The organism is uncultured Parasphingorhabdus sp. (assembly GCF_963975555.1).
Lineage (GTDB): Bacteria > Pseudomonadota > Alphaproteobacteria > Sphingomonadales > Sphingomonadaceae > Parasphingorhabdus.
Window position 1 is genome coordinate 1 of sequence record NZ_CAXBHH010000012.1, and the last position, 41,333, is coordinate 41,333.

The following is a 41,333-nucleotide window of genomic DNA, read 5'->3' on the forward strand; positions in this document are numbered from 1 at the left end:
CCCCTCCACCATCCTGCGGATGGTCCCCCTCCCCATGCTGCGCAACGGGGAGGAAAACGAGGAAACGAACATGCCGCAAACCAAAGCGCTAACCATCGGCGACCTCGCTGCCCGCACCGGCCTGTCGGTCTCCGCGATCCGTTTCTACGAGGAGAAAGGTCTGGTCGAACCCTTCCGCTCGAGCGGCGGCCAACGGCGGTTTCTGCGGTCAGATATCCGCCGGCTCAGTTTCGTCCTGATCGCGCAGCAACTGGGCTTGAGCATCGGCGAGATTGAACGCCTGCTCACCAACTTACCCCACGGTCGCACGCCGACCCAGGCCGACTGGACCCGGATCAGCAAGGCGATGCGCGGGGTGATTGACGCGCGGATCGCAGAACTGGAGCGGACGCGCGACCGGCTCGATGGCTGCATCGGCTGCGGCTGTCTGAGCCTGAAAAAATGCGCGCTTTATAATCCGGAGGACCGCGCGGGGCTCAAGGGGCCGGGGCCAAGGTTGGTTTTGGGGGATTGATAGAAACGGCCATTCCGTTGGCCCTGACCTTGTCGAAGGACGTTTATCGGCTAGAAAGTAGCACACCTACAGCCGATAGGCGGGGTTCGACAGGCTCACCCCTAACGGAATTTCAGTCACCATGAATGGATTCTGTTCGGCCTGAGCCTGTCGAAGGGGGCCGACCGGCAATCGGCCACAGCGTCACTCCGCCGCCAGCAACTCTTCCGCCGCGTTCAGATCGACCGACACCAGTTGCGAAATCCCGCGCTCGACCATGGTGACGCCGAACAGGCGGTGCATCCGGCTCATCGTCACGGCATTATGGGTGACGATCAGATAGCGGGTGCTGGTCTCGGCGACCATCTTGTCGAGCAGGTCGCAGAAACGCTCGATATTGGCGTCGTCGAGCGGGGCGTCGACCTCGTCGAGGACACAGATAGGTGCCGGATTGGTTAAAAATAGTCCGAAAATAAGTGCCACAGCGGTTAGCGCCTGTTCGCCACCCGACAGTAGGGTGAGCGAGGTCAGCTTCTTGCCCGGCGGCTGGGCCATGATTTCGAGGCCTGCTTCCAGCGGATCGTCGCTGTTGATCAGCTCGAGATGGGCCTTGCCGCCATCGAACAGAGTCGCGAACAGCCGCTGGAAATGCTGGTCGACTTCCTCGAACGCGGCGAGCAGGCGTTGGCGGCCTTCGCGGTTGAGGCTGCCGATCGATCCGCGCAATTGATGGATCGCCTCATTGAGATCCTGACTTTCCTTGGTCGATTTTTCCCATTCGCCTTCCAGTTCCGCCAGTTCGTCGGCGGCGACCAGGTTGACCGGTCCGATCCGCTCGCGGCTGAGGGATAGCCGTTCGAGTTCGGCTGACTCCTGCGATGCATCGCCAACCGTCTCCTCGTCAAATTCAAGCTTCTTTGGGAGAACGACAGCAGGGCATTCGAATTTCTCGGCCGAAATCCGGCCCATTTCCATCCGGCGCAGATCCTGGTTCTCGGCGCGGGCTTTTGCTCCGGCGCGCAGCTCACGCGCCTGGCTGAGCATTTCACTGGCCTGGTTGAGCCGGTCTTCATGGTCGCGCTGCGCCAGTTCTGCGGCCTGCAGAGCGGCGTCCTTCTCTACCACTTTTGCGTTTAACGCTTCCTGCCGTTCTTCCAGCTTGGTGACTTCGATCTCGATCACCCGCGGCCGGTCTGCCAGATTTTCGACTTCGGCTTCGATCATCGCGCCGCGCTTGGCCATTTCCTTCATCCGCGCTTCGGCTTCGCCCGAGCGATCCTGCCACGAACGGATTTGCGCGCTGGCGACCGCTTTCTGTTCCTTCACCTGCGCGAGCCTCTGGTCGATACCGGAGAGAGCGGCTTGTGCGGACATGACCCGTTGCCGCGCCGCGTCGCGCTGATCCTGCAAGGCCGCCCGCGCCCGTTCCTGTTCCGCGCCATCGGGCTGGCTGGCGCGTTCCTTTTGCGCTGCTTCCAGTTCGGCGAGCGCGGCTGCATTTTCCGTCTTTAGCGCGGCATCCCGTTCGGCGAGGCTGGCGGTGCGCTTCTGCAGCCAGGCCAGCGCTTCTTCCGCCTGATCGGCTTCGCGCAAAGCCTGACGCAGGGCTTCCTCGGCATCGCGCCGCGCGGTCCGCGCTTCACCAAGCCGGGTTTCGATCGCCGACATTGCTTCGCGGCCCGCGACTAGTGTCGCTTCTGCCGCTACAACCTTTTCCTCGGCCGGAGCCAGCATGTCCTGCAATGCGCGCAGGCGATTGGCGCGGACCAGCCGTTCGGCGCTGGCATTGCCGTCATCGCGGGCAACAAAGCCGTCCCAGCGGCGCAGGGAACCTGCCTTGGTTACGAGCCGCTGGCCGACCGACAGCGCCTGGCCATCGTCGCTATCGGCGACAAAAATCTGGGACAGACGATTGTGCAGTTCGCCGGGAGCCTGCACCTGATCGAGCAGGGTTTCTGTTCCGGCGGGTGGTGCGCTTGAAGTAGTGACATCTGCGCCGCCCCAGAAGCGGTCGCCGTCCTCGCCGATCGACGCGAGCAGATCATCGCCCAGCGCCGCCGCCAATGCCCGTTCATAGCCCGGTGCCGGTTTTACCTGATCAATCGCCTTGTGCGCGCTTTCGACCTTCGACAGTTCGCGATCGAGCGCGTGATGTTCGGAGCGCAGTCCGGCGAGTTCCGCATTCAGCGTGGCAAGGCCGGATTGTGCGGCATCGCGCGCCGCAGTGGCCTGAACCCGTTGTTCCTCGAGCGCGGCGATCTTGCCGCCGCTGCCGTCTGCCGTTGTTTGCGCCGCTTCCCGCATCGCAATCGCTTCTGCGAGCGCGGTCTGCAGCTCTGCCTCGTCGCCCATTTCGGCGCGTTCGGCGTTGAGACGATCCAGTTCGACGGCCAGCCGGTCATGGCGGGCCTGCGCCGCATAAACGGCGGCATTGGCGACTTTAATCTCTGCCTGAATGCGTGCTTCTTCGGCAACGGCCTTGGCGAGTTCCACTTCGGCTTCGCTCGCGGCCCGCTCGGACCGTTCGGCATCGCGTTCCAGCTCGGGTCGTTCCTTGGTCAGGCCGGATAATTCGGTCGACAGTCTTTTTTCGTCCTGCTCGAGACGGTCCAGCGCCTCCATCGCATCGCGGGTCAGCTGGTCTTCGCGCGCATTGTCATCGTGGATGCGTTGGGCTTGCGCCTGCAGGTCAAGCAGTCGTGATTTCAGATTGTCGCGTTCGTTGGTCAGGGTCAGCAGCCGGTGGCTGGACTCGCTCGCTTCTTCCCGCGCCCTCTGGACTTCGTTGCGCAATATGCCGAGCGCCTTGGCGCTTTCATTTTGCGCGGATACAGCGGCTTGCTGCTCGCTTTGTGCTTCACTGACCTTGGCTTCGGCGGCCTCCGCTTCGGCTCTGGCGATATCGGCGGCGGCGGCGGCCTCTTTCCAGCGCGCGTAGATCAGGCGGCCCTCGACGGTGGTGATTTCACCGCTCAGCTTGCGGTAACGCTCTGCCTGTTTGGCTTGCCGCCGGAGATTGGCTGCGCGCTGTTCCATGTCACCTAGAATATCATCTAGGCGGGCGAGATTCTTCTCCGCAGCGCGCAATTTCTGCTCGGCATCCCTGCGCCGGACGTGGAGGCCGGAAATGCCGGCGGCTTCCTCCAGCATTTCGCGTCGCGCTTCCGGCTTGGAGGAAATGATGTTGGATATCTTGCCCTGGCTGACGAGGGCAGGGCTGTGCGCGCCTGTGGCGGCATCGGCGAAGATCAGCGCGATATCCTTGGCCCGGACGTCGGTGCCATTGGCGCGATAGGCGGAACCGGCGCCGCGCTCGATCCGCCGGACAATCTCAAGTTCGCTATCATTGTCGCCGACATGCAGCGACGATACGTCGTTGGTTTCGCGTTCGGCGGTCAGTGCGACTTCGGCAAATTGCCGTTCGGGCCGGTCCTGGGTGCCGGCGAAGATAACATCTTCCATGCCGGCGCCACGCATCGACTTGGCCGAGTTCTCGCCCATCACCCAGCGGATGGCTTCCAGAAGGTTCGATTTTCCGCATCCGTTGGGGCCGACCACGCCGGTCAGCCCCTTTTCGATGCGCAGCTCAGTCGGATCGACAAAGCTTTTGAAGCCCGAGAGTCTGAGCTTCTTTATTTGCACGAGGTCGACCCCGTGCAGACTGTATCAGTGACCAGATTCAATTCGCTCCCCTCTTGCGATTGGTCCGGCGCCTATCTTGCGCCTGCTTCCTTCAATTTGGTTTCAACCATGGCCCAGTTGGTGCCTTCTACTTTTTGACCATTGATCAGGAATGTAGGAGTTCCCTCGATATTAAATTCCTCGGCACCTTTCTGGGTGTCATTCATCAGCTTTTCAGATGCAGCCGTGTCAGCCAGACAGGCCTTGGCCTGGTCTTCGGAAATACCGCGCTGCTGGAAGAAGGCGATAAGCCCAAGCTGTTCGGCGAGGCGAACAAAGCGGACCTTCGGCTCGGATTGCAATATGCCGCTGTAGGTTGATTCTCCCATGCCCTGGGCTTTTTCAAACATCGTTGCCTGATAACCCAAAGCCTGTTCGGTCAGCGGGAAGAACGGGGCTTCACCGCCGCAGCGGGAAAGAAGGGCAGCGGTAAGATCCAGAGGATCGCGAACGAAATTGCGGATTTCAAAGCTTACCCGTCCGCTCTCGACATATGTGTCACGCAGCGGTGCAAAGGCCTGTTCCCCGAAATCCTTGCAGTGCGAGCAGGTGATCGACATATATTCGACCAGCTTGATCGGCGCATCGGGATTGCCCATGACAACGCCACCGGCTTCGGTTTTGGCAACCGTTTCGGACCATTTCTGTCCGGCAGGGGCTTCGACGGCTTCGACCGCTCCGGAAGAGCTTGCTCCGGCTTCGGTTTCGGTGGTTTCACCACAGGCGGTTAGCGCCAGAGCGAAAGCCAGAGGTGCAATATAGTTGAATGTGCGCATAGTCTGTTCCTGTTTTCTGAAAATATCGAATGTCTATTGCGGGAGGGTCGTCAATTTGGGTTTGAGGGCCGTCCAGCTATGGACTTCGGCCAGCGGCTGATCGGCGAGCGTAAAGCTTGGCGTTCCGCTTAGTTTGAGCGTGTCCGTGGCATATTTTGTCATCGCCAAGATCTTGTCCTGCTCGGCTTGATTCGAAAGGCAGGCGTCGATCTGGGACGCGGTAAAGCCGCGCCCTTTCATCAATGTGTCGAGACCGGCGGCCTTGACAATTTTCTTGAGCCGCTGCGGAACTGTGCCTTCGTTCATCGTTTTCATCACTTCCGGGGAAGTGGCCTGGAATTTCGTGAGCCAGGTCGATTGTTTCAGCAGCAGAGCGCGGTGGTTGCCGAAAAATTTGGTCCGTCCGCCGCAGCGCGCGAGCATCGCAGCCGAGAGGTCGATCGGGTTGAGAACAAGATTGCGGACTTCGAAGCTGATCCGGCTCTTGTTGACAAAATCCGTGGTCAGGGCGGCATGGGAATCTTTTTCAAATGCCGCGCAGTGACTGCAGGTGTAGCTCATATATTCGGTCAGCTTGTGCTTGGCGAGGGGATTGCCCATGACATGGCCGCCCATGGCCGACAGGGTGACCCGGTCGGCCTGCTGTGCGGATGCCGGTACGGCGATTACCGTTGCGGCCACCAAAGCCGAAGCAAGATACGCGCTTCTCAAGTTCATGTCTGGTCCTTCTTCTTGTCACCGCCGCCGATCTTGCCGACGACCTTTATACTCAATTGCGCATCTTTCTTAGGGTCCGCTTCCGCCTTTGCAACTGCCGATGCGAGCGATTCCAGTACCCGGTTCAACTCCGCATCGCCAATATCGCGCAGATTCTCGCCCAGCTGGATCGGCGCGGGCCTGAGCGAATGGGGCAGCGGAGTGCGCTTTTCCTTGTCTTTCTTGGGGGTTACGGTGCCTTGTCTGAATCTTATATGACTGACCGCACCATAGCCGAAGAAGCGGTTGACCCGTTCGATGATATCCGGCGCAATATGCTGCATCAGCGTCGCATAAGCGCCGGTAACCAGCAGATGCAAGGTACCGCCCTCCTTCTCGCCGCGCGGAAAGCGGATCGATTCGGGCAGGGATACGGCGGCATAGCGTTCGCCGACGATCTCCGCCCAGCGGCTGACCACCGAGCTCTGGATGAAGCCATAGCGGCGGAAGGCGGCTCGGCCGATTTCCGGGACCAGATCTGAGATGCTTTTCGCCGGACCGCCGCGCGGGCGCTGGTATTTCTGATATTTCTTGACTGTCGGCTTTTTCGGGGCTTTCCTGGGCGCAGCTTTGCCGGTGGCGGCGGTTTTCGCCTTTTCATTGCCCTTTTCATCGCCAGCGGTGCCAATTTTCTTCGTCATTATATCCTTTTATGGCATGGCGCGGCCATGGCCGTCGATAGTATACCCGCCAGAGCGCGTAAAATTTCCGTCAATATCGGTGCACATTATGTGGATAACGCGCGAAAACTGCCCTGGCGGTCTCCGCCGGGTAGCAATTTGCCCGATCCCTATCATGTCTGGTTGTCGGAAGTCATGCTGCAGCAGACGACCGTCGGTGCGGTCAAAAGCTATTTCGAGAAATTCACCCGGCGCTGGCCGACGGTTCAGGATCTGGCGGGGGCCGATGAAGCGGACGTGATGGCGGCCTGGGCTGGCCTCGGCTATTATGCCCGGGCGCGTAATCTTCGCAAATGCGCCGTGCATGTCATTGAGAATATGCATGGAATCTTTCCTCAGAAAGAGTCTGAACTCCTTAAATTGCCCGGAGTGGGCGCCTATACTGCGGCTGCAATCGCCGCCATTGCCTTTGCCGAACGAGCGGTGGTGGTCGATGCCAATATCGAACGGCTGGTGGCGCGGCTCTTTGCCATCGATACGCCGCTGCCCAAAGGCAAGGCTGAAATCCGGGCGGCGATGGATGCGATCACCCCGCGCCACGGGGCCGGGGATTTTGCCCAGGCCTGCATGGATATCGGAGCGACCATCTGCACATCGAAAAACCCGAAATGCGACATCTGTCCGGTGCAGAAACAATGTGCGGGCTTCAAGGCAGGCGACATGGAACGCTATCCCGTCAAGACACCAAAGAAAGCCAAGCCGGTTCGCCGCGCGCGGTTTTTCTGGATCGAGCAGCAGGACAGGATCCTGCTGGCGACGCGGCCACCAAAAGGCATGCTCGGCGGGATGCGGTCGCTGCCCGACGACGGCTGGGCTGCCAGCAATGACGGTCATGCCACGCCGCCGATGGCGGGCGAATGGCGCGTGCATGACAATATTGTTCAGCACAGCTTCACCCATTTTTCGCTTGAAGTCGATTTGGCTGTTTATCACGCCGGAAAAATGGTTACTAACATGGATGATAATATCTGGTGGCCGCTAGACAACATAGCGGAAGCCGGACTGCCGACGCTTTATGCGAAGGCTGTGGATTGGAAACTGAAGGAAGAAAAATGATCGCTGAAAAACCTGCCACATCTTCGCTTGGATCCGCTTTCTCCCGACGCTCGGTGCTCGGTGGTATCGGTGCCGGTACTTTTCTGGCTGCTATGCCGGCCACTGCCTTTGCCAAGGGAAATGCGGTCAGTTTCCCCGGACTGACGAAAATCATTAATGAATATGTCGCGGACAAGAAGGTCGCCGGCATGATGGCGATGATCGGTTTCGGTCAGGAGCAGCCGCAGGTAATTTCTGCCGGTACGTTGAAGCTCGGGGGTGACCGGCTGGTCGGCACTGAAACGCTTTGGCGGATGTATTCGCAGACCAAGCCGATTACCGGCATGGCGACGATGATGCTGGTCGAAGACGGGCTGATTTCTCTCGATCAGCCGCTGTCCGATATCTTCCCCGAATTTGCCGATATGCAGGTGCTGGTCGATCCAGAAGGCGCGATCGACAATGTCGAACCGGCCAAGGCACCGATCACCATCCGCCAGTTGCAAACCCATACTGCGGGGCTGGGCTATACGATCATATCGAAGGGCCCGATCCAGAAAGCCTATCTGGCCGCGGGCCTGACCCCCGGCCGCGTCAGCCGTAGCCCGATACCCGGCATTGACCCGGGCGCGCCGACGCCGGATATCATGACCTTCGTCAAGCGGCTCTCGGAACTGCCTCTGGTCTATCAACCCGGAACGCAGTGGAGCTATTCGCTCAGCCATGACGTGCTGAGCGCGGTGATCGAGAAAGTTTCCGGCAAGCCGCTCGACCAGTTCCTCCACGAACGGATGTTCGGACCGCTGGGCATGAACAATATATTCTACAATGTCCCTGCCGACAGGGCGATTGATCTGGCGGATAATTATGCGCCCTTCGCCGGCGCTCTGATCCCGATCGATCCCGGCGCGACCAGCATCTTTCTCGACAAGCCTGCCTTTGCCTTCGGCAGCACCGGTTTGGTCGGAACGGCTGGCGATTATGACAAGTTCCTGCAGATGCTGCTCGGTTTCGGCACCGTCGGTGGTATCCAGGTGATGAAGCCGGATACGGTGAAGCTCGGCATGTCCAACCTGCTACCCAAGACCGCCAATACCCAGGGCACATGGGTTGCCAATCACGGCTTCGGTGCCGGTGGCCGCTCTGGTCTGGGAACCGAAGTCAGTCCTGCCGGTACATTCGGCTGGGGCGGCGCTGCCGGGACATCGGCCTTTGTCGACACCGTCCGCGGACTGCGGGCTGGTGGCTATACTCAATATATTCCGTCGAACAGCTATCCGTTCCAGTCGGATTTTCCGAAATATGTCTATGCCGATCTGACCGGCAACGCTCAGGCGGGGGCGGGCAATACCAGTCCATAAGGGCCAGAAATTCTTTCCCTTTTGCCAGGGGCCACAAAATCAAAATGTCCGGGAGACAAGATGTCGATTGCTGAAAATACGATAGTGCCAACCTTTGCTGGCGGAACCCTTGATCGCGCCGATCAGGTGCGGGTCAATCCGGACAAGTTGCGCGCTGCGATGATGAACCCGCGAGCGAAGCTGCTCAAGCTGGATGGCCTGAACCCGGTTTTTGATGATCGTGGCGAACTCGCCTGGGGCGCCGCCTATGAAGCGTCGCCGGACCATGATCTGCTGCTGCTCGGCATCGAAGGCGACACGCCTTTCTTCGCGGAGCTGAACGGGGCAGGGGATGCCGGACCGGCGGCCAATAGGGCGCTTTGGCAGACACTGGGCGGATTGCCCGCTGATCAGGCGGCGATTTATGCGACAGCGCGCAGTCTCGTCGACTGGCACGCCCGCCACAAATTTTGTGCGCAATGCGGCAAGCCGACCGAGTCCCGCAAAGGCGGCTGGGCGCGGCTTTGTGATAGCGAGAAAGACGGTTGCGGAGCAGAGCATTTTCCGCGCACCGATCCGGTGGCGATCATGCTGTCGGAATGCGAGGGCAAGGTTTTGCTCGGCCGCCAGCCGCGTTTCCCGCCGAAAAGCTTTTCCGCACTGGCCGGATTTCTCGAGCCGGGCGAAAGTATCGAAGGCTGCGTGAAGCGCGAATTGTTCGAAGAAGCCGGGATTCATGTGCGCGATGTGCGCTATGTCGCGAGCCAGCCATGGCCGTTCCCTTCATCACTGATGATCGCCTGCACCAGCGTCACCGACGATCCGACGCTGACTCTCGACGAGGAAGAGATCGAGGAAGCGGCGTGGTTCTCGCTCGACGAGGTCAAGGCCGCCATGGCCGGTGACGCCGGTGCGCTGTTTGTCGCACCGCCGCCATTTGCAATTGCTCATGATCTGCTCAAACACTGGGTGGATGGAAAGGCCTGATATGATCGACCGGCTCGAACTCATGGGCGCGCCGGGTTCTCCCTATACGCGCAAAATGCTGGCGCTGCTGCGCTACCGGCACATCGCTTATAATGTCATCTGGGGCGGCGCGATGGGCGCTCCGGACGGCTATCCGAAGCCGAAGGTGGCGTTGCTGCCGACCTTTTACTTCCGCGATAGTGACGGCGATCTTGAAGCCGTAGTGGATAGCACGCCGATCATCCGGCGGCTGGAACAGGAATATAGCGGGCCTTCGGTCATTCCCAAACATGAAGCGCTGCGCTTTCTCGATCTGCTGATCGAGGATTATGCCGATGAATGGATGACGAAAGTCATGTTCCATTTCCGCTGGGCGTTTCAGGCGGACGCCGAACATGTCGGGCCTCTGCTGATCCATTGGGCCAATCCCGAACTGCCGGACGAACAGGCGAGCGCGATGGCAGCGCAATTTTCAAAGCGCCAGATTGACCGGCTCTATGTCGTGGGATCGAACGAGATCACGGCGAAAACTATCGAGGACAGTTTTGTCCGGCTGCTCGGTCTGCTCGACCGCCTGATCCAGCAACAGGGTTTTGTTCTGGGAAGCCGGCCATCCTCCTGTGATTTTGCACTTCATGGTCAATTGACGCAGCTGACCCAGGTCGAGCCGACATCAATGGCGCTGACCCAGAAATATGCGCAGCGCGTGCGCGCGTGGGTGGACCGGATGGATGATCTGTCCGGGCACAAGGGTGGTGAATGGCTGGCTGACAGCCAATTGGGCTTGCTTCAGGGTCTTCTATCGGAAATCGGCCGGACCTATGCGCCCTTTCTGATCGCCAACGCAGCAGCCGTCCAGTCCGGTGCCGACACGGTCGAGGCCGAAATTGACGGACGGAAATGGCAGCAACCGCCATTTCCCTATCAGGCAAAATGTCTGGTCGCGCTGCGCGAAGCCTATGCGGCGCTCTCCGGTGACGCCCGGACGCAGGTTGACGGCGTGCTGGCGGGAACGGGTTGCGAAAGTCTGTTTGTGCAGACCTAAACCAGCCCCAAGCTGGCCAGTTCGCCCAGCATCTCGGCTGGCATATCTTCTGCGCCTTCCGCGCCGTCACCAAGATCGGGCGGGGCGTCTTTCTCTTCGAAATAGCGCCAGCCCTGATGGGCGCGTTTGGGGATTGGCTGGACGGCGATAAGCCGCGGCTCCAGCCGGATCCATTGCCGCCCTTCGCCATTGTCCATGAAGCCGATGATCGGCGAGCGGCCGACAATTTTCTTCGCGTGGATCCAGTAGAGCGAGCCGCCGACCATTTCGGCGTGGCGCTTTGGCAGATAGCGGGTGGTGAGACGCGCTTCGCCGCCTGTGGCCTTATTGTCCTTGTGGGATTCGAGCCAGTTTCGCAGCGTTGCGGGGCTTTCGCTGCGATAGGCTATTTTCGTCATATTGAGTGGCATGGCTAACATCTGTGGGCGACGACCGGTTTAGTCAAGCGCCTTACGGCCAGCTTTTACCTGAATCGATGAGACTGAGCCATGACATCACGCAAGTTAGTTATTGCAAATGATTATCAATATCATATTATAGGGAGAATCAAATATCGAGGAGATGGAAATTGGGTGAAATTCTAGAGAAGCTGGCGATGCCATTGCCGGACATCCGGATGTTGCCATCAGTGGAAGCGCGACTGATCATCGCATTCCGGGTGGCGGTGATGGCAAGCCGGAACAATTATGACTGCTGGGACCAATTGTCCGCGCGACTGGGTGGTGATCGGGCAACGACGCGCATTTTGATTGTCGCGGAGACGATCGGATTCGCCTGGCCGGAGCCGTTTCAGATCGGACGCCCCTGCTGCTCGCTAACCACCCCGGACGAGATATGGCTGCTCGCCGCCATTCGTCTCGCTGCTTGCGAAAACCGGCCCGGTTTCGATACGCTCAGTTGCGAAATGATCGGCGATGGTGCGCGGGAACGGATATATAACGACCTGCGCAATTTTGTCGGGGTCTATACCGATACTAGAGGCTGACCATCCCGCTGCCCACGGCAAGGCTGAGAAAAGCGAGGAAGCCCATCGTGTCGGTAATCATGGTGACGAAGACCGAAGAAGCGAGGGCCGGATCCTGATCGAGCCGGTCGAGCATCACCGGAACGAAAATGCCGGCAAATCCGGCGATCACGATATTGATCAGCATGGCCACAGCGATAACCCCACCGAGCACCGGATTGGCGAAGACCAGACCGGTGCCGAGCCCGACCAGGACGGCAATCGTGGCGCCGTTGAGCAGGGCAATGCGGAATTCACGGCCGATAATCCGGCGGGTGTTGGAGCGGGTAAGCTCGTTCATGGCGAGCGCGCGAACGGAGACGGCCATGGTCTGGGTTCCCGCATTACCGCCGATCGACGCCACGATCGGCATCAATACCGCAAGCGCGACCATCTGTTCGATTGCAGCGCCAAAGATCGCGATGACAAAGCTGGCGATCAGCGCCGTCGCCAGATTGGCGATCAGCCAGCGCACGCGGGCGATGTAGGAATTCCGGATCGGTTCGTTGATATCGCCGTCGCCGGCACCGGACAGCAGCAACACGTCTTCGCTGGCCTCGTCCTCGACAATATGGAGAATGTCATCGACGGTGATCATCCCGATCAGGCGGCCGTCATCATTGATGACCGCGGCCGAGATCAGATTATATTTCTGGAAGCGCAGCGCGACTTCTTCCTGGTCCATATTGACCGGGATCAGCGACTGCTCGCGCTTCATCACATCGGCAATGGCGATATCGCGCGGGGTCCTGAGGATCCAGCTGAGCTGGCAGGTGCCGATCGGGCGGAAAGCCGGATCGACCACATAGATTTCCCAAAATTCCGTGGTCAGATCGTCATTCTTGCGAAGATAGTCGATCAGATCGCCAACCATCATATGTTCGGGCACCGCGACAAATTCGCGTTGCATGATACGACCGGCGGTTTCTTCCTCATAGGTGAGGGCGCTTTCGATCGCGGCGCGGTCTTCGGCATCCAGTTCGGCCAGAACCGCCTGCTGCTCGCCCTTTTCCAGATCCTCGATGATCGCGACGGCGTCATCGGTGTCGAGCTGCTCGGTGAGGTCGGCAATCTGGCTCGCGTCAAGCGCGTCCATCAGATCTTCGCGAACATGCTCGTTCATCTCGGCGAGCACGTCGGCGCTGACCAGATCGCCTAGAGCGGCGGCCAGCGGTGCGCGTTCATCCGCATCAATCAGCTCGAACAGATCGGCAATGTCGGCATTGTGCAGCGGGTTGACCAGTTCCTGCGCCAGGGTGGAATCATTGTCTTCAACCGCGTCGGAAACCGAGCGCACAAATTCGTCGGTTAGCCGGTTGTCCTCGTCGAGGACATCTTCCCGGACGATTTCGGCGTGCGGGGCGTCGTTGATCTCGGTCATCGCGAAGCTCCCCTACTGTGCGCGTTCGGCTGCTTATTAGTCGCTGCAACGTTGCAATTGCAATCTTTTGTGACATTTTACCCAAGGCAGGGTGATTTTTCTGACCATGCTGCCTATATGCGGCCCATGATCGATTCAATGAACGAAAAGGAATAGACAAGATGGCGCACGAAAAAATGACTTTCCACCTCGATACAGGCGATGTTGAAATCAAGCTCCGCCCCGACCTGGCTCCAAACCATGTAGAGCGGATCACCGAACTGGCAGCCGAAGGCTTTTATGACGGCGTTGTGTTCCACCGCGTCATCAACGGCTTCATGGCACAGGGCGGCGACCCGACCGGTACCGGCATGTCCGGCAGCGACAAGCCCGATATCGCGCAAGAATTCTCCAAAGAGCCGCATGTCGAAGGCACATGCTCGATGGCCCGCACGATGGACCCGAACAGCGCCAACAGCCAGTTCTTCATCTGCCTCGACGATGCAGGTTTTCTTGACGGCCAGTACACGGTCTGGGGCGAAGTAACCTCCGGCATGGAAGCGGTTCACGCACTGCCAAAGGGCGAACCACCAGCGAAGCCAGGCGCGATCAAGTCGGTCACACTGGCTTAATCATCCGAAATGCGTCTCGATAAACCCAGGATCGCCCCGCTCGCCGAGTCAGAACTCGGGCACGAGCACAGGGCGATGCTGGGCGAGCGCTTTCGCTCCGGAAAAATTCTCAATATCTTCCGGACGCTGATCAAGGCGCCGAAAGCCTTTAAAGCGTTCATGTGGTGGGGCGGCTATATCCTGTCCGGCCATAATGACGTTGCTGCACGCGAACGCGAGATCATCATATTGCGCACCGGCTTCAACTGGAAATCCGGCTATGAATGGGCGCAACATGTCCGCATCGGTAAAGACTGCGGTCTGACCGATGAGGAGATCGAACGGATCAAGGCTGGCCCCGATGCGCCGGGCTGGACTCCTGTCGAGCGTGCCATGTTGCAGGCAACCGACGAACTGACCAGCGACGGCCATGTGTCGGACGCCACTTGGGAAGCGCTTTCGGAGCTGACCGAAAAACAGCGGATGGATCTGGTTTTGACCGTGGGTCAATATAGTCAGGTATCGATGCTGCTGAACAGCTTTGGTGTGCAGCTCGACGACGATCTCGTGCTGGACCCCGATCTTACCGCCTAGATCCCGACCCTACAGGTTCGCTTGTACTACCCAGTCATGAAAAATCCGGACCGCCCGGTTCTTCATGTCGCGTTTGCGGCATACAAACCAGTAGCTGTAGGGACTGTCGACCTGATGGTCGAACAGCCGAACCAGCCGCGGATCATTGGCGTCAGAGAAATGGCCGCCGTGCATGATCGCGATGCCAAGTCCCTGAGCCGCTGCTTCCAGCATCAGGGGGCCACTGTCGAGATGGTCGATACCGGCTGGCTGCAAATCCGGTAGTCCTACCGCTTCCTTCCACTGGTCAAAGGCCCGGGTCATATTACTGTGGATCAGGATATTGTGATTCTGCAAATCCTCAGGACGTTTGACCGCATTCGGTCCCTGCGTCAGTTCGGCGGATCCAATTGCGTAAACCTTGTTGCTGTCCAGTTTTACCGAATAGAGATTGGGATCGACATCATCGCTGATGATGATCGCTGCATCGACGGCGTCGCCCAGCATATTCTCGGCATGGGAGGACGTATCGACATCGATATTCAGTTTGGGATATAGTTTTTTCAGCTCTGGCAGCTTCGGAAACAGGCGAGTCGCTCCGAACAGCGGCAGAACGCCGAGGCGCAGGCGCATATCCCCGCCGGTCACGGTCATCTGGTCGACCGCTTCACCGATGGTTTCCATCGCCGGAGCAACGGCTTTCAGCAATGATTGACCATCCCCGTTGAGCACCATCGACTGGTTGCGCCGCTCGAACAGGGGTTTGCCGATATGATCTTCGAGCGATTTGATTCGGCGGCTGAGGGCAGGGGCTGACAGAGCCAGTTCTGCTGCTGCAGCCTTGGAAGAGCCGAGACGGGCTACACGAATGAAGGCCTCGAGGGCACGGAGGGGAGGAAGACGGCGCATAGAATAACCAATATTGTTGTTGAATTAGCTTTGTGCAACGCAAAATGAAGTTGGAATCGGGACAATGGCGGAAAACTGTCGCTAGCATTAATGATAAGTTGCAAGTTGTGCAACCCGCAATGTTCTTTTCGCACTTGCACAATAATAGGTTCCGCTGCATTTAGGATGAGCCTTTCAGGCATCCTCTCCTAAAAACTTTTCAGGCCAGTTCTTCGGAACTGGCCTTTTTTTTTGGCGGAATTCCGCCAAGCGACCGTTCAATCGAAAATCAGAGTCGCATATCGGCATCGCGATACCTATCTTATTGGAAACAACCGAAACGATATTGAGGAGATACGCCCCCGTGTCCGATCCAGCGCCGAATAAAGACAAGCCGAAAGATGATGGCAAGCAGTTGAAACTGCAAGTTGCCAATGCCAGGCCCGAGGACAGTGGTCGGGGTCTTGCCCGGCTGTCCCGTGATAATCTAGGAAAACTGGGACTGATCGAGGGTGATGTTGTCGAGATCATCGGCAAACAGACAACGCCAGCGCGCGCTGTTCTGCCTTATCCGGAAGATGAAGGGCTGGATTTTGTCCGGCTCGACGGCCTGCAACGCGCCAATGCCGGAGTCGGAGCCGGTGACTTTGTTGAAATTCGCAAGGTCGAATCGAAGCCGGCTAAGAAAGTTGTTTTCGCTCCGGCCCAGAAAGACCTTCGTTTGCAGGGCAATGGCGGTGGCCTGAAGCGCAGCTTCATGGGGCGTCCGCTAAAGGCGGGTGACTTTGTTGCAACCCATGGCCAGCAACAGGTGGATCGTGGCGATATGCCGCCGCAACTGCGGCAAATGCTGGCGGCTCCGGCTTTTTCTCTGACACAGATACGACTCAACGTCGTTTCGACGGTGCCCAAGGGCATTGTCCATATTGACGAAGAGACGGAGGTCGAACTTCGGCCGGAATATGAGGAATCGACCGAGCACCGGCGCGCCGACGTCACCTATGACGATGTTGGCGGATTGCATGAAACGATCGACCAGCTCCGTGAAATGGTCGAGTTGCCGTTGCGCTATCCGCAACTGTTCACCCGGCTTGGCGTCGATCCGCCACGCGGCGTGTTGTTGCATGGCCCTCCGGGTACCGGAAAAACCCGGCTTGCCCGCGCTGTTGCCAATGAAAGCGAAGCGGAATTTTTCCTGATCAATGGTCCGGAGATCATGGGGTCCGCTTTTGGCGAGTCGGAGAAGAAACTCCGCGAAATATTCGATGCCGCGACCAAGGCTGCGCCTTCTATCCTGTTCATCGACGAGATCGATTCGATCGCACCGAAGCGCGGACAGGTGCAGGGCGAAGCAGAAAAGCGCCTTGTTGCCCAGTTGCTGACCTTGATGGATGGTCTTGAATCGCGGGTTAATCTGGTGGTTATTGCGGCAACCAACCGTCCCGAAGCGATTGATGAAGCGCTACGCCGCCCCGGACGTTTTGACCGGGAAATCATCGTCGGCGTGCCCGATGTTGCTGGCCGCCGCGAGATTTTGGGCATCCATACCCGCGGAATGCCGCTCGACAAGGCGGTCAATCTGCAAGAACTGGCGCGCACCACTTACGGTTTTGTCGGCGCCGATCTGGCCGCGCTGACCCGGGAAGCGGCGATTGAAGCCGTGCGCCGGATCATGCCCAAGCTCGATCTGGAATCGGAAACCGTACCGCCGGAAGTGCTCGATGAACTGGTTGTGCAACGGCATGATTTTGTCGAAGCGCTGAAACGGGTCCAGCCATCGGCGATGCGCGAAGTCATGGTGCAGGTCCCCGATGTCCGCTGGGAAGATATCGGCGGCCTCGACGACGCGCAGATGCGACTGAAAGAGGGGATTGAACTCCCGCTCAAAAATCCGGAAGCCTTCACGCGACTGGGTATTCGTCCAGCCAAGGGCTTCCTGCTCTATGGTCCTCCGGGAACCGGCAAGACCTTGCTGGCGAAGGCGGTCGCGCGCGAAGCCGAAGCCAATTTCATCGCCACGAAATCGAGCGACCTGCTATCCAAATGGCATGGCGAGAGCGAGCAACAGATTGCCCGTCTCTTTGCCCGGGCAAGGCAAGTCGCGCCAACCATCCTGTTCATTGACGAGATTGACAGTCTGGTTCCCGCGCGTGGGGGTGGCATGGGAGATTCCCAGGTTACCGAACGGGTGGTCAATACCATTCTTGCTGAGATGGACGGTCTGGAAGAAATGCAGTCGGTCATCCTGATCGGTGCGACCAATCGTCCCGGTCTGGTCGATCCGGCGCTGTTGCGGCCAGGCCGGTTCGATGAACTGGTCTATGTTGCGGTTCCGGGCAAGGCTGGACGTCGCCGCATATTGGCGATCCATACGTCGAAAATGCCGCTGGCCAAGGATGTCGATCTTGACGAGATGGCAGAGAGCACTGACCGTTATTCAGGCGCGGACCTTGAGGATCTTGTCCGTCGGGCAGGGCTTCACGCGTTGCGCGAATATGGCGGTCTGGTCGAGACAGTGCAGATGAAGCATTTTGAAAAGGCGCTGGAAGACAGCCGTGCTTCGGTGACGCCGGAAATGGAGGAAGAATATTCCAAGATGGATTCACAGCTGAAGCAAAATGCCATGCGGGTCGAACCGATCGGTTTTGTGGCTCCGGGAATGTTGACGCCGATCAGGGACAGCAAACATTAAACCCTGACCCTATTGGTCGGTAATCATCCGGTCATCGGGCTCGAGGGCCTTGAAGCCCCAGCCAAAGAGGAACACACAGACGGTTGTTGCCACCCAGAAAGGCAATGGGCCGGCATAGGTGTAAAGCAGGACACCGATCGCGGGAGAGGCAATGAAGGCCATGCCATTTGCCGACGCGACAATGCCGGCCACGCCGTTCTGTTCCGATCGTCTGACGGCAAGCGAGGCGCCGGCGGTGAAGCCCGGGCGGAACAGGCCAAAGCCCAGTGACGCCACGGCGAAGCCGATGATGATGCCGTGCAGATCATGGGACAGGCCGATGATCAGGCAGCCCAATGCTCCCAGCACCATGCCCCATAATATCGAGGTCCGCGGCCCCATTTGCAGCAACGGGATCAGGCCCCATTGTGCCAGCAGGGTTGCTGCCGCGCCGGACATCAGTACGATGCCGGTCATCTGGATTCCCGTTTCCGGGTCACCGCGCAAGCCCAGCCGGTCGAGGATTAGAAAACCGACCACGCCCAATATCAGGGCATGGGCGTTGCCGCCCAATATGCCGGTGATCAGCCATGGCTTGATCCGTTCATCACCCCAGCGCAAGCGGGGCGGCAGACTGGCTTCCTCTTCGGTGGAATCATCCTCTTCCTTCAGGCTGCCGGAGGAAGGCGCACTACTATAAGGCTCCGACGTCACCACGCCACGTGCCTGAAAGCCGGGATTGTCGTTGGGCAGTTTCAGCGCCAGCGCCACCATCACCACTATGCCGATTGCGGCAAAGGCAAACATCGGGCTGGAAAGACCCAGAACCGGAAGGATCAGCAATGGCGCAACGGCCGGACCGACAATGGTGCCAAGGCCGAAGGACGATGATATCAGGGATAGCGCCTTGGTCCGGTCGGCGCGGGCGGTTCGGGCGGCAACATAAGCCTGCACCGCTGGCGGGGCAGCTGATCCCAGGCCACCATAAAGACTACGGAAAAAGGCGAACAGGACAAAGGTCCATATCGCACTATACCAGCCGAGCAGTCCCAGAAACAGTGCCAGACCCGCTAATGCAAAGGAGGTCGTAAAGCCGATCATGCCGAGGCGCATAAGCGCTTTCCGGCCACGGTGATCGGACTGGCGCGCCCATTTCGGAGCGGTATAGACCCAGAGCAGGGCTGACCAGCTGAACGCCGCACTGACCCAGAAATCGGGTATATCAAGCTGTGTCCCGATCGTCGGCAATATCGATTGCATGGCCGTGTTGCCGGATGCTGTCACCAGCATGACCGAGAACAATACCGCCATGCGGGTACTGTCGATCGGTTTCGCATCGGGAACGGAAGAAGCTATCCGCTCTAGCGGTTCAATATCGGGTGAATCGGCCATGGATTTCCTATGCCACGCTATTTCTGCCAGTCATAGGCTCGTTCGATGCGGGCGACATGAAGACTATATTCGCTATACCATTCTCCGCGACCCCGTTCGCGGATGACTATATGATCCGGGTGGTCGCGCCATGCTTTGGCGCTGCCGTCATCGCGCCAATAGCTAACGGTAATCCCCATGCCATCCGCCGACCGTGCATGGTCTTCTCCAAGATAGCCGGGTTGCTGTGCTGCCAGTTCGGCCATTGCCGCCGCTGCGCTTTGATAAGCCTCGTCTCCCGTGCCGGTCCGTTGTGCGCAAAATATGACCGCGATCGAGTCTGTTGGATGAAGCTGCATCGCCCTCTTTTAGCCGGTCAATTGTAACGGGCAAGCCGTATTATATTTGTCACCGGTGCTGTAACGCCCTAGTAAGACAGTTTGATCTGGTACCGGAGGAATGAGTTGACTAATAGTGTCGCGAAAATGAAGTTTATCGATCGCATCAAGTCGCGAGTGGAGCGGCGTCTCGGGCCCTGGGGTGTATTCTTCAAGGGCTTTCTGAAGCATCCGGTGATGGTCGGTTCGATCATGCCGTCGTCGGACATCACGATCAAGAAGATGCTTGCGCCCGTCAAATGGGATGAGTGCGATCTGTTCGTCGAATATGGTCCGGGTGTGGGGACATTCTGTCGCCCCGTGCTCGAACGGCTGAAGCCCGGCGCAATGCTTGTCGTGATCGACCTGAATCCCGATTTCATCGATTATCTCGGCAAAACCATCCACGACAGCCGTTTCTATCCGATCCACGGGTCTGCGGCGGATGTGCAAAAGATCATCAGCGAGCTCGGACACGAGAAGGCCGACTATGTCCTTTCCGGCCTGCCTTTTTCGACATTGCCTGATCAGCTCGGCCCCAAAATCGCCAAGGAAACCTACGAGGTTATTCGGCCTGGCGGGGCGTTTCTCGTCTACCAGTTCGTCAAGAAGGCGCGCGACTTCATGGAGCCGCATTTTGACCATATCGACAGCGGTTATTCCTTCTGGAACATCCTGCCCTGTCATCTGTTCTGGGGCTGGAAGACAAAATAGGCGTTCGTCGATGGTCGAATGCCGTTTGTCGAAGCCAATGCCCTGCAAGTCCCTGTTTACCGGCATGTTCGAAGCCATGTCACTCACGTTTTGATTGAGAGGAAAGTTTTGATGTCCCGTTTGTCCCGTTCCCTGTTTCTGGCTTTATCCACCACGGCGTTGACGGTTGCCGCTCCGGCTCTGGCCAAACATCATGAATCGGCGAAGCCGGCGCCGGTCAGCGAGTTGGTCAACGCGGTCGATATCCCTTATGAAGAATTCACGCTAGACAACGGGCTGAAGGTGCTGGTGCACACCGACCGCAAGGCACCGATAGTGGCGGTCTCGATCTGGTATGGCGTTGGCTCTGCCAACGAACCGAAGGGCAAGACCGGCTATGCCCATCTGTTCGAACATATCATGTTCAATGGCTCCGAAAATGCGCCGGGCGATTTTTTTGAACCGCTGCGGCAGATTGGTGCGACCGATCTCAACGGCACGACGTGGCTCGACCGGACCAATTATTTCCAGACCGTCCCGACCTCCGCGCTGGATGTTGCCCTGTTTCTCGAAAGCGACCGGATGGGCCATTTGCTCGGCGCGGTGACGCAGGAGAAACTCGACAACCAGATCAGCGTCGTCTCGAATGAAAAGCGCCAGGGCGACAATCGTCCCTATGGACTCGTCGGCTATCGCCAGACCGAATTGCTGTTTCCCGCCGATCATCCCTACGGACATGACACAATCGGTTCGCTGGAAGATCTCGAAGCGGCTTCGCTCGACGATATGAAGCTTTGGTTCACCGATCATTACGGGCCGAATAATTCGATCCTCGTTCTGGCCGGCGATATCGATGCCGCGACCGCCAAAGCGAAGGTCAACAAATGGTTCGGCGCGATTCCGCGTGGCAAGCCGATCCCGCAGCTCAATCCTGAATTGCCGACGCTTGATGCACCCATCTACGAGGTGATGAAGGACAAGGTCGCGACCACGCGCATCTATCGCAACTGGGTGGTGCCGGGTCTGAACGATCCCGATTATACGCCGCTCGATGTCGGCATGACCGTGCTTGGCGGCCTCGCCAGTTCGCGGCTCGACAATATCATGGTGCGGGAAGAGAAAAATGCGGTGAGCGTTTCCGCTTATGTGCTTCCGTTCGTACATGGCAGTCTGGTCGAGATCACGGCTGACGTAAAACCAGGTGAAGATGCCGATGTCGTCGCCAAACGGCTCGATCAGATTATCGCCGATTTCATCGTCAATGGTCCGACAGCAGATGAAGTGCAGCGGGTAGCGACCCGCGATGCGGCGGCACGGATCGCCGGTCTCGAGCAGGTCGGCGGCTTCAGCGGCAAAGCGGTCGCTCTGGCACAGGGCAAACTCTATTCCGATGATCCGGAATATTACAAAAAGGAACTCGCCCGGCTGGCATCGACCACGCCGGAAGCCGTCAAGGCTGCGATGCAGAAATGGCTGACCCGTCCGGTGCTAGGCATCACGGTCGTCCCGGGAGAGCGGGACGAATATCAGGAAGTGGGCGCCGGCATCGGCGCGCGGACCGGCGTTTTGACCGCTCCGGCTTTTTATATGCAGGACGGCGAAGCGGCAAAGGGGACTGTCACCACGCCCGACCGGTCTCACCTGCCACCCGTAGGCGAAATTCCGAACGTCGATTTTCCGGATGTCGAAACCGCAACCCTGTCCAACGGCATCAAGGTCTATTTCGCCCATCGTGATACGGTGCCGATGACCCGGGTGACCCTGTCTTTCAACGCCGGTACCAGCGCGGATTCCTCCGACAAGCTCGGGCTGCAGAATTTCGTTACCGGGATATTGGAAGAAGGCACGACCAGCCTGACATCGGTCGAAATCGCCGAGCAGCAGGAACGGCTGGGTGCCAATATCAGCATTAGTGGCGGCCGTGATCGAACCGATGTCGATCTGAGCGCGGTCAATCCCAATCTCGATGCTTCGCTCGACCTGATGGCGGACATTGTCAAAAACCCGGCGTTCAAAGCCGATGATATCGAACGCATCCGGGTACAATTGCTGACCGCAATCGACCGCGAGGAAAGCGATCCGGCGAGCATTGCCAGCAATATCCTTCCGCCATTGGTCTTCGGTTCGGAACATCCTTATGGCCGCGGCCTGTCGGGTAACGGCACCAGGGAATCAGTATCGGCGATCACCCGCGATGATCTGGCCGGTTTTCATCATAAATGGATGCATCCGGCAAAGGCGACTATTTTTGCTGCCGGAAAGATCGACAAGCAGGAACTGGTCAGCAAGCTGGAAATGCGTTTCGGCAAGTGGAAAGGCACCGGGAAAGCCGCCCCCGCTAAGAATTTCGACGCGGCCATTCCGGAAGGACAGGGCAGGATCATTGTCATTCACCGCCCCAATTCTCCGCAGTCGATGATATTGGCCGGACAGGTATTGTCCTATAAAGGCTCGGATGACCTGCTGACGCTCAACGCCGCCAATGAAATATTGGGGGGCAGTTTCCTCTCGCGGATCAACATGGACCTGCGCGAAACCAAGGGCTGGAGCTACGGAACCCGCAACACCGTGCTGCGCGGTGAAGACCGGGTGCTCTACACCATGCGTGCTCCGGTCCAGACCAACCAGACCGGTCCTGCGGTTGCCGCAATAGACGCGCAAGTCCGGGATTTCCTCGGGGAAAACGGCGTTACACCGGTGGAGCTGGAACGGATGATCAATGGTAATGTCCGCGAGCTGCCCGGCCAGTTCGAACGGACGCCGAGTATCTTGAGCCAGATGCAGGGTGACGTAATGCTGGGCAGGCCGTCCAACTATGCGGAAACCGTGGCTGACCGCTACAAGGCTCTGACCGCAGCCGAAGTGAACAAGGCGATGGCGGATGCGATCGACCCCGACAAATTCACATGGGTCATCGTCGGTGACGTGTCCAAGATCAAAACCCAGCTGGATGCCCTTGATATGCCAATCGAATATCGCGGCTATGAAGCTAGTGACACTGCTGTTAATAGTGAGAGTGGTTCGAACGATTCGGCAGAGGGTGACGAGTAATCGCTAGCCCGGACCGGATCACGGCTTTGACATTAAAAGGAGAATGGAATGTCTATTGATGGAACTTATACTTGTGTGACGAAATCCCCGATGGGAGACCAGACTTCGGAATTCACCATCGTAACCGACGGTGACACATTTACCGGCAACAATGCCGGTGCAATGGGTGCGATGGATGTCGAAAATGGCAAGGTCGACGGTAATCACATTACCTGGGAAATGAACATGACCGTTCCCATGCCAATGAAACTTGAAGGCGATGCAGTGATCACCGACGGCGAGCTCGTCGGTTCGGTTAAAGCGGGCGCTTTTGGTGAAATGGCGATGACCGGCACCAAGAAATAATCGAATTTTTCTGGATAAAAAAAGGGCCGCTACCTGCAGAGGTAGCGGCCCTTTTTATTTGTCAGTCCAGATCGATCTAGCGGACGACGACGCTGACCGCGCGGCGGTTCTGTGCCCAGGCGCTTTCGTTGGAACCGAGCGCGTCGGGACGTTCCTTGCCATAGCTGACCGTGGTCATCCGCGCCGGGCTGACACCCAGCGAGGCGAGGTAGTTTTTCGCGGCATTGGCACGACGTTCGCCGAGCGCCAGGTTATAGTCGCGGGTACCGCGTTCATCGGCATGGCCTTCGATGGTAATCCGCGCATTGGGATTCTGTGCCAGCCATTGCGCCTGGCTTTGCAAAATAAGCTGATCCTGGGAATCGACATTGAAGCGATCGGTGTCGAACAATATCTTGTCGGACATTGTATTGGCCAGGAAATCACCCTGTGAACCAGGGCCATAGCCCGGGCCAGAAGGTCCGGTCGGCGTTGGCGTCGGCGCCGTACCAATGGGTGCTGGCGGCAGTTCTTCCGGTGGCTTTTTTGAACAACCAGCCAGTACGAGGCTGGCGGTAATCAGGAGGGGGGTCGCATATTTTATCATCATATTGCTCCTATTTGAGTTAGCCCTTCGGCTATATATAGCCTCTTTCCAAAGACTTGTCGCGTTTCTAATTTATGGCAGCAATGGACCCCATGCCGGATCAGAGCCATTGACCGGGGTCGGCAGCTGTCGTTCGTTGCGGCCGGTCAGGTCAACCTGCCAGATTCCGGTGGCGCCATTTCCCCTTGTCGTCCGGAAAAACTGGATGACGCGACCATTGGGCGCCCATGTCGGCGCTTCGTCCTGCCAGCTGTTGGTGAGCAATCGCTCGCCGCCACCGCTTGGCGTCATCACGCCAATACGGAAATTACCGGCCATTTTGGTGAAGGCGATCAGGTCGCCGCGCGGGCTCCATTCCGGCGTGGCAAAGCGACCACCGCCAAAGCTGATCCGTCGCTCATTGCCACCATTGGAGTCCATTACATAAAGCTGCTGGCTACCGGAGCGGTCGCTTTCAAAGACAATCCGGCTGCCGTCGGGAGAGAAGCTGCCGCCGATATCGATGCCGGGGGAAAAGGTGAGGCGTTGCGGATTGGCTCCACCTGCGGACGACACTTTATAGATGTCGGTATTGCCGGCAATCGCCATGGAATAGAGGATCCATTTGCCATCCGGTGACCAGCGCGGGGCGAATGTCGGGTTGGTGCTCTGGGTGATCAGCCGCTGACGGCCGGTTCCGATATCGTAAATATAGATGCGCGGGTTGCCGTCGAGAAAGCTGAGATAGACGATGCTTTTGTAGTCAGGAGAGAAGCGCGGTGTCAGAGCAGTGGCCTGGCCGTTGGTGATGAACCGGTGATTGGCGCCGTCGCTGTCCATGATCGCCAGCCGCTTGACCCGGTTACCCTTGGGACCGGTCTCGGCGATATAGGCGATACGACTGTCGAAAAAGGGCGATTCACCGCTCAGCCGGGAGTAGATGGCGTCGGCGCATTTATGCGCGGCCCTGCGCCAGTCGCGTGGCTCGACGACAAAACCCTGACGGGTGAGTTCGGTTTCCAGCGCGACATCATAAAGATAGCAGCCGACCGTCAGCTTGCCGTCGGGATTGGTTTTGATGAAGCCCTGAATCAGCGCCGAAGCGTTGGTGCCGCTCCAGTAAGGAAATTGCGGAGCGGTCACTTCAGAAAAGCTGATCCCGCGAACCTGATTGCGGCCAACCGGCTTGAACAGCCCGCTGGACCGCAGATCGGTGACGATAACGTCGCTGATCTTCGCGCCCAGTTCGGCGGTATTGCCGGCGGGCGTGTCGACATTTTGCGGTGTCGGCAGTCCGGGGACCGCGATGACCAGTTCCTCCGATCCGCTATTGTCGACATCGACCGTCAACTGCGCGTGCGCGGTTGCGGTCAGCCCAACGCTGGCAATGACACCAAGGATGAAGGTTCGGATATAGGGGGCGGGCGATTGCATGTCTGGTCTCCTAGACGCCAAGATACAGGACAGGTTCGATAACCTTCCATTCGTCATAAAATTTTTCCGGGAATGTCGTGAAAGGGGCAGCAAGCTGCACCGCGGCAATTGCGCGTTCCTGATGGATGTCGACCTGTGACCGGTTGCTTGCTGTGATGCCGGTGGTTGTCGCAGTCGGTGTGCCGATGATCCGGCCATTGCTATCAAGCCGTGCGGTAACCTTGGTGCGCAAAAGTTCGGCATCCGCGCCGGAGGGTGGACGCCATTTCTGTTTGATCAGCCGGTATAGTTCGCGTTCCAGCGAGGCGACGGCTGCTGACGAAGCCTTTTCCGCCGCGATATTCTGGTTGCGGCTGACCGAAGACGCATCGGTCACGCCTTTCAGGAAATCATCACCCAATCGAGAACCGCGCGGTTTGTCCGCAGGCTTGGGTGAAGGCTTTGCAGCGGGCTTCGCGGCAGGTTTAGCCGCCGGTTTGGGTTCGGGCTTGGCGGTACTGCTCGACGGTTTGTCGGGTCGCCTGCGTGGCTCGCGGGATGTCGGTGCGGGGGCTGGTGATGGTTTGGGCCTGGCTTCGGCTTGCGGTGGTTCGGGCAACGGCTCCGGCGTGACAAAACTGCTCTCGTCAGGCGTGCCAAGTTCTGGCGCAACGCTGGTCGCCGGCGTGACTTTTGCGGGATCGGGAGCGGCGCTTACAAGGCCGACCTCATCGGCGATCATCACCTCGATCGGTTTGTTCCGGAAGGCGTCATTGGTCGTGCTGAGAACGCTGAGCGACAGCACGCCAAAAAGCGCCACATGACCTGCAGCTGCTATTCCCAAGCCAATTTTTTCAGCTTTTTCCATATCAGCCGATGACCATTATTGAGTCTCTGATGAACCTGTAGTGACCAGCGAAACCCGGTTCAGTCCAGCCCGGTTCAGTTCGCCCATCACGCCCATGATCAGTCCATAATCCAGCGTCTTGTCACCGCGCAGCATGATCTGCCGCGGATCGTCGGGATTCTGGTCGGCGGCGATATCCCGCAATCGTGTTTCGAGAGCGCCACGGCTGAGTTCCTCATCCTCGATAAAGATACGACCTTCATTATCGATCGAAATCTGTACCGGCTCCTGCTCCTGTTCCAGCGCATTGGCGCGGCTTTCCGGCAGGTCGACGGGCACGCCAGCGACCAGCAACGGCGCCGTCACCATGAAAATGATCAGCAGCACCAGCATCACGTCGACAAAGGGCGTGACGTTTATCTCGGCCATCGGAGCACGTCCGCGGCCACCGCCACGCCTGCCTATTCCGGATCCCATATTCATGCCCATGCTTAGTTCCCAACTTCCAGTTCGCGACTGAGCGTTGCATGGAAACTATCGGCAAAGCGACCCATCCGGGCCTCTAGCTTATTCAGCCGGTGGGAAAAGCGGTTATAGGCGATCACGGCAGGGATAGCGGCAAACAGACCAATGGCCGTCGCGAACAGGGCTTCGGCGATACCGGGCGCGACCACGGCAAGCGAGCTATTCTGTTCTGCGGCAATTGCCGAGAAGCTGCGCATGATACCCCAGACGGTACCAAATAGGCCGACGAAAGGCGCGACGCTGCCAACCGTTGCGAGGAAGTTAAGTCGGTCGGCGATGCGATCCACTTCCTGGGCAATGGCCGAGTTCATGGCGGATGCCAGCCGTTGACGGGTGCCCTCGCGGTCGACCGGTCCCTTGGCGGTCGAACGACGCCATTCCTTGACCCCGGCTGCCAGGACTTTCGCGCTGGGCAGGCTGGACTGGCCATGCGCATCAAAAAATCTGTCAATATTGTCGGTTGAGCCAAATGCCTGCTCGAACTTGTCCGATTTTCTGGCGATTTTCGTGATGTTCATGCCAAAACTGACGATGATCGTCCATGTCCATATACTGGCCAGAAGCAAGCCGAGCATCACCGTTTTGACGACAATATCGGCTTCCATGAACAGCAGGAATGGCGAAAAATTACCGGTTGTCGCTCCCAGGGAAAGTTGGTCTAGCAAGTTTTGATATCCTTCATTTCATATTCGCTTGATCCATGACGCCAGCAAATGCCTTTGTCCACGATTTCGGTTGCCGCCTCGGACGTCCGGCGGGGGTAAGGAAGGCTGCGTGAACAGATGCTGACGTAATCTGGTCTGTTCCGCGGAAAATATTCTGGTCGATAATCACGCTGGCGGCGCGCAGCGTTTCGACCGTGCTGATCACGACAAGATCATCGTTCAGCTTGGCCGGCAACAGATATTTCATCGTCAGATCAACCACCGCATAAACCCCTTCACCGCTGTCATAGGCCGCGCCCTGGTCCATATCGAGCAGGCGGAGCATGTCCGAGCGGGCCCGTTCCATGTAGCGCAGATAATTGGCGTGATAGACGATACCGGAAAAATCAGTGTCCTCGAAATAGATGCGGCAGGCGAAATAATGCTTTCCATCAACGAACCGGCCATCAAACGGCTTGATATCGGGGGGGATTTCCATCGGCATACATTAGGGTGATGTATGCAAAGGGGAAAGGGTGAAAAGCATTGCGACCATGCACTGGGCGCAAATATGACTCGACCGAACCGGTGCAATCCACCTTGGCCCTGACGCTAGGGTTTTGGCCATAGCTATTCGGGAATAAGTGTAACGGTTTCCAACATCCACTGGAGCCCGCTGGGACCGGCCGGGATCAGCGCGCGCAATCGATGCAAAGGGCTGCCGCCGGATCAATCTCCAGCCGGCGAAAGGCAATCGGTTCTCCGCATTCCGCGCACCAGCCAAATTCACCTTGCTCGATGCGTTTTAGAGCCATTTCAATCCAGGCGATATCACTCGTCCGGCGCCGGGCTTCGGCCTGAGCCATTTCCTGTTGCTGCATGGCGTCCATACGGGAGAGCCGGCCAACACTCTGCTGGTCCAGCTCTACCGTATTGCGCCAGCTTGCCGCTTCCAGATCAAGCGCCTTCAACTCCGCTTGGCGCTCGATCAGGCTGGCATGCAGCGCTTTGACCTGCGCCGTTGATAGTTCGTCCGCCACGACGGTTATTTCTGCGGCGTCAGATAATCCAGCGCTGCTGCTGTCATCGCTTCGGTTCCCAGCGTGACGGATTCGCGCGGAGCAATCTTGAAGAACGGAGAGTGGTGCGAAGGCACCGGTGCGCCGCCGGCTTTCTCGCGATCAAAATCGGCCTGCGGTGTCCCGCCGACCGAGAAATATACGCCCGGCACATCGGTATTGGGCGCGACAAAATAGGCAAAATCCTCGGCGCCCATGCCTTCGCGCGGCTTGTTGTCGAACACCTGCTCGCCAAAGCGGGCGGCGAAAACGCCCTTCACCCGCCGGGTCATCGCCGCATCATTATAATTGGCCGGAGTCGATTCATGCGACACCAGAACTTCAGGCAATTTGTCGTCCGGAAGGCCGTTCATCCGGCCGACATTGGTCGCGATACGCTTGATCCCTTCGAGCAATTTTGCCCGCGTTTCCTCGTCATCCGAGCGGACGGTCAATTGCATCACCGCCTTGTCGGAAATGATATTATGCTTGAAGCCGCTGTGAAAGGAACCAACGGTTACCACGGCTGGCTTGAGCGGTGCGATTTCCCGGCTGACAATCGTCTGCAGCGCCATGATGATTTCCGCGCCCATCACGATAGGATCCTTGCCGCGATGCGGAGATGCGCCATGCGCGCCAACTCCGTGGACAATGATATCAATGCTGTCGGACGAGCTGCTTCCAATGCCTTCGTCGATTGATAGCTTGCCGGTCGGCGTGTCAGCGGAAACGTGAAAGGCCATGGCGAGGTCGGGCTTGGGGAAACGGGTATAGAGTCCGTCGTCCATCATCAGCTTGGCCCCGCCAATCCGTTCCTCGGCCGGCTGTGCGATCAGCACCAAAGTACCGGACCATTGGCCCTTCATCGCCGACATTTGCCGCGCTGTGCCGATCAGCGAAGTGATATGCACATCATGGCCGCACGCATGCATGACCGGTTTTTCGTCGCCGTCGATGCTGACCTGTTTCGCAGTCGACATATAGTCCAGCCCGCTGTCTTCGACGAGCGGCAGGCCGTCCATATCCGCGCGCAGCATCAAAGTCGGCCCCGCTCCATTTTTCATCACTGCAACGACACCGGTGCCGCCGACTTTTTCGGTAACGGTGAAGCCCGCAGCGCGCCATTGCTTCGCGATAATCGCGGCGGTGCGGGTTTCCTTATAGGAAAGTTCGGGGTTTTGATGGAAATCGAGAAACAGCGCTTTCAGATCTTTGTCATAATCCGCTGCGATCGCCGCTGCCAGATCGGGTGATGTCGAACTGTTCTGCGCCGACACAGGGGCGGTCCAGATCAGGGCGGTTGTCGCCGCCAAGGCCAAAAGATGTTTCATATTTTTCTCCCTCTATTTTTCTACTCTATGCCGGGCCCATACGAAATGCGCAAAGCTTGTTGCCTTCCGGGTCGCGGAAATAGGCGCCGTAAAATGCACTCGGGCCTTCATCGCCGCGAACGCCGGGCGCGCCTTCATCGCTACCGCCAAGCTCGAGGGCTTTATTGTAGAAGCTGTCGACCTGCGCACGTTCCTGCATCTGCAATGCGATCATATTGCCGTTGCCCGGGTGCGCCGCCTGTCCGTTGAAAGGGCTGGTAAGCGCAATCGATGGCGTGGTCATATCGACACCATAAAGCGTGAAGCCGTTCTCCTCGACTTGCATCAGGCGTTTCGCGCCCAGTTCGCCGAGCAGCGCGTCATAATAAGCGCGCGCCTTGTCGAGATCATTGCTGCCGAGCGTTACATAGCCAATCATATCATTTCTCCTGACGATCAATCGGGGCGACTGATTCGGTCTCGAAATAAAATCTATCAGTCAGAGGCGCAGATGCAATCACCCAAAAAAAAGGCAGAAGCGAAACGCTCCTGCCTTGATCTTGATCATTTTCGATAATGGCGGGACTAGCCGGCTGGGCAGTCACCGATCCGCTTGCCATTGCTCTTGGCAGAAATGTTCATTTTCATACCCGCTGCGCCGCCAACCATATTCATCGTCATCTCGTAGCTGCTTGGTCCATATTGGCCATCCATGCTCATGGTCATGTTGCCGGGACCACCGCCCATATTGTTACAGGCCATTTCGGAAGATACCGCGCCGCCGCTCATGTTGAATTTCTTGACTTCGCAATTGGTTTCTTCCTGCGCGGCAAAAAATTGTGCGCCGGGGTTTTTGGCTTCTTCCTCGGTGATGCAGGATTTCGAGGTCGTTACCTTGCCCTTCATGCTGTCCAGAGCGCCAGCCGGCATGCCATCCGGCAGTCCTTCGATTTCGACGTCGACGATTTCGACATTGTTTTCCCATTCGCCGGGCTCGAGCGTGACTTTGTTCATTTCCTTGGCGACTTCGTCAGCGGTGATATTGCCGTCACCGTCCTGGTCAGCGCCCTTGTCGGAACAGCCACCTATCAGGCTGAGTACAGCCACTGAAACAAGTAATTTTTTCACAAGAATATTCCCTCAATGTTTACGCCCCCGGTTCCTTGCATAAACGGATGAACCGCAGAAGTAAATTTGCGTTGATCACCCTGAGCCGAAAACTCCATAACGGGGATGACATTGGACCCTTTTTGTTCCATATTAGAGTTATGACAGAACTGGTAATCAGAAGAAGCCTGGCGGAGCCCGAGACCGGCGAAGATTTCGTGCCGCACAAGCCCAATCGTCCCGAAAAATCGGAAGGTGGAAGACCATTCAAGCTGGTCAGCGATTTTGAGCCTGCTGGCGATCAGCCGGCTGCGATCAAGGAGCTGGTCGCCGGGATGCGCGACGAGGAGCGCGATCAGGTGCTGCTCGGGGTGACCGGATCGGGCAAGACCTTCACGATGGCCAAGATGATTGAAGAACTGCAAAGGCCCGCCCTGATCCTGGCGCCAAACAAGATTTTGGCGGCGCAGCTTTATGGCGAGTTCAAGAATTTCTTTCCGGACAACGCCGTCGAATATTTCGTGTCTTATTATGATTATTACCAGCCGGAAGCCTATGTTGCGCGGTCGGATACCTATATCGAAAAGGAAAGCTCGGTAAACGAAGCAATCGACCGGATGCGCCACAGTGCGACCCGCTCTTTGCTCGAGCGTGATGATGTGATCATCGTGGCGTCCGTGTCCTGTCTATACGGTATCGGTTCGGTCGAGACCTATTCGGCGATGATCTTTGATCTCAAGAAAGACCAATCGGTCGACCAGCGGGATATCATCCGCAAGCTGGTGTCGCTGCAATATAAACGCAATGACATGGCCTTCGCCCGCGGCAATTTCCGGGTTCGAGGCGATAATCTCGAGATATTCCCGTCGCATTACGAGGACATGGCCTGGCGGATCAGCTTTTTCGGCGACGAGATTGAAGAGATTGTCGAATTTGATCCGCTGACCGGGAAGAAGGGCGCGACCCTGAACCAGGTAAGGGTCTATGCCAATTCGCACCACGTCACGCCGGGGCCGACGATGAAACAGGCGATGGAAGCGATCAAATTCGAGCTTGCCGTCCGGCTCAAGGAACTGGAAGCGGAAGGCAAGTTGATAGAGCATCAGCGGCTGGAACAAAGAACCAATTTCGATCTCGAGATGATCGCGGCCACCGGCAGCTGCGCCGGCATCGAAAATTACTCGCGCTTTCTGACCGGACGGCTGCCGGGTGAACCGCCACCGACGCTGTTCGAATATCTGCCGGACAACGCGCTGCTGTTTGTCGATGAAAGTCACCAGACGGTGCCGCAAATCGGTGCGATGTCCAAGGGCGATCACCGTCGCAAGATCAACCTGGCGGAATATGGGTTTCGTCTGCCGAGTTGTATCGACAACCGGCCGCTTCGTTTCAACGAATGGGACGCGATGCGACCGCAAACGGTGAGCGTGTCGGCGACGCCGGGCAAATGGGAGATGGAGCAGACCGGCGGTGTGTTTTCCGAACAGGTCATTCGCCCCACCGGGCTGATTGACCCGCCGGTCGAGATCAAGCCGGTCGAGGATCAGGTCGACGATGTGATCAACGAATGCCGTAAGGTGACGGCGCAGGGTTATCGCACCCTGATTACCACGCTGACCAAGCGAATGGCGGAGGATCTCACCGAATTCATGCACGAGGCGGGGATCAAGGTCCGCTATATGCACAGCGATGTCGAGACGCTGGAACGGATCGAGCTGATCCGCGACCTGCGGCTGGGGGTCTATGACGTGCTGGTCGGTATCAACCTGCTGCGCGAAGGGCTCGATATTCCGGAATGCGGTCTGGTAGCGATACTGGACGCCGACAAGGAAGGCTTCCTGCGCAGCGAAACGTCGCTGATCCAGACGATTGGCCGCGCCGCGCGTAATGTTGACGGGCGGGTCATACTCTATGCCGACCGGATGACTGGTTCGATGGAGCGCGCGATCAGCGAGACCGATCGCCGCCGCGAGAAGCAGCTCGAATATAATCTCGAGCATGGGATCACGCCGCTTTCGATCAAGAAGAATATCGGCGACATCATCGCCCATGCCACGGCCAAGGATATGGTCACCGGCGCAGTCCAGGACGATGGCAAGCATCTGGTCGGCCACAATCTCAGGAAGCATATCGAGAGTCTGGAGAAACAGATGCGCGATGCTGCGGCTGATCTGGAATTCGAGACCGCAGGCCGCCTGCGCGACGAAATCCGCAAGCTCGAGGCGGAAGAACTGGGCCTGCCCGCCGATCTGCAGGTCGCGCAGCCGAAAGGCCGGTCGACCGAGGGGCGACCGGGGACGCGGAAAATGGGCTATGGCAAGACGCAGCGGAAGATGTAGAGAAATATCTATGCCGTGTCGGTGGCTTCCACGAGCGCTAAACAGGCATGCGAATCGGTAACAATGGTAACTATCTGGAAAGTCAGACATTTTTGTCGAAGCTGGAAATGACCCTTTGGAACCGGTTGGCTGATGGCCGCCAGCCACCCTCAGCGCTTAACAATAAAATAACGTCAATTCAGTATCTTGCGTTAAGATACATGTATTTACACTGTTGTTCATAGCAGGTTGTCTAGAAGGCCATTATACAGACCGCAGTGACAAGAACTGGCCCAAAAACAATATTCCTGCGTAACGGAATAGATCAGGGCTAGCATCAGGACGCTAGAAAATTACCTCCACCACCAGTGAAAGCTGGTGGGCGGACCGGGCGAGTTTGACCGCCGGCGCCTTTAGATAGGGTCGCACGCTGTCGGAACAGAGGCGGAGGCAGATTCGGGTTGTGTATTGAATCTGTCTCCGATCCTCGGTGTGAATAAAGAGCAGCAATTGCTCATCCATTGGGTCCGGTGACCTGTTGACGGCAGCTTGCGGGGGTTCGCCTGCCGTCCCAAAATCCGTAGACCCGGGGCGCAGGGCTGGCACGCGCGTAAAGTTTGCGTGCCGGTCCTGCAACCATTTCAGCGTTCAGGTCCCGACAATTCAGGACGCATATTTGACCGAGCAGCCGTAGGGGCGCGAATGGGCGACGCTGACCTTGTCACCGGATTTTATCTCGGCCAAAGCGGCGAGCACATGATTGCGAGCAACCTTGATATCTGCCGGATTGGCGGTCGGTTTGTCGTCGATCCCGCCCTGATAGACCAATATTCCCGCGTCATTGATAATATACATATGGGGCGTTGTCTTGGCGCCATAGGCTTTGCCGACCAGACCTTTGGTATCGAACAGATAATTGTTCGACTGGATATTCTGCTTGGCAATAAGCGCTTTCGCTTCGGTGCCGGTCATATGGCCCTGCTTGCCCTTGGCACCGCTGTTGATCGTTAGCCAGACCGCACCTTGTTGCCGTGCCGCCTTCTGTGTCGCCTGCATATTGCCGCTGTTATAATGTTTGCTCACAAAAGGGCAGCCGGGATTATGCCATTCGAGCACGACGGTCTTGCCGCGAAACTGTGACAGCTGAACGGTTTTCCCATTTACATCAGTAAGCTTGAAATCCTGAGCGATAGCGCCTGTTTTCTGCGCTGCCGCCAGAGGGCTGGCTAGTGCGATGGTGGCGATGGCCGCCACGGCTATGGATGAAAGGTTCCTCATGAATTGTCTCCGTTCATTGGGGGTGGAAGCAAGGGGTAGAGTTTATACCGATTTCTCGACCAAATCCACCAATGTTGTCACCGTCAGAATCTGCGGGAGGATGACGGGTTCCTCGCCGGGGGCATAATAAAGATATAACGGCACGCCGGCACGGCCATGCTGTTCCAGGAAGCGGCTGATGACCGGATCGGGTCGTGTCCAGTCTCCCATCAGCACGGCCACTTTGGCGGCTTCAAAGGCTTCGGCGGTTTCGGTGCGCTGGATGGCGGCGGCCTCATTGGCCTTGCAGGTGATGCACCAGTCCGCGGTGAAATAGGCAAAAACCGGCTGGCCGGATGCGCGCAGTTCCGACAGGCGGCTTTCGCTAAACGCTTCGCTGGGCAGTGTCGCGGCAGACGAGTGCGCCAGCTTCTGGCTATTCATCGCCTCTTGCCCGGGGAGGGCGATGATACCGCCCAGAACCGCAGCGACCATCGCCGCGCTGGTCAGCGCGCCGCGCGACAGCCCTTTCATCTGTCCGCCGCCGAACCACCACAGGATCAGGCTGACCGTGAGCAGGAAGATTAGCGACAGACCCAGTGCATCGGTGCCGATCTGGCGCCCGAGCAACCAGATCAGCCCGATGCTGGTGAGGAACATCGGGACGGCCATGATCTTGCGAAAACTGTCCAGCCAGGGCCCGGGTTTGGGCAAGCGGCTGCGGATAGCCGGTACAAAGGCGATCAGCAGAAAAGGCAGAGCCAGGCCGACGCCGAGACCGGCAAAAATCACCAGCGCAGCCACCGGCGGCAGGACGATTGTCGCACCAAGAGCAGCTGCCATGAACGGGCCGGTGCAGGGCGTAGCGACAAAGGCAGCGAGCGCACCGGTCCAGAAGGAACCGGCAGCGCCGTCTTTCTGAACGAGCTTGTTACCGAAATTGACATTGGGCAGTTCGAATAGGCCTGCCAGATTAAGCCCGATGGCGGTCACCAGCGCCAGCAGGACAAAGATGATCCGCGGGTCTTGCAGCTGGAAGGCCCAGCCGACGGCCGCGCCGCTGGCCCGCAGGCCGAGCAGCACCGCACCAAGCGCTGTCGCGACCAGTACGACACCGGCAGTGTAAGCCAGAGCATCACGTCGGACGACGGCTTCATTGCCGCCAGCCTTGGCCAAGCTGATCGCTTTCAGGCTGAGTATCGGAAAGACGCAGGGCATCAGGTTGAGAAGCAAGCCGCCCAATAATGCGCCGCCCAGTGCCAAAAAAAGCAATGACGCATTGCTCTCGGTCTTCGGGCCGTCTCCGGCCAGCGGCAGGCCGGTCATGGCGACGTCGCCTTTGACTGCAGAGATCAGGAAACCCGTGTGACCGCCGATTTTCAGAACGCCGTTGATCGCGTCAAACCCGTCCCCACGCGCATCGGTTTCGAGGATCAGGCGATCGCCGTCGCGCGTGAATTTCTGTGGTGCGGCATAGTCGACAACGCCGTCTTCAAGAATGAAGAAATAGGGACTGTCAATCTCGACATTGGCCGGCAGCGGAACCGACAGGCGGAACAGGCTGTCGGTGACGGCAAAGCTCGCTTCGCTGCCCAAAGGCCGGGGCAGGGCGGCGCGGAAACCGTTGAATCGTTTGTCGAGCACAACCGCCGGAGCGTCTTTGCCGACGACCTGCAGCGTGATCGACAGTTCATCCTGTTCGGGCACGCAAATCTCGTCGGTGCAGGAAAGCCATTCCGATTTTACCGAAATCGGCAAGGGGCCGGGACCGACCTTGTCGGACAGGACAAGATCGACCAGCACCGCATAGTCGCCCTTGTAAACATAGTTCATGATGCCGGAGATCAGCAGCGTATCGGGGACCTGAAATCTCGGCTTTCCGGCGGTCACGCCTGCGGGCAGGGTCCAGTTAAAGCTCATGCCAATGCCGGCATCGCCGGGATTTTCCCAGTAACCGTGCCATGTCGGCTTGGGTTCCATGAGAAAGGCCAGGGTTACACTTTGCCCGGCTTTAACCTGTTGCGCTTCGGCCATGAGCGTGGCCGGTACGTTCAATTCGCTATTGCCCAGCCGGTTCTGCGCTTCGGCCGCAGGAGCAATGACCAGCGCCATGAACGCCAGCATTATCGAGAAAATGCGAAAATCAAATGTCATAAAAACTCACTATTTCCTGTTTATCCGCATCTAGTCTATTGCTAGACCTCTTTCCATAGTCGCTTTCATCCAGTGGGGACAATTCGTGCAAAAATCGAACATAGTTACAGCCTTGGCTGCGCTTATCACATTTTCGGGAACCGCAAATGCCGAAGATAATAACAGCGCGGAACGAGCCAATCCGAAATTGGTCGTTGCCATTTCGGTTGACCAGTTCTCTGCCGATCTGTTCGCCGAATATCGCAGCAGTTTCACCGGCGGCCTGAAACGGCTGGCAAATGGCGTAGTATTCCCGTCCGGCTATCAGTCCCATGCGGCAACCGAAACCTGCCCGGGCCATTCTACGATCATGACCGGTGTCCATTCCGGGCGCGCCGGGATCATTGCCAATAACTGGATCGACCAGTCGATCGAACGCGAAGACAAGACCGTTTATTGCGCCGAAGACGAACGGATCGCGGGCACCAGCTTCGGTGATATCACGGCAGCAACCCAGGGTGATTTTGTCGCTTCCGCCTGGCATCTTCTGGTTCCGACATTGGGCGAGCGGCTGAAGAAAATATCACCAAAATCGCGCAATGTCGCGGTGGCGGGCAAAGACCGGGCAGCCCTGATGATGGGCGGCCACGATATTGACGAGATATATTGGTGGAAAGGCAACGGATTTTCCACCCTTCAGGGCCGCAAGATAATGCCTGCGGTGGCCAGGTTGAACGAGACTATCGGCGCAAAAATTGACAAGGCCCGGCCGGCCTTTGACATACCGGCCCGCTGTTCCGCGCACAGCGCCAAGATCATGCACGGGGAAGGCAAATCTGTCGGAGACTATGCTTTCCAGCGTCCCGATGGTGCCGCCAGCATATATCGCGGCTCGCCTGACTTCGACAGGTCGATAATCGCGGCGGCAACCACGGTGATCAATGAAATGAAACTGGGGCAGGGCGAGGCGACGGACGTGATATCTGTCGGGCTGTCCGCGACCGACTATATCGGTCACGCCTTTGGCACCGAGGGCCTCGAAATGTGCATCCAGATGGGTGAACTGGATCGGTCACTCGGAGAGTTTTTCGACATATTGGACGGGCAAAACATTGATTATGTCGTGATGCTGACCGCCGATCATGGCGGTCTGGACCTGCCGGAACGGATGAGTCAGCAGGGCGTGCCGACGGCACAGCGTATCGACCCCGATCTCAATGCAAAGGTCATTGGCAAGAAGGTCGCAGCGGGGCTGAACATTCCGGGTGACAAGCCGGTGCTCTACGCGGACGGACCATTTGGCGACTATTATGTCAGTCTGGATTTGTCAGAAGAGCAGCGAGAACAGGTCAAGGATAGCGCCATCGCGTTGATCGCTGCCCATGCACAGGTCGAAATGGTGCTGGACCGTGACGATATTGCGTCGATCGAAGTCCCGCGCGGATCGCCCGACGAGTGGACTCTGGCCGAGCGTGCGCGCGCATCTTTCAACCCCGACCGGTCCGGCGATTTTATCGTCCTGCTGAAAAAGGGAATTACGCCGATTGCCACAACCCAGCGCGGCTATGTTTCAACGCACGGCAGTCCCTGGGATTACGACCGTCGTGTCCCGATCCTGTTCTGGCGCTCGGGCATCCAGCATTTTGAACAGCCTCTGTCAGTAATGACCGTCGATATTGCACCCACTTTGGGTGCGCTGATCGGCGTGGAAATCACTGCGGATCAAACGGACGGTCAATGTCTGGATATCGACGGCGGTCCTGCAAATAGCTGCGAATGAACCGGATCGTGACGAGGCCCTAACGCCGCTGGTAGCGGGTCAGGCCTTGTCCGAGACTGTTGTTCGCAATCCGCAATTCGTCGCCGCTCCAGTCGGCGACGAACCAGGTGTTCCGTTTTACACCCTTGGCCAAGGACGCGTTGTTCGAATGGATATTAAGTCCCGTTGAACTATGTTTTTTGTCTTCGGCTGCCACTGCGATGAAGGCGCTATAATTTTCTTTGTTCTGGCCCTGAACAAAGACATTGCCGCTGATCACGCCGGTCGCGCCAGCTGGCAGGTCGATCATGTAATTGGTGGTCCGGCCCTGTGTGTCGTCAAAACTATTGTTGTTGATCGTCGCCCGGGGTGCCCGGCTTTTGACATAATGTCCGCCATTGCCCTTCTCGAACCGGCTGTTGGTCACTTTCAGCGATCCGAAATCACCGATATAGATGCTGTGCGCGCAGGACAGGCCGCGATCGCAGCGTCCGAGCCGCTGGAACGTGGAACGGTCGATGACGATCTCCGCGCTCGGATCATCGGCGCTCAATATGCCCTGCTCGGCGTTGCGGAACATGGCGTTGTAGACGTAGAGATCGCCCCGCTCAATCCGGATGCCGGCCCCGTTGGCATCGGGAACGCGCTGGTTCTGAAATATGATTCCGTCAATAGTGGCTGCTTTGCCCCGCAGGACAAGCGATGCTTTCCCTTCGCAAACACCGCCATCGAGGATGGTTTGACCCGGGACGGAAGCCTTGTAGGTGATCCGGCCGGCTGTCTGCACCGCACAATCACCATAGGCGCCGGGTGCGATGACGATGGTCGCATTATTGCCGCCAATGGCTGCAACCGCGTCCGCCAGTTTTTGGTAGGTCTGGCCGGTTTCCACGACCGTGAAGGGAGCAACGCGCTGCGCTTGTACGGCGGTTCCGGCAAGTGTGGCGAATATAGCAGCGGCAATCAAAGGGGTCTTGAGGTTCATTTTGGCCATCCTGAATCGGAAGAATAAGGCAGTCTCATTATCGCCTGCGGCGACGGCAAACAATAGTGTTACTTAGGCTGTCCCATATGAATTCAGGCTGAGCGACATAGGTGAGCCGGTGAACCGGACGCACTATTCGTTCAGATTGGGCCGCAACCATCGCTGAGCCTGTTCGACAGACACGCCGCGCCTTGTGGCATATTCTTCCACCTGATCTTCACTGATCCGCGCGACCCCGAAATAATCGGCTTGCGGGTGGGCGAAATAAAATCCCGAAACCGCAGCCGTCGGCGTCATTGCGAAGCCGCTGGTCAGCTCGATACCGGTATTTGCCGTCGCATCCAGCATCTCGAACAAAATCGGTTTCAGGCTATGGTCCGGACAGGCGGGATAGCCGGGGGCAGGGCGGATCCCCTGATATTTTTCCCGGATCAGGTCCTTGTTGTTCAAATTTTCGTCCGCTGCATAGCCCCACAGATCCTTGCGGACATGTTCGTGCATGCGTTCAGCGAAGGCTTCGGCAAACCGGTCGGCAAGCGCCTTTAGCAGGATGCTGTTATAATCATCCTTGTCCATCTCGAACCGCTGGACATGTTCGTCAATGCCATGGCCGGCGGTAACCGCAAAGCCGCCGATCCAGTCGTCGCTGGTATCGATGAAATCGGCGAGACAATTATTCGGCTTGCCGCCACGCTTGACGACCTGCTGCCGCAGCATCGGCAGATTATACTCGGCATTTTCCGGCGAGACGAGAATATCATCGCCTTCCCGTCGGGCGCGCCAGATGCCGGCCACGCCTTTAGCGGTCAGCCATTTTTCCTCGATAATCTGGTCGAGCATCACCTGTGCATCGCGGAACAGGTCGGTCGCGCTTTCGCCGACAATTTTGTCGGTCAGGATGGCGGGATAATTGCCGGCCAGTTCCCATGCTCTGAAAAATGGCGTCCAGTCGATATAGTCGCGCAATTCTGCGAGGTCCCAGTCTTCATAGACATGCAGACCCGGCTTCGCCGGTGCCGTAGCCTTGAGACTCATGTCGACCACAGCGGCATTGGCGCGGGCTTCTTCGAGAGTTGTCAGTTTCTTTCCGGTCTTGCCCGCTCGCGCGATGCGGACCTGCTCATAATCTTCCCGGGTCGTGGCGATGAAGGGTTCTGCCTGGGTGTCGCTGACCAGTTGTGATGCCACACCGACGGCGCGGCTGGCGTCGAGCACATAGATGGTCGGGCCGCTATAGGCGGGTTCAATACGCAATGCGGTATGGGTTTTTGAGGTCGTCGCTCCGCCGATCAGCAACGGCATTGTCATTTTTGCCCGCTCCATTTCTTCGGCGACGGTCACCATTTCATCCAGCGACGGTGTGATCAGGCCGGACAATCCGATGATGTCCGCGTCATTGTCCTTGGCGGCTTTCAAAATGTCGGTCCACGACACCATGACGCCGAGATCAATGACCTCGAAGCCGTTGCATTGCAGCACGACGCCGACGATATTCTTGCCGATATCATGCACATCGCCCTTGACCGTGGCCATGATGATCTTGCCCTTGCCCTTGGCCTTTTCGTCTTTTTCCGCCTCGATATAGGGGAAGAGATGGGCGACGGCTTTCTTCATGACGCGGGCAGATTTGACCACTTGCGGCAGGAACATCTTGCCGGAACCAAACAGGTCGCCGACGACATTCATGCCGTCCATCA

The 41,333-nt window shown here is 58.0% G+C and carries 37 protein-coding genes; 14 read left to right on the top strand and 23 right to left on the bottom strand.

Annotated elements, in window-relative coordinates:
* Positions 1 to 70: 70 nt before the first annotated feature.
* A complete protein-coding gene (gene soxR, locus AAC060_RS15895) occupies positions 71 to 514 on the top strand; it encodes a redox-sensitive transcriptional activator SoxR (RefSeq protein WP_339828171.1) in 444 nt (147 codons plus the stop codon).
* 183 nt (positions 515 to 697) lie between these two features.
* Here the strand turns inward: soxR and smc are convergent, their stop codons facing one another.
* The 4 genes from smc to AAC060_RS15915 all read right to left on the bottom strand — a co-directional run bounded on the left by smc (position 698) and on the right by AAC060_RS15915 (position 6,347).
* Positions 698 to 4,135 carry a chromosome segregation protein SMC gene (gene smc, locus AAC060_RS15900; RefSeq protein WP_339828106.1) on the bottom strand — a complete coding sequence of 1,146 codons (3,438 nt, stop codon included), beginning with the start codon at positions 4,133 to 4,135 and terminating at the stop codon, positions 698 to 700.
* Between the two features lie 71 nt (positions 4,136 to 4,206).
* Complete coding sequence (locus AAC060_RS15905; protein WP_339828108.1) at positions 4,207 to 4,950, bottom strand: thioredoxin domain-containing protein; 744 nt, start codon at positions 4,948 to 4,950, stop codon at positions 4,207 to 4,209.
* 33 nt (positions 4,951 to 4,983) lie between these two features.
* Positions 4,984 to 5,667 carry a thioredoxin domain-containing protein gene (locus AAC060_RS15910; RefSeq protein ID WP_339828111.1) on the bottom strand — a complete coding sequence of 228 codons (684 nt, stop codon included), beginning with the start codon at positions 5,665 to 5,667 and terminating at the stop codon, positions 4,984 to 4,986.
* Complete coding sequence (locus AAC060_RS15915; protein ID WP_339828113.1) at positions 5,664 to 6,347, bottom strand: DciA family protein; 684 nt, start codon at positions 6,345 to 6,347, stop codon at positions 5,664 to 5,666. The genes AAC060_RS15910 and AAC060_RS15915 overlap by 4 nt, the downstream gene beginning before the upstream one ends.
* A 27-nt stretch (positions 6,348 to 6,374) precedes the next feature.
* Between AAC060_RS15915 and AAC060_RS15920 the strand changes: the two genes are divergently transcribed.
* Genes AAC060_RS15920 through AAC060_RS15935 form a run of 4 tightly spaced genes read left to right on the top strand, consistent with a single transcriptional unit; the run spans position 6,375 to position 10,772 of the window.
* A complete protein-coding gene (locus tag AAC060_RS15920) occupies positions 6,375 to 7,442 on the top strand; it encodes an A/G-specific adenine glycosylase (protein ID WP_339828115.1) in 1,068 nt (355 codons plus the stop codon).
* Positions 7,439 to 8,782 (top strand): serine hydrolase domain-containing protein, encoded by a 1,344-nt coding sequence (locus tag AAC060_RS15925; RefSeq protein WP_339828117.1) that lies wholly within the window; start codon positions 7,439 to 7,441, stop codon positions 8,780 to 8,782. Before AAC060_RS15920 ends, AAC060_RS15925 begins: the two co-directional genes overlap by 4 nt.
* A 60-nt stretch (positions 8,783 to 8,842) precedes the next feature.
* Entirely contained in the window at positions 8,843 to 9,748 is a 906-nt protein-coding gene (gene nudC, locus AAC060_RS15930) for an NAD(+) diphosphatase (protein WP_339828119.1), read from the top strand.
* A 1-nt stretch (position 9,749) separates the two neighbouring features.
* Positions 9,750 to 10,772 (top strand): glutathione S-transferase N-terminal domain-containing protein, encoded by a 1,023-nt coding sequence (locus AAC060_RS15935; RefSeq protein ID WP_339828121.1) that lies wholly within the window; start codon positions 9,750 to 9,752, stop codon positions 10,770 to 10,772.
* Here AAC060_RS15935 and AAC060_RS15940 read toward each other — a convergent pair.
* Positions 10,769 to 11,182, bottom strand: a complete 414-nt coding sequence (locus AAC060_RS15940; RefSeq protein ID WP_339828123.1) for a DUF1489 domain-containing protein — start codon at positions 11,180 to 11,182, stop codon at positions 10,769 to 10,771. The two genes, AAC060_RS15935 and AAC060_RS15940, sit on opposite strands and share 4 nt — an antisense overlap.
* A gap of 158 nt (positions 11,183 to 11,340) precedes the next feature.
* Between AAC060_RS15940 and AAC060_RS15945 the strand changes: the two genes are divergently transcribed.
* Complete coding sequence (locus tag AAC060_RS15945; protein WP_339828125.1) at positions 11,341 to 11,757, top strand: hypothetical protein; 417 nt, start codon at positions 11,341 to 11,343, stop codon at positions 11,755 to 11,757.
* Here the strand turns inward: AAC060_RS15945 and mgtE are convergent.
* A complete protein-coding gene (gene mgtE, locus AAC060_RS15950; protein WP_339828127.1) occupies positions 11,747 to 13,156 on the bottom strand; it encodes a magnesium transporter in 1,410 nt (469 codons plus the stop codon). The genes AAC060_RS15945 and mgtE overlap by 11 nt on opposite strands.
* 161 nt (positions 13,157 to 13,317) lie before the next feature.
* Here mgtE and AAC060_RS15955 point away from each other — a divergent pair, with 161 nt between their 5' ends.
* Both AAC060_RS15955 and AAC060_RS15960 read left to right on the top strand, forming a co-directional pair.
* Complete coding sequence (locus AAC060_RS15955; RefSeq protein ID WP_339691210.1) at positions 13,318 to 13,767, top strand: peptidylprolyl isomerase; 450 nt, start codon at positions 13,318 to 13,320, stop codon at positions 13,765 to 13,767.
* A 9-nt stretch (positions 13,768 to 13,776) separates the two neighbouring features.
* On the top strand, positions 13,777 to 14,340 hold the full coding sequence (locus tag AAC060_RS15960) for a carboxymuconolactone decarboxylase family protein (protein WP_339828129.1): 564 nt from the start codon (positions 13,777 to 13,779) through the stop codon (positions 14,338 to 14,340).
* 9 nt (positions 14,341 to 14,349) lie between these two features.
* Here the strand turns inward: AAC060_RS15960 and AAC060_RS15965 are convergent, their stop codons facing one another.
* Entirely contained in the window at positions 14,350 to 15,228 is an 879-nt protein-coding gene (locus tag AAC060_RS15965) for a LysR substrate-binding domain-containing protein (protein ID WP_339828132.1), read from the bottom strand.
* Between the two features lie 394 nt (positions 15,229 to 15,622).
* On the opposite strand from AAC060_RS15965, the gene AAC060_RS15970 reads away from it, so the two are divergent.
* The gene (locus tag AAC060_RS15970; RefSeq protein ID WP_339828173.1) at positions 15,623 to 17,899 is read left to right on the top strand and encodes a CDC48 family AAA ATPase; all 2,277 of its coding nucleotides are present in this window, start codon (positions 15,623 to 15,625) and stop codon (positions 17,897 to 17,899) included.
* Between the two features lie 9 nt (positions 17,900 to 17,908).
* Here AAC060_RS15970 and AAC060_RS15975 read toward each other — a convergent pair whose 3' ends face one another.
* Together AAC060_RS15975 and AAC060_RS15980 are read right to left on the bottom strand one after the other, a co-directional pair.
* The gene (locus tag AAC060_RS15975; protein ID WP_339828134.1) at positions 17,909 to 19,270 is read right to left on the bottom strand and encodes an MFS transporter; all 1,362 of its coding nucleotides are present in this window, start codon (positions 19,268 to 19,270) and stop codon (positions 17,909 to 17,911) included.
* Positions 19,271 to 19,287: 17 nt separating this feature from the next.
* On the bottom strand, positions 19,288 to 19,608 hold the full coding sequence (locus AAC060_RS15980) for an antibiotic biosynthesis monooxygenase (RefSeq protein WP_339828136.1): 321 nt from the start codon (positions 19,606 to 19,608) through the stop codon (positions 19,288 to 19,290).
* Between the two features lie 126 nt (positions 19,609 to 19,734).
* Between AAC060_RS15980 and AAC060_RS15985 the strand changes: the two genes are divergently transcribed.
* The 3 genes from AAC060_RS15985 to AAC060_RS15995 all read left to right on the top strand — a co-directional run bounded on the left by AAC060_RS15985 (position 19,735) and on the right by AAC060_RS15995 (position 23,715).
* A complete protein-coding gene (locus AAC060_RS15985; protein WP_339828176.1) occupies positions 19,735 to 20,340 on the top strand; it encodes a methyltransferase domain-containing protein in 606 nt (201 codons plus the stop codon).
* 111 nt (positions 20,341 to 20,451) lie between these two features.
* A complete protein-coding gene (locus AAC060_RS15990) occupies positions 20,452 to 23,370 on the top strand; it encodes a pitrilysin family protein (protein WP_339828138.1) in 2,919 nt (972 codons plus the stop codon).
* A gap of 48 nt (positions 23,371 to 23,418) precedes the next feature.
* Positions 23,419 to 23,715: a hypothetical protein gene (locus AAC060_RS15995; RefSeq protein ID WP_339828141.1), complete on the top strand. Its 297-nt coding sequence runs from the start codon at positions 23,419 to 23,421 to the stop codon at positions 23,713 to 23,715.
* Between the two features lie 76 nt (positions 23,716 to 23,791).
* Here AAC060_RS15995 and pal read toward each other — a convergent pair whose 3' ends face one another.
* The 10 genes from pal to AAC060_RS16045 form a co-directional block, all read right to left on the bottom strand.
* Positions 23,792 to 24,298, bottom strand: coding sequence for a peptidoglycan-associated lipoprotein Pal (gene pal / locus AAC060_RS16000; protein ID WP_339828178.1), 507 nt, complete (start codon positions 24,296 to 24,298; stop codon positions 23,792 to 23,794).
* A 75-nt stretch (positions 24,299 to 24,373) separates the two neighbouring features.
* A complete protein-coding gene (gene tolB / locus AAC060_RS16005) occupies positions 24,374 to 25,714 on the bottom strand; it encodes a Tol-Pal system beta propeller repeat protein TolB (RefSeq protein WP_339828143.1) in 1,341 nt (446 codons plus the stop codon).
* 10 nt (positions 25,715 to 25,724) lie between these two features.
* The gene (locus tag AAC060_RS16010; protein ID WP_339828145.1) at positions 25,725 to 26,561 is read right to left on the bottom strand and encodes a cell envelope biogenesis protein TolA; all 837 of its coding nucleotides are present in this window, start codon (positions 26,559 to 26,561) and stop codon (positions 25,725 to 25,727) included.
* Between the two features lie 15 nt (positions 26,562 to 26,576).
* A complete protein-coding gene (gene tolR / locus AAC060_RS16015) occupies positions 26,577 to 27,029 on the bottom strand; it encodes a protein TolR (protein WP_339828148.1) in 453 nt (150 codons plus the stop codon).
* A 2-nt stretch (positions 27,030 to 27,031) separates the two neighbouring features.
* The gene (tolQ, locus tag AAC060_RS16020) at positions 27,032 to 27,670 is read right to left on the bottom strand and encodes a protein TolQ (protein WP_339828180.1); all 639 of its coding nucleotides are present in this window, start codon (positions 27,668 to 27,670) and stop codon (positions 27,032 to 27,034) included.
* Between the two features lie 73 nt (positions 27,671 to 27,743).
* Positions 27,744 to 28,208 (bottom strand): YbgC/FadM family acyl-CoA thioesterase, encoded by a 465-nt coding sequence (locus AAC060_RS16025; protein ID WP_339828150.1) that lies wholly within the window; start codon positions 28,206 to 28,208, stop codon positions 27,744 to 27,746.
* A gap of 193 nt (positions 28,209 to 28,401) precedes the next feature.
* Positions 28,402 to 28,749, bottom strand: a complete 348-nt coding sequence (locus tag AAC060_RS16030) for a TraR/DksA C4-type zinc finger protein (RefSeq protein WP_339828151.1) — start codon at positions 28,747 to 28,749, stop codon at positions 28,402 to 28,404.
* Between the two features lie 5 nt (positions 28,750 to 28,754).
* Positions 28,755 to 30,098, bottom strand: coding sequence for an amidohydrolase (locus tag AAC060_RS16035; RefSeq protein ID WP_339828153.1), 1,344 nt, complete (start codon positions 30,096 to 30,098; stop codon positions 28,755 to 28,757).
* Between the two features lie 25 nt (positions 30,099 to 30,123).
* Positions 30,124 to 30,516, bottom strand: coding sequence for a VOC family protein (locus AAC060_RS16040; protein ID WP_339828155.1), 393 nt, complete (start codon positions 30,514 to 30,516; stop codon positions 30,124 to 30,126).
* Positions 30,517 to 30,662: 146 nt separating this feature from the next.
* The gene (locus tag AAC060_RS16045) at positions 30,663 to 31,205 is read right to left on the bottom strand and encodes a DUF3617 domain-containing protein (RefSeq protein WP_339828157.1); all 543 of its coding nucleotides are present in this window, start codon (positions 31,203 to 31,205) and stop codon (positions 30,663 to 30,665) included.
* 140 nt (positions 31,206 to 31,345) lie between these two features.
* Here AAC060_RS16045 and uvrB point away from each other — a divergent pair, with 140 nt between their 5' ends.
* On the top strand, positions 31,346 to 33,523 hold the full coding sequence (uvrB, locus tag AAC060_RS16050; RefSeq protein ID WP_339828159.1) for an excinuclease ABC subunit UvrB: 2,178 nt from the start codon (positions 31,346 to 31,348) through the stop codon (positions 33,521 to 33,523).
* A 642-nt stretch (positions 33,524 to 34,165) separates the two neighbouring features.
* Here the strand turns inward: uvrB and AAC060_RS16055 are convergent.
* Together AAC060_RS16055 and AAC060_RS16060 are read right to left on the bottom strand one after the other, a co-directional pair.
* Positions 34,166 to 34,780 carry a redoxin domain-containing protein gene (locus tag AAC060_RS16055; RefSeq protein ID WP_339828161.1) on the bottom strand — a complete coding sequence of 205 codons (615 nt, stop codon included), beginning with the start codon at positions 34,778 to 34,780 and terminating at the stop codon, positions 34,166 to 34,168.
* Between the two features lie 42 nt (positions 34,781 to 34,822).
* A complete protein-coding gene (locus AAC060_RS16060; RefSeq protein ID WP_339828163.1) occupies positions 34,823 to 36,913 on the bottom strand; it encodes a protein-disulfide reductase DsbD domain-containing protein in 2,091 nt (696 codons plus the stop codon).
* Positions 36,914 to 36,998: 85 nt separating this feature from the next.
* Between AAC060_RS16060 and AAC060_RS16065 the strand changes: the two genes are divergently transcribed.
* A complete protein-coding gene (locus tag AAC060_RS16065; protein WP_339828165.1) occupies positions 36,999 to 38,672 on the top strand; it encodes an alkaline phosphatase family protein in 1,674 nt (557 codons plus the stop codon).
* A 19-nt stretch (positions 38,673 to 38,691) separates the two neighbouring features.
* Here the strand turns inward: AAC060_RS16065 and AAC060_RS16070 are convergent, their stop codons facing one another.
* On the bottom strand, positions 38,692 to 39,636 hold the full coding sequence (locus AAC060_RS16070; RefSeq protein ID WP_339828167.1) for a right-handed parallel beta-helix repeat-containing protein: 945 nt from the start codon (positions 39,634 to 39,636) through the stop codon (positions 38,692 to 38,694).
* A gap of 132 nt (positions 39,637 to 39,768) precedes the next feature.
* On the bottom strand, positions 39,769 to 41,333 hold a 1,565-nt coding region (locus AAC060_RS16075; protein ID WP_339828169.1), incomplete at its 5' end, for a vitamin B12 dependent-methionine synthase activation domain-containing protein.

What these genes read in the sequence shown, in the direction of transcription:
- soxR (WP_339828171.1), top strand. Translation starts at nt 71, where the DNA reads ATGCCGCAAACCAAAGCGCTAACCATCGGCGACCTCGCTGCCCGCACC.
- AAC060_RS15905 (WP_339828108.1), bottom strand. Translation starts at nt 4,950, where the DNA reads ATGCGCACATTCAACTATATTGCACCTCTGGCTTTCGCTCTGGCGCTA.
- AAC060_RS15910 (WP_339828111.1), bottom strand. Translation starts at nt 5,667, where the DNA reads ATGAACTTGAGAAGCGCGTATCTTGCTTCGGCTTTGGTGGCCGCAACG.
- AAC060_RS15915 (WP_339828113.1), bottom strand. Translation starts at nt 6,347, where the DNA reads ATGACGAAGAAAATTGGCACCGCTGGCGATGAAAAGGGCAATGAAAAG.
- AAC060_RS15920 (WP_339828115.1), top strand. Translation starts at nt 6,375, where the DNA reads ATGGCCGTCGATAGTATACCCGCCAGAGCGCGTAAAATTTCCGTCAAT.
- AAC060_RS15925 (WP_339828117.1), top strand. Translation starts at nt 7,439, where the DNA reads ATGATCGCTGAAAAACCTGCCACATCTTCGCTTGGATCCGCTTTCTCC.
- nudC (WP_339828119.1), top strand. Translation starts at nt 8,843, where the DNA reads ATGTCGATTGCTGAAAATACGATAGTGCCAACCTTTGCTGGCGGAACC.
- AAC060_RS15935 (WP_339828121.1), top strand. Translation starts at nt 9,750, where the DNA reads ATGATCGACCGGCTCGAACTCATGGGCGCGCCGGGTTCTCCCTATACG.
- AAC060_RS15940 (WP_339828123.1), bottom strand. Translation starts at nt 11,182, where the DNA reads ATGCCACTCAATATGACGAAAATAGCCTATCGCAGCGAAAGCCCCGCA.
- mgtE (WP_339828127.1), bottom strand. Translation starts at nt 13,156, where the DNA reads ATGACCGAGATCAACGACGCCCCGCACGCCGAAATCGTCCGGGAAGAT.
- AAC060_RS15955 (WP_339691210.1), top strand. Translation starts at nt 13,318, where the DNA reads ATGGCGCACGAAAAAATGACTTTCCACCTCGATACAGGCGATGTTGAA.
- AAC060_RS15960 (WP_339828129.1), top strand. Translation starts at nt 13,777, where the DNA reads ATGCGTCTCGATAAACCCAGGATCGCCCCGCTCGCCGAGTCAGAACTC.
- AAC060_RS15965 (WP_339828132.1), bottom strand. Translation starts at nt 15,228, where the DNA reads ATGCGCCGTCTTCCTCCCCTCCGTGCCCTCGAGGCCTTCATTCGTGTA.
- AAC060_RS15975 (WP_339828134.1), bottom strand. Translation starts at nt 19,270, where the DNA reads ATGGCCGATTCACCCGATATTGAACCGCTAGAGCGGATAGCTTCTTCC.
- AAC060_RS15980 (WP_339828136.1), bottom strand. Translation starts at nt 19,608, where the DNA reads ATGCAGCTTCATCCAACAGACTCGATCGCGGTCATATTTTGCGCACAA.
- AAC060_RS15985 (WP_339828176.1), top strand. Translation starts at nt 19,735, where the DNA reads ATGAAGTTTATCGATCGCATCAAGTCGCGAGTGGAGCGGCGTCTCGGG.
- AAC060_RS15990 (WP_339828138.1), top strand. Translation starts at nt 20,452, where the DNA reads ATGTCCCGTTTGTCCCGTTCCCTGTTTCTGGCTTTATCCACCACGGCG.
- AAC060_RS15995 (WP_339828141.1), top strand. Translation starts at nt 23,419, where the DNA reads ATGTCTATTGATGGAACTTATACTTGTGTGACGAAATCCCCGATGGGA.
- tolB (WP_339828143.1), bottom strand. Translation starts at nt 25,714, where the DNA reads ATGCAATCGCCCGCCCCCTATATCCGAACCTTCATCCTTGGTGTCATT.
- AAC060_RS16010 (WP_339828145.1), bottom strand. Translation starts at nt 26,561, where the DNA reads ATGGAAAAAGCTGAAAAAATTGGCTTGGGAATAGCAGCTGCAGGTCAT.
- tolR (WP_339828148.1), bottom strand. Translation starts at nt 27,029, where the DNA reads ATGGGCATGAATATGGGATCCGGAATAGGCAGGCGTGGCGGTGGCCGC.
- tolQ (WP_339828180.1), bottom strand. Translation starts at nt 27,670, where the DNA reads ATGGAAGCCGATATTGTCGTCAAAACGGTGATGCTCGGCTTGCTTCTG.
- AAC060_RS16025 (WP_339828150.1), bottom strand. Translation starts at nt 28,208, where the DNA reads ATGGAAATCCCCCCCGATATCAAGCCGTTTGATGGCCGGTTCGTTGAT.
- AAC060_RS16035 (WP_339828153.1), bottom strand. Translation starts at nt 30,098, where the DNA reads ATGAAACATCTTTTGGCCTTGGCGGCGACAACCGCCCTGATCTGGACC.
- AAC060_RS16040 (WP_339828155.1), bottom strand. Translation starts at nt 30,516, where the DNA reads ATGATTGGCTATGTAACGCTCGGCAGCAATGATCTCGACAAGGCGCGC.
- uvrB (WP_339828159.1), top strand. Translation starts at nt 31,346, where the DNA reads ATGACAGAACTGGTAATCAGAAGAAGCCTGGCGGAGCCCGAGACCGGC.
- AAC060_RS16055 (WP_339828161.1), bottom strand. Translation starts at nt 34,780, where the DNA reads ATGAGGAACCTTTCATCCATAGCCGTGGCGGCCATCGCCACCATCGCA.
- AAC060_RS16060 (WP_339828163.1), bottom strand. Translation starts at nt 36,913, where the DNA reads ATGACATTTGATTTTCGCATTTTCTCGATAATGCTGGCGTTCATGGCG.
- AAC060_RS16070 (WP_339828167.1), bottom strand. Translation starts at nt 39,636, where the DNA reads ATGAACCTCAAGACCCCTTTGATTGCCGCTGCTATATTCGCCACACTT.